Source organism: Pedobacter hiemivivus, from assembly GCF_004331685.1.
Classification (GTDB): domain Bacteria; phylum Bacteroidota; class Bacteroidia; order Sphingobacteriales; family Sphingobacteriaceae; genus Pedobacter; species Pedobacter hiemivivus.
This window is the reverse complement of the sequence record NZ_SJSM01000018.1, coordinates 1-57,671: the sequence shown is the minus strand read 5'-3', so window position 1 is coordinate 57,671 and position 57,671 is coordinate 1. Positions and strand designations below refer to the sequence as shown.

Genomic DNA, 57,671 nt, shown 5'->3' with positions numbered 1-57,671 from the left:
AATTTTTAAAGAGGCGGTTTCTTCTCCTTTTTTAACATCAATCAGATAATGCTCTGATTTGTCTGCTTTTGTAACAAGGAATGCTGCTGTTGGAATCCATTCTTTATATTTGTCTGAACTTAATGTAGCTTTCACGGCATCAGGAAGATCTTTCAATTCAACCGGAGTTTTTGTAGTACTGTCTTGTTGTGCGCTAATTACAACTGGAACTTTGATTTCGCTTGCTTGTACTGTAGCTAATCCTGCAAATGCCAGGAACGCTGCTGATAAAATGATCTTTTTCATAATTATAAAATTTAAAATTGTGTTCTAATTAATTACGATAAGGTAAGGTACAGAATGATGCCACAATTAGATTTTATTTTTAAATAACTGATATTCAGTTTATTGGTTTGTTTTTGTGCGTTCGAAGTTGTGGAGTTCCTCCCCAATGTGTTGCGGACTGAACCAGGGAGCCTACTATAGGCCTATGGTACTCCTTATCCTGTCCTAGCCCTGAGCAAGGGTTCCCGAAGGATTCCCAATTGCCTTTCGGCTTTTTACGATACTATTTTAATTTTGAAAGAAGGTCATATTTTGATACTCCACAATGTTTTATTTGGTATTAATGGGTTTATGCCGCGCTTTCAACCAAATTTCAGATCACTAAAGGTTTACCATTAATTATCTAACGAGGTTTGCTTAAACAAATTAGGAAAAACATGAGCGAAGAAACAGCAGGAAAAAGATTCAACAAGGCAGATTTTGACAAGGTTGAAAGATTTATTGTAAAAGTACGGGTTGCAGAAGTTGGCAATTTAAGCCCAAAGGAGATGAGCGAATTTCGGGAAAAGTTAAAAATGCGAGGGGAAGACCATAGCGTCATGGACGTTATGAGGGAGGAAGCGATTGAAAGGGGGATTGAAATAGGACTTGGTGAGGGCATCGATAGAGGGATTATAAAGGGCCGTGTGGAAGGGCTTACGATGGGGCTTGAAGACGGTATTAAAATAGGAATCGGAAGGGGGCGTGATGAGGAACGTAGAAAACTGGCGATTAAATTAAAAGCCGAAAATGTTTCTTTAAGTATTATCTCCAGGACTACTGGGCTCACTATAGAAGAATTAACGTCTTTATAGCCGGAAATGAAAATCTATACAAATACATAAATCTTTTCTTAGCTTTGCTGTTATGCTGTCTAAGAAAACGAAATATGCAATAAAGGCACTGGTTGCTCTTGGCAAGAATAGGGAGAACCCTCCTATGCAAATAGTGCGGTTGGCAGAACAAGAGATGATACCCCGGAAATTTCTGGAGCAAATTCTACTTGATATGCGTAATGCTGGTTATTTATATAGTAAGAAGGGTGCAGGGGGTGGATATAGCTTGAATAAAGATCCAAAAGATATTTATCTGGCAGATATACTTCGTATTACTGATGGACCAATAGCAATGGTTCCTTGTGCCAGTTTAAAGTTTTACCGTAAGTGTGATGAATGTCATGATGAGGTGACTTGTGGCATCAGAAAAACATTTATTGATGTAAGGGATGCTACCTTAAAAGTACTTGCCCAAACAAGCATTGCTGATGTGATTGCCAGAGAAACTGACGATACGATCGTGAGCTAAATAGGTTTGTTAACCAAGAATCCATATGATTTTTAAAACCAGGACTCGTCCTGGTTTTTTGTTTTCAGGTGAGATTGACTTATAATACGTTACCGCGTAGGTCCTAAATTTAGTTAACTTTGTCAAAATTTTGAAAACTATGAATAAGATTAACAAGAATTTTTTCTGTAGTAGTGGAATGGGAGTGGTTTTATTGGCAGCGATGCCTTTTATGTCATTTGCTCAGAAACCTAACTGGCAGAACCTAGATTTAAAAGCAGATTCTACATTCGGTATAAGCACAGAAAAGGCTTATAATGAATTATTAAAAGGTAAAAAATCAGTACCAGTTATAGTTGCAGTTCTTGATGGTGGAGTAGAAGCCGTACATGAAGATTTAAAGCCTATTGTTTGGGTAAATAAAAAAGAAAAAGCTGGCAATGGCAAGGATGATGACAAAAATGGTTACATCGATGATATCCATGGCTGGAACTTTATAGGCTCATCAAAAGGTTCTGTTAATTATGAGACCTTAGAGTTGACGCGTTTGGTGAGAAGAGACAATGCTAAATTTGCCAATGCAGATGCTACTTCAGTAAAAGCAAATGAACTAGCTGCTTTTGAAGCTTATCAAAAAAATAAAGCGGAATTGGATCAGGAGTTAGCTGAGGCTAAAACTGGATATGAGCGCTTTGGAGGAATCAAAAATGCAATTGATGCAGTAGTAAAGAAAATCGGTAAAGAAAATCCTACACGTGAAGATTTTCAGGCTTTTAAACCTGAAAATGATATGGAAACTAATATTCAACGTATCATGCTTGCTCAATTAAAAAACAGCAGTTTTGATGATTTTTATAAGACTCAGATCGTACCGGGTTACGACCACTATAAAAACCAGGTTGAGTATAACCTGAATGTTGATTATGATCCACGTGGTATTGTTGGTGATGATCCTAATAACAGCAAAGAACGTTTTTATGGTAACAATGATATAGCTGGACCAGATGCCAGACATGGATCTCATGTTGCTGGTATTATTGGCGCTGTACGCAACAATGATTTAGGTATCAAAGGTGTGGCCGATAATGTGGTTATTATGGGGGTTAGGTGTACGCCAAATGGTGATGAGCGCGATAAAGATGTTGCAAACGCGATCCGTTATGCTGCTGATAATGGTGCTAAAGTAATCAACATGAGTTTTGGTAAAGGATTTTCATGGGATAAAGCAATCGTTGATGAGGCGGTTAAATATGCAGTAGCTAAAGATGTATTGCTTGTTCATGCTGCAGGTAATGACAATAAAGATCTTGAAGTAGAGAATAACTTCCCGAATCCGGATTATATCGGCGGTGGTAAAGCTAGCTCATGGATTACTGTTGGCGCATCGAGCTGGACAAATGATGGTAAGATAAAAGCTAATTTTTCTAACTATGGTAAAACGAAAGTTGATGTTTTTGCACCTGGTGTAGACATTAACTCATCTGTACCTGGATCGAAATATGAAAAATTAAGTGGTACAAGTATGGCTTCTCCTGTAGTTGCAGGCTTAGCTGGATTGATTCGCTCTTACTATCCTAAATTAACTGCTGTACAGGTAAAAGATATTATTATGAAATCAGTAGTTAAAGTTGGTCAGTCTGTAGAAGTTAAAACAGAAACAGATACGAAGACTATTCCTTTTGCAGATCTATGTATTACTGGTGGTATTGTAAATGCGTATGATGCATTGAAATTAGCTGCTGAGTACAAGAAATAAGCATTGTTTTGCGAACAAGAAAGCCATTGATAGCAATATCAGTGGCTTTCTTATTTAATGGTGATTGAAGTCGGTGTGTTCTCTGGGTAGGGGGAGAATTTTGCGGGAAAATTTGTTCTCATCTATGAACGTAAGTCGTTCATATTTACATTCATTAATTCTATCTATACTGTTTAAATCTGAAAAGATAGCGATTAGCAAATTGTACATTTCTATACAGTTGTAATTTAAATGATGGGTTTTAAAGAGATCTATACAGCCCTCACAATAATCGCGGGCTAGCAGATATTCGCCTCTATTTCTAAGTTGATGTGCTTGTGCCATTTTTAAAATGGCTGCTGAATATTGTGTGACTTTATAACGGTGTTTGTTTTCATGAACAACGCCAAGAATTCTGATCAATTGTTCTGTTTTCTTGCCAGGGGTTATTCGCGACCGCGATATGGCAAGCATATTCATGATAAAGATGGTAAATGCAGATCTCCGGGTAAATTCTTTCGGGTGTAATTTGATGATGGTATTTATCATTTTAATTGCCCCTTGATCCGACCCATAAAATAAATTGAGTACTAGCGCCATCAAGTAAACAATCCCCTGCTGAGTATTGAGGGCTTTGCTGTCCTTTAAAAATGGATACGATAAGTTTTCTATCTGAACCGAAAGCTGGCTATTGCTAATGTTCTTGTTGGTAATTTTTGCATGAACGAGTTGGATAACTTCAAAAGGGTCTACCACCCAGTCTGATGGCCCCAGGTCTTGTATTTTTTCCATTCTCGCATTGATTCTGGCTTCATCCAGACTCAGTATATCCATAACAGCAAGGAGCGATTGATAGACTAAAGTATGCTCCTCAGCATCCGAAATCTCAACCAATACTTCCAGTGCTTCTTTGAAGCTTGTGTCTATAAAATCAAAGTTGATCAGCTGCTCAACAATTTTATCGTGCAGCTTGTGTTCCTTAATGAGGTGATTTGTGTCAGCGCTATATTTAGATCTGTACTTTAAGTTTTCTGCAATAAAAAGGATTAAATAATTGTGTTCAAGATCGTTTAGTGGCAAATCAAACACATATCTGAGCGATTTTAAGTCGCCTATTCTAATGATGAAGCGAATAGCCCATTGCAACAGTTGGAAGCGGGCGCTGTTATTTTGATGTTCATTCTGGATGTATTGGAAAAAATCTTCCTCTACTCGTAAATTGAATTTTTCCAGAATCTCAATGAACAGGAAATATTCAAATGTATGCGCGTGAATGAAACGAACAAATTCTCGCGGATGATAATCCTCATATTGTTTTTCTTCTATCAAGATACCATCGGAAAGGAGTTCCATGTAGGCGTTCTTGAATGCTGATAATTCTGCAATCAGATTGTCTTTCGGGACATTCGCCCCATTTTTGCCAAAATCGGTGAGTTGAATTACCTTTTTTAGGAAAAGGATTTTCTCTGTATAATAGTTGGAACGGTATATGTTTTCTTGGATAAACCTGGAAATCAGTTCGTGGAAAGTGATGTTTGTAGAATAATTGAAACAAGGGTCTTCTTGTTTTAACTGATAATACAGCTGGATATGGAATGGTAATTTTAGTTGGGCCTTGAGTTTTGGGTTGATTTCCGTTACCGCCTTGCCATCAATTTTAGAAACAATCAGATCTACTTCTTTTTCCGTTAATGGTGGAACGTTAGAAATCTCACTTACATTAAAGTAGTTACCCGCAAACCATTTCGATTTTAAATAAGCTGAATGTCTGATCAATTCGTAAAAGCGAATCCAATAAGTAGAGCGCATGCTCATCACCAATTTAATGCATTCAATGTCTTCTATTGCACAGATGAAATTGATGAGGCTATCAAAAAGTTGTTTCTTTAAATCCTTTTTAAGGGTAAGTTCTGAAAAACCATCTATAAAAATAACAAACTTACTCTTTGTATTCTTGTAGTTCTCCTGAATGAAGTTAATAAGACTTTCTTTTTTGGGAATATTGAGTAAGGTTTTTAGTTGATCCTCAAAATTTAGATTAGGATTTTCAGCATTAAAGAAGTTATATGCCTGCAAAAACAATATCGAGGAATCGTAGAAAGCAGTATTGGGGTTATGGAAGAATTTTTCTGCCAGATGGCACATTAAGATTGTTTTTCCGTAGCCTGGTTGTGAAACGAATGCAGTGAAGCTATAGCTACTTTTAAGAAACTCTTCAAAATCATGTTCGGCAAATTTTCTACTGATGGTCAATTCATAGGGCATACCCACACGATTTTTGATTCCCTTGAGTGTGAAATCGCTGACTTTGGATACCCTGTATCTAATGTCTCCCCAGGTTGCAGGGGGGGCACCGGGCTGAAGACTAATCGCAATTGGCCAGCTGTCTAAAATTTCTCCGCTAACATATTCAGTTAGCGTAGCTATAGTGAATTTTGAGAAGTTGTGTTTGACGGCAGCAAATCCAAATAACCGTTTAATGGTTGTTTCGCTGACATGCTTATTCAATGCTCTACTGATTTCAATCGATATCCTTTTGCAATCAGCAGGTGTCGCTGTCCTAATTCCTGTTTTGATTAGAATTAAACCTTTAAGTTCATTTAAGATAGATGTTTCATCCATACACTTTATAAGTGAGCGTTAAAAATATAACAAAACGAATATAACGCAATAATAAGAATAATGAACAGGCTTTTATTTTCGGAAAAAAGAAGAATAAAAAAAATGAATACTTCAAAAACCTATCCAACAGGGCTTTAGTGATGTTTTTTTGACGAAAGATGGAGCTGTTTATTCATATAATGAACAAAATGAACGCAATGAAGCCTTCACCCTGCTTTAAATGAACAAGACGAATAGAGGCAAAAAGGGGACGTATATCTACAATTGTACACAGTAAACATAATTCATCTCAATCACTCTCCTATGAAAAGGACCTCTACCTTATTTAACCTGCTGAAAAAGTATCTCTTCTTCGTTAGTTTTCTTAGTATAACGCTCATAACTTCTAAATCGTATAGCCAGACTAGGATTTATGCGGATAATGTGGTGGCCAGCCCTAATGCACAATCGTCGGTAGTGGGTTGTGGTTTTCTGGGGCTTGGACCATGCTTTAATGCGGTTACTGTAACTAATCCTGACAATGCGAAAAATAATAGTGAAACTAGTTTTGCAAGGGTAAACTCCAGTGCTGGCGTAGCCCTTGATATTGGTGCTTATCAAGGAGAGTTGGAACTAAAGTTTCCAACTACCGTTGCTGCAGGCAAAACGGCTTATATTCGAATCAATGTAAATAATCCTGATCTCTTAAATTCGTTGCTAGGAGGTAGTTTGGGTAATTTACTAGCTGATGTGGTTGGAACAGTTGTACTTGGAGACCGGTATTTTCAAGCTGGGGCCAGAATGGGAACGGGGAGTGGTAATAATGTGATTTCTGCAAATAGTTCTAACCCATTTGCTACAGATAATGTCAAAATTATCAAAGATGTTAATGGCTATTTCTATATTGCCATTACGCCTCAAATGCCTTATGATCGCGTTTATGTAAAAGATTTTACCAAAGCTATTTTGGGGCTTGGTGCCAGCAGTTATACAGATGTTTATTATGCTTTTCATGGTGAGGGTACTGATCCATGTGCACAGGGCTTTGCCACCTCTTTCGAGGGGAGTGGTATAACATTAGACGCTTTGAAGCTGGGCCAGGCCGGAGTAACTAATATGGAAAGGGTCATTGATGCTGATAAAACTAATTTCTCTCAATTAAGTCTGGGTGTTGTGGGGTTAGGATCCGAGGTCAGTCAGGTGATTTATTTTGAAACCCTTTCTAAGACTACAGACGAGTTTAATGTAAAAATTCAAGCCGATAAAGCGTTGTTGGATGTGGGACTCTCAAACAATATTAAGCTAACGGCTTATAAGGGCTCAACGTCGGTTTACGAGAACAACTTAAATACTACGCTGAATTTGGATTTATTAGGTCTGTTGAAGACCGGAGTTCCTGTTCCGATTCCTTTTGCACCGGGAGTTGAATTTGATAGAGTAAAAGTGACTTTTTCTTCATTCGCAGCGGTTGGTTTAACGCAAACTTTTAAATTATACTCCGTTACACGTTCGGCGGCACGTCCAACGTTTGTAGATCCCGCATCGAATGCCGTTACAGCTTGCTATGGGACAGCTGCTAATTTAAAAGCAACAACATTACCTACAAATGAATTACGATGGTACGATGACCCTATAGCTGGTAATTTGTTGACTCCAAATGCTGACGGTTCTTACACCACTCCTGCATTAACGGCTAGTAAAACTTACTATGTTGCTGCAAGAACCATTGGCTGTACCGAAGAATCAGTAAGGGTGCCGGTAGTGGTGACTGTAAATCCGCAGGTAAATTTTGTAACCACGGTATTGAGTAATGCAACGCTAACTACACCTTACTTTAAGCAGATCACTGCCGCTACCGGTGGAACACCTGCATTTACTTATGCCTTGGCACAAGGTAGTACCCCGCTGCCAGCCGGTTTAACATTGGCTACCAGTGGCGCTATAGCGGGGACCCCAACAGCTTCGGGTGTTTTCCCATTCTCTATTACCGCAACAGATAGTAAAGGTTGCCTGGCAACTGCCGCTTTTAGCTTAACGGTAAACGTTGCTTTGTCTATTGATACAAAGTTATTGCCTAATGGAACGGTTGACATACCTTACCCACCACAAACAATTCCAGCAGCTACTGGTGGAACAGGTCCATATACTTATGCGGCTCCTGTGGGCTCTTTGCCTCCAGGGTTAAACTTTGATCCGTTAACGAGGGTAATATCAGGCACACCTACAGTAAAAGGCACTTATGAGATTCCTGTAACGGTTACCGATGTAAACGGAAATACCATTATACAAAAATATACGATAGTGGTAAGAGATCCATTGGTATTGGCTACGGTGCCACTTTCGAATGGAACAGTGAATGTAGTCTATCCAACTCAAACGATCCCATCGGCTACTGGTGGAAGTGGTGCTTATACCTATAGTATAACAACTGGAGTATTGCCTACTGGATTAACATTCGATCCGATTACCCGCGAAATAAAAGGTACACCGACCTCCCAAGCGGGAACATACCCGATCCAGATTACTGTTGCCGACACGGAAGGAAAAACAACGATAGCTAATTATAGCATTCTGGTAAAAGATCCATTGTTACTACCGACGAAGTCATTGCCAGATGGAACAGTGGGTGTTGCTTATGCGACTCAAACGCTTACTGGTGCTACAGGCGGAGTAGGGCCTTACACTTATCTAGGTAGCAACTTTCCTCCGGGCTTAACATTTAACCCTGCAACACTTCAGGTTTCAGGAACGCCAACGGCTTCGGGCTCCTATATTGCAACTGTGAAGGTAACTGATGCGGATGGGACGGTTGCCAATCAAACTTACACGATAAAAGTAAACGGAGAACTTACACTTCCATCGGCTATCTTGCCAAATGGATTGGTGGGTACGGTTTATCCAACTCAGGTTTTGCCTGCTGTTAGTGGAGGTACATCTCCATATACTTATACGGCAATTGGTACGCCTCCCGGGGTAAACTTTGATCCTGTTACCCGAGAAATTAAAGGAACACCATTATCCGGTGGTACTTTTACGGTAACTGTAACGGCAAAAGATATAAATAATCTGAGCACAACTACAGATTACACCATCGTTGTGGGGGTAAGTGCTCCTATTGTAAATGGAGTAACTACTTGTAGTGGAACTCCAGCAACATTATCTGTATCCAGTCCACAAACGGGGGTTAATTATAACTGGTATGGCCCTACGGGAAATACACCGTTATTTACAGGTACAACTTATACTACAGGTCCTTTAAATTCCAGCACAACTTTTTATGTAGAAGCTATTTCTGGCACTGCTGTAAGCAGTCGGACAGCTGTAAATGTAACGATTAATGCCGCTCCAGACCCTGCTACTGTAATTACTGCAAATGAGAATATCAGTACAGGTCAGACTGCAACGCTATTGGTTAGTTCAACTGGTGGTAGTATTGTAAAATGGTATACAGCAGCAACAGGGGGCGCGGCATTCTTCACAGGAACCAACTATACTACACCGGCTTTAGCTGCTACCACCAGCTATTTTGTGGAAACAGAAAGTGCATTAGGTTGTGTGAGCGCAACTAGATCCGAGGTTAAAGTTACAGTAACCAATTTACCAGTAAACGCTAAGTGTAATGCTGCTACTAGTCAGCAATCTGGTGTTGATGGTATTTGTCTCCTATGCGGAGTGGTTGATCCGGGCGCTTCAACAGATGCAGATCCAAATACTTTTACTAAAATTAATTTGGTGGTTGGTGCTGGTGCATCAGGTTATCAACGATTAATATTTGCTGCTCCAGGTACGGCTACTGACAGTGTTCGTTTAGATATCGCTACACCGGTAGGTCTAACTGATGTGGCCGTATTAGGAAATATTACGATTACTTTATTTAATGGCAATACCATGGTTGGTACTGCACATGCTTTAAATGAAACACAAATTAGTCTTCAGTTACTAACAGGAAACCGATTTAAAGCGACCTTCGTCGCAGGCGGGGTATATGATCGTGTCGAGATACGCTTTGGGGCTTTGGTTTCTGCCTTGAGTAATTTAAGTATTTACGGGGCAGAGATCGTTTATCCTAATCCAACGGTTTCTGCTACTGGCAGAACAATTTGTGCCGGCAGCGCGACTACCTTAAATGCAACTGCAAATGGTGGTACCACATTAAAATGGTTTGCTTCATCATCAGGAGGTACTGCACTTGCTACAGGAGCAACCTTTACAACCCCTACAATCTTAACAGTAAACACTACTTTTTATATTGAAGTGAGTAAAAATGGTTGTGCAAATACAGACAGGGTACCAGTTACGGTTATTGTAACTACTCCACCTGATGCTCCGGTATTGGCAAATTCAGACGCAGTATGCGCTGGGTCGGCAGCCGTATTGTCTGTTAGCAATCCCCTGATAGGAGCAACTTACAAATGGTACACCTTAGAAGTAGGAGGAACACCAGTATTTGAAGGACCAGTATTTAACGCGGGTATATTAAATGCTACAACTACCTATTATGTCGAAGCTGCTATTGGAAGCTGTTCAAGTGCAACTCGTACTATGGCAGTGGTTACTGTAAACCCACTTCCGGCTTTGCCACAAGTTCAGGCCTCGGCTACAACGGTAAGTCCGGGACAAACAGCGATACTTAATGCGTCATCACCTGAAGCCAATATTATATTTCACTGGTACAGTTCAGCAACTAATACTACACCTTTGCACACCGGCCCTACATACGTAACCGCTCCATTAATGGTTACAACTACCTATTACCTTGAAGCTGCGTCGACTGTAACTGGTTGTGCAGCTTCTAGCCGTGTGCAGGTTACCATTAATGTAGATAATAATGGGCTACCGAATCCGGTACCATGTGAAGGGGCTGTAACCCAAACGAACGGGGTGGACGGTCTTGGGCTATTGGCAGGGGTATTTAACCCTGAACTTGCCGTTGATGCCGACACTAAAACAGGATCATCATTAGTACTGCCGGTAGGTTTACTGGGAGGCTCAGTTTATCAGCGTGCTGCGTTCACTGGACTTTCACATACAGGTGATACCGTACGTGTTCAATTGTCGACACCAGGTAAATTACTTTCATTAGGACTTTTAGGGGGAATTACGCTGACTACTTATAATAATGGTGTAAGTAATAATGATCCATTGTTATTGACCAATAATTTGGTAGATATGCAATTATTAAGTGGAAATACAGAGGCCCTACTCACTTTTGTTCCGGCCACTCCATTTGATCAGGTAGAAGTCCGCTTAAATGCCGGCGTGGCAACAGCGCTCACAACGGTTGATTTAAACTATGCACAACGTATTACCAAAGCACCAGAAGTAGCCTCGGCGAATGTTGCTGGTTGTGCAACACAACCATTAGCCTTATCAGTGCTTAATCCTCAAGTAGGACTTACCTATAAATGGTATGATGGAACAGGAGCCCTTGTTTTTACAGGAAATCCTTATAACACACCTAATCTTACGGTAAATACCAAGTATTATGTCTCAGCGGCTAATGCTTCAGGATGTGAAAGCTACAAAACTTTAATTAATATAAGTGTAAACCCTAAACCTGCGACACCAGAATTAGAAACACCGATTGTAAATACCTGTGCTGGTAATACTGTGATTTTGAAGGTTAAAAATCCAATTACTGGCCTCACTTATAAATGGTACAATAGTACTAATACCTACCTTGCCCAGGATGGGACGTCGTTAACGATACCTGCTGTTTTGGCAACAACAACTTATTCTGTAGAAGCTGTAAATAGTTGTAATGTAGCTTCTGACAGAGCAACAGCGACGATTAATGTTGGGTCATTAGATATACCAGTGATTACTCCGCCTTCTGTTACAGTAAGGGTTGGGGTGCAAGCTGTTTTAACTGCAACATCCAGCACTGCCGGTGTTACATTTAAATGGTACGATACTCCCGGAGGCTTGATACCGTTGTTTACCGGTACAACCTTTATCGCAGATGCTCAACTGGTGGCGGGTTCGAAAACTTATTATGTTGAAGCTACAGCGCCTTCGGGCTGTAGCGCCCCAACAAGAGCGTTGGTTACTGTAACGGCTTTTGATGGACCTGTATCACCTGTTCCTTGCGAAGGTGCAAGTGCACAAACTAAGGGAACTACTGGCATAGTACTGCTTACTGATGTATACAATTCAGGATTGGCGATTGATCAGGATGCAGCAACGGCATCATCTCTGGTGATACCAGTTGGCTTAGCGGGATCTGTTTACCAACGTTTAGGTTTTAACGGTTTATCTAATGTAGGTGATACTGTTAGGGTATTGCTTACTTCGCCAAGTAAAATACTTTCATTGGCAATTTTACCATCACTTGAGCTTACATCTTATAATAATGGGACGAGTAATGGTGATGCAACCGTGATTTCCAATTCATCGATCAATCTTCAACTTTTGAGTAATGGTTCTCAGGCTTTGTTAACTTTTGTGCCAACCTTGCCATTTGATGCTATTGAAGTAAAATTAAATTCAGGACTTTTAGGGGCCTTTACCTCCATAGACGTGAATTATGCGCAGCGTATAATGATTGCTCCAAATGTATTGGCGCCATCTGCAGCTGCGTGTCAGGGATCGGCGGCAGTATTGTCTGTCACCAATCCTCAGCCTAACGTAACCTATAAATGGTACCAGGGAACTACATTCATGGCGGATGGCAACACCTACTCAACGCCTACAACATTGACTGCGGGTACTTATGATTTCTTTGTTACTGCCGCAAGAAATGGATGTGAAAGCAAAAGGGTAAAAGTAGTGGTGACCATATTGCCTTTGCCATTGACTCCTGTTGCGGATGTGCTTAGTCCGGTAACGACTTGTATCAATACACCTGTTACTTTAAGCGTACAAGCTGTAAATGGGGTAGCATTTAACTGGTTTGATGCTGCGGTTGGCGGAAACCAATTGGTAGCAAATAATAAGGATTACCTCAGTTCAGCAAATTTAGCCGTGGGTACTTATGACTATTTTGTTGAAGCCGTTAATGCAAATAGCTGTACTAACTCAGCCAGATTAAAAATTACGCTTATTGTTAGGCCTAATGCATTGGCAACTGATATTATTGTTAGTGATCAAACCATTTGTTCGGGTAATACAGCAATATTAGTAGCAACTGCTCCAACTGTTACTGGTGCTACATTTAAATGGTATAAGGATCCGGCTTTAAAGGATGTTCCGTTTGATGGGGCTAGCTTTACTACCGATGCGTTAACGGTAACCACCAAATACTACGTCATTGTAAATGGACCAAATACCTGTGCTAATGATGCTTCATCCGCTAAAATTGTTACCGTAACGGTAAATAAGAATTCGGTAGCATCAGATATTGTAGTAGCAGATAAAGCCATCTGTGCAGGTTCTACCGCTACTTTAAATGCAGCCAGTACAACAGTAACTACTCCGGTATTTAGATGGTACAAAACTCAGGCATTAACCGATGTACCTTTTGTAGGAGCTTCGTTTACTACAGATGCACTTACTACAACCACTAAGTATTACGTAACTGTAAGTGGTGATGGTACTTGTGCAAACACCGCTGCTTCTGCTAAAATTGTTACGGTTACAGTAAATCGCAACGCTATAGAAGCCGACATTATTGCGGCCGATAAAGCTACTTGTTCAGGTACTGCGGTAGTTTTGACCGTTACAAGCGCGATAAACAATCCAGTATTTAGCTGGTATCGCAATGCTGCCCTCACTGATCTGGCTGCAAGAAGCAGTACATTTACTACATCAGCATTAACGGCTACCACCAAATACTATGTTACCGTAAGTGGAACTGATGTTTGCGCGAATGATCCCGCAAATGCTAAAGTAGTAACGGTAACGGTAAATCGAAATGGCCTGGCTTCAGATATTACCCTTGCAGATAAAACCATTTGCTCGGGAACTACAGCAATACTTAACGCAAGCAGCGCAGTGCTTTTACCCGTATTTAAATGGTATCGCGATGCTTCGCTAACTGATCTTGCATTTGAAGGACCGACCTTTACTACGCCTGCGCTTACCCTAACCACCAAATATTATGTAACGGTTAGCGGAACTGGTGTTTGTGCCAATGATATGGCCTCAGCAAAAGTAGTTACAGTTACTGTAACTCGAAATGGAGAGGTTAAGGATATCATTTCAGCTGATCAAACCATTTGCTCGGGACAAACGGCATCTCTTACTGTAAGCAGTGGTACTGTAAATAACGCTGTATTTACCTGGTACCGTGATGCCGCATTGACCGATGTAGCCTTTAGGGGGGCAAATGTAATTACACCTATTTTGACTACGACTACCAGGTATTACGTTACGGTGAGCGGGGATGGGGTTTGTGAAAATGTACCTGGTTCGGCTAAAGTGGTGACGGTAACGGTTAATCCAGTGCCAAATGTACCAATCATTGGTCCAGCAAATCCAACAGCTTGTTCTGGTGATGCTGTGATATTAACCGTTCAAAATCCGCAAGCTGGAGTTACTTACGAATGGTATACTGCTGCATCGAATGGAACTTTATTGCATACCGGTATTTCGTATACCACTGATCCACTTAATGGGAATGTTGATTACTATCTAAAGGCTACCAACGCGTCAAATTGTGGTAGTGTTAATGGTATGGTTAAAATAACCGTTGTCGTAACAAATAGGCCACAGGCACCTTCGGTACCTTTGGGCACTGTAAATACTTGTATTGGAAGTGGGGCTACTTTATCCGTATCCAATGCGGTAGCCGGTGTTACTTACAATTGGTATGCTACAGCGCTTAGTACTACTATATTAGGTTCTGGAACGACGTTTACTACACTGCCAGCCACTGCTACCACTACAACTTATTATGTAGAAGCTAAATCAGGAAACTGTACAAGCTCATCGCGTACACCAGTAGTTGTCAATGCAGGCGCACTTCCAAATCCTCCTGCAACAGTTTCGGGCGCTGGTAGTCCGGTATGTCCAGGTAGTACGACGGTGTTGACGGTTAATAACCCAGATCCTGCAGTTAAATATGCATGGTTTAACGTTCAAACTGGTGGTGCATCACTAGCAGAAGGAAATAGCTTTACTGTACCAGCATTGTCTGCAACAACAACTTACTATGTAGGTAGTATTAATTTGCTCAGCGGTTGTTCAAGTAGTACACGCACTGGGGTAACCATTACAGTATTAACTAAGCTTGCTGCACCGGTGGTATCTGTACAGGTTGCAACAGCAACTAGTATCAACTTTGCCTGGATTGCGGTACCTGGAGCTACGGCCTACGAGGTTTCTACAGATGCAGGCTTAACATGGACGGCTCCAAGTTCGGGGCCGGCTGGAACTTCACACCTGATTGCGGGCTTAAACCCAGACCAGCAAGTGACGATACGGGTAAGGGCAAAAGGTCAACTGGATTGTCAGCTAAGCGATGCAACCACCTTTACCGGAAAGGCTGAGAATCCTTTGGGCAACGAGATGTTTATTCCGAACACATTTACGCCAAATAACGATGGTAAAAATGATATCCTGTATGTCTACGGAAATACCATTGCTAAATTAAAACTGCGTGTGTACAACCAATGGGGACAATTCTTGTACGAATCATTATCCATTCAGAATGGTTGGGACGGTACTTATAAGGGCACTTTACAACCAAATGGAGTATACGTGTATTATCTGGACGCTGACTTTAATGACGGCACAAAAGCAACTAAAAAAGGAACAATAACACTATTGAGATAAAAATGTATCCGATGATAATGAAAAATAGAATTGTTATGAAGAAACTAATTAGAACCCTAATAATAGGAGCATTTTTAAGTTTGGGTGCGTTAAAAGGATCCGCACAAATTGACCCTCACTTTTCACAATATTATGCTCACCCACTATGGTTAAACCCAGCCTTAACCGGAGTTACTGATGGAGCATATAGAGTTTCATTAAATGCTAAACAACAATGGGGCGCTATCTCTAACTCATTTTTAACCGGGGGCGCATCCTTTGATATGGCCCCGGTTAAAAACCTGGCTTTTGGTGCAATGGTGCTTAATCAAAATGCTGGTGATATCAGTTACAATCATTTAAGCGCATTGGTTTCGGGTGCATACCGGATTCACTTCGGAAGGCAAGGATTAAATATGGTCAATTTTGGATTGCAGGCTGGTATTTTAAACAAGAGTTTTGATCCTTCAAAAATTACATTGGGTAGCCAGTACAATCCTGTAACCGGGTATGATCCTGGCTTAGGTCTTAGCGAGTCCTTCTCTTCAAGCAATACCCTTGTTCCGGATGTAAATGTTGGAGTGATGTATTTTGATGGTAATCCAGATCAGGATGTGAATGTTTTTGCTGGGGCAATGGCGGGCCATTTAACCCGGCCGATAGATAAGTTTTTGGGAAATAGTATTCGGATGCCTATACGCTATGCTACACATGGTGGTGCAAGGGTTAGAATCTCGGATTCTTTTGATATTACCCCGAATGCTTTGTATATGAAACAAGGTAATGCGCGCGAAATTTCTGCAGGTGCATATGCACAATTTATGCTTAATCCTGATTCTGACCTCCTTTTTGGTTCTAATTATAGAGTGGATGATTCTGCTATTGCTTTTTTTGGGTTACACCTCAATAATATGGTGTTTGGATTGAGTTATGATTTTAATACATCGAACTTAAACAGGGCTACGGGAAGTAAAGGAGGATTGGAGCTGTCTGTTTCATTTACTGGTAGAAAAGGAATCCTTGGCCCTAACTTTTTTTGTCCACGATTATAGTTGAACTAATATGAATTCATTACACATTAATGAAAGCCCGATGAAAACCAAAATACTTCTGATCCTCTGTTTATTTACTTCCGTAGCACAAGCACAATTTGTAGCCAACAATAAAAGGGTGGCTGATGTATATTTTCAAAATAAAGAATATTACGCTGCGGCAGTATATTATAGAAAGGCGCTGACTCCTACTATCGATAGTGCTAATTTTGTAGTTCCTTTCGGTTTTGCAGAGAAGATCAAAGAAGAAAGTCCCAAAAAGGATGAATTTGAATATTGTACTTACCAGCTTGCTGAGGCTTTAAGGTTGTATAAAAACTTTGGAGATGCAGAAAAATGGTACTCAACGGCGACGGAATTTACTAATCCAAAGTATATTTTAAGTGGCTTTTGGTATGCCGAAACCTTGCGTTCCAATCAGAAGTTTAATGATGCTATTGCTGCATTTAATGCGTTTTTGGCCAAGTACCCCCTTAAGGATGATTATGTAACCAAAGCCGCGCAAGAGATCGCCTCCTGCAAGTTTGCACTTTACGAGTTGCGCTATCCCAGGATGTACAGATTTGATAGATTGAAGAATAAAGCGAACACTTTAGGCTCAAATTATAGCCCTACGCTAAAGGGAGCTAATCTTTATTTTAGTTCATCAAGACCGACAGGTGGAACGGGTAAGAAGGAAGTGCTGACTGGTAATGATGCAAAGGTTGTTAGGAAAGAGACTCCATATTTGAATGCCGTGTACGTGACTTCTGGGAATCCACTTTCAGAGGAGGTAACAGTTAAAAAAACAGCTATTGAAGGGAAAGATAGAGAGTCGGCTGCACCAAGTTTTCATCCCAACGGTCGTGTTGCTTATGTGACGAGTTGGACCACACAGGGCAACAAGAAAATATATCAGGTAAATGCTACGCCTGATGCTGCAAGGGAATGGTCAGAACCTGTTGAATTGGGTAGCCAGATCAATGTTAGAGGTTTTAATTCCATGCAGCCTTTTGTCACTACAGATGGAAAGTATTTGATCTTTTCATCAGACAGACCTGGTGGATCGGGTAAATTTGATTTATGGTATGCTCAGATCCTTATCGATGGGGCATTAGGTACAGCGGTAAATATGGGTAGCACAATCAATACTCCTGAAAATGATGAAGCTCCATATTACAATACAGCGAATAAAAGATTGTTGTTTAGCAGCAACGGGAGAGTAGGCATGGGCGGCTTAGATTTCTTTGAAACTGATGGCGATTTCAGTAACTGGTCTGAGCCCCGTAATATGGGATTTCCTTTTAATTCTTCAAAAGATGATCTTTATTTTACACCGCTCAATAATGATGAATCCGAAGCTTTGATCAGTTCAGATCGTGAATCGATTTGCTGCCTGGAGATTTTTGTTGTTAAAAAGAATTTCCTCGTTATTCAGGGAAATTTGTTTGACTGTACTACTTTAAAGCCTTTAAAGGACGCGGTAGTTACGCTGGCAGATTCGGTGCAACAATTTAAGTTTACTACAGATGAGCTAGGGAAATATACTTTTAGCGTAAATAGTAATCGCCAGTTTAAATTGACCGCAGATAAGGATAAGTACTTTAGTAAGATCCTGAACTTTAGCTATGCGCAAATGGCTTTAAAAGATACTTTATTTAGTCCGGAGCTCTGCTTAACGCCTTTTGAAATTGATAAGCCAATTGTGCTTAAAAATGTTTTGTATGAGTTTAATCAGGCAACATTGACGGAGGATTCAAAAGAAAAGATGGATTACCTGTATACTATTATGGTTGATAATCCAACAATTGAGATTGAGCTAAGTGCACATACTGATAGTAAAGGGTCTGAGGCTTATAACTTGGATTTGTCGGAAAGAAGAGCAAAATCTTGTGTTGATTATTTAGTAGGAAAAGGGATTGCTCAGAACAGGATGACCAGTCGTGGTTATGGTAAAACCAGACCTATTGCACCAAATGAGCTTCCGAATGGAAAGGACAATCCGGAGGGGAGAGCGCTTAATCGTAGAACAGAATTTAAGGTTACCAAAAAATAAATACAAATTCTCAATCGAAACCCCGTATAGATTTTGCTTCAAAGTTTATATGGGGTTTCTGCTATATGGCTCATTTTCGGCTATTTGTTAAAAATATTTATGCTATAATTACATTATATTGTAAATTGGCCTTTTCATTTTTAATTATGCGCTACTCTAAATGTGCCATTCTGGTGTTTCTACTGTTCGGTTTCTTAACTGGATTTTCTCAAACTGTTGAAGTAACCAGTACTGCTGATGCAGGTACAGGCACGTTGAGAGCAGCATTAGCTGGAATTCCTACGGTAAGAACAGTTCCTTATATCATCAATTTCAACTTGCCTGGTGATATGTCTAACGAAGCCAATCGTACGATCAGGTTGCGGAGTCAGTTACCGAATGTTCCATCCAATGTAACTATTGATGGAACTTCTCAGACAGGTCCAGCATTAGGGGCATCAGGAGCGAAGATTATCATCGAGCCTGAGGATCCTTCTATGACTCCTCTTTTTACCTCTTGTTTAACTATAGCCAATTTCAATACCTTTGATGTTCAAACGAGTAATGTGGAGATTTATGGTTTATATATCAAAGACTTTGCAAGAATCACAAATTTGCAAAATACCAACATTCAGGCTTCGGGGATTATTATTGATTCCAGAGCAAAGAATATAAAAATTGGTGCTCCTGGAAAGGGTAACGTAATCAGTGGAAATCAAAATGGGATTTCTATCCGTAATGCGTCTAATTACAGCATTACAAATCCACTTACTGATATTAGTATCAGATCTAATCTAATCGGTTTACACTATGACGGATTAACGGCTAAAACTAATTTTAATGGTATTAATGCGACTGACTTTAGAGAGGGAGCACTCACCATTGGCGGTGACAATCCAGGGGATGGGAATGTTGTTTCAGCCAATAAGATCAATATTGATATTAAGGTAAGTAATTTTGGAAGTACTCGTTTTGCAATAAATGTAGTTAATAATAAAATTGGAACTGACCGTACTGGTACAGTGGATTTTCGTAATATACCACTGTTTGTTGTGCCTTCTGCTGTAGAAATAAGCGGATTAAAGGTTGATGGCTCTAATACCAATTTATATGTACGGGATAATGTGATTTCTGGAAACCGGACCGCAGGGCTTTCTATTGCTAATGCAGATTTTATTGTAACTGGAAACAGTATTGGGACAGGAGTCCTGGGATCGGAAGTATTGGGAAATGGTATAGGGGTGAAAATTGAGCCAGGTGCAGTTGGATTTATTGGGGGTGACACTGATGCCAAGGCGAACAAAATAGCTAATAATGAGTTCGGTATAGAGTCTTTATCTGCTAAACCAATTACAATTACCCGAAACAGTATGTATTGTAATACCAAATCAAGTATAGGCCAAACCCGAAATATAGGCCAGCCTTATGTGCAAATTCTGATTGCCAGAGCTGGTTTTCTTTCTGGAAAGGCAACGCCTAATTCTACAATTGAGCTTTTTTATACTGAAAATTGCAATGGTTTGTGTGAGGGCAAGCAGTATTTTGCAACTAGGCCAACAGGTAGTGATGGAAGATGGGATTATACAGGGGCAATAAGCGGAAAAGTTACGGCTACGGCAACTGTACTTAATTTAACCACTTCGCCTTTTTCAACAGCCGAGGTGTTAGATAATGAGATACTAAATGAACCGGTTACTTGTAATGGTAATGGTTCTCTTAAAGTCCCAGAACCGCGGGAAGGTATTACCTTTCAATGGTATAAAGTGCTTTCGGATGGAACTAAAGTAGATTTGGGGACTGCCCAGGAGATTTTAAACCTTAACGAAGGGTTTTATGAATTGATCACTGATGATGGTTGTCGGAAAATTGCAAAAGTGCCACTTTTAGAAGTTAAGGATCAGAAATTAACAGACCTTCAGGTTAAGTGGCCTGATGAACAATGTGGAGAGACTTCTTTCAACTTCTCAGCTACTGTGCAAAGGGGTAAAGGGGCAAAGACATTTAAATGGGTTGATCAGAATGGGGTTACAGTAAGAAGTGGTGCATCGGTAAATATGGGACCGGGGACATATAAACTTGTGGTTACGGATGAGGCCAATTGTGAAGTGAGTGAGCAAGGACGTGAAATAAAGATACGGCCAATACCTACTATTATTAACTCAGTGCCACCATCACCAGCTAAATGTGGTTTCGCTGATGGCGCGATAAGAGGCATTACTATTGGAGGTTCACCAACAGGTACATTAACTTATAGATGGAATATGTACAATCCTTCGGTTCCTCCTTATGTTGGAGCAATAGTAGGTGGTAATAGCCTAGAATTGACGGATGTTGAAGGCGGAACTTATATGTTGACAGTTATGGATCAGGGCAATTGTACTCCGGTAACCAAATTTTATACTATTCCAATTATTAAATCAGTAATTATAAGCCCGGCACAAACGACAAGAGCAACCTGCAATAAATCGAATGGTAGCATCTTTGGCGTTACAATAACAGAAGCTAATTATATTCAATGGATTGGTCCTACAGGTGCGATTTTAGAAGAGGGATCTTATTCTCCGGGACAGTCTTTGCTGCAAAAAGATCTTGCTCCTGGTACCTATACATTAAAAGCGCGCAATACCATTACAGGTTGTAGTGATAGCAGGAATTTTATAGTAGATCAGACAATTCCTACCATTTACAATTTGACCGAACGGATAATTGATGCCACCTGCGGGTTAAATAATGGGCGCATTACTTTACAATATAGTACTGCAGATCCAAGAAGGTTTGAGTGGCGAGATGATATGGGGACTGTTTTGACAACAGGGACGATAAAGGACTTAAATGGGCTTGCACCAGGAACTTATAGGTATTTTGCTTATGACGACAACAATTGCATTACAGAATTTGGGCCTTTTGAAGTGAAGAAAATTGATGAGCTTGCAATCGTTCCAGGAAGTGGTATTGCTACTAATGATGGATGTAGCTTATCACGTGGAGGAGTAAAGGGTGTTAGATTTAGTGGGGGGATTCAACCATATAGGTTTACTTGGGAGAATGAAGCAGGAGAAACTGTTTATTCTGGCCCTACTCCTGATTTGTTAAATGTTCCTGCCGGTAAATACCGCATGATTTTGGAAGATGCTACGAGTTGCGGACGTAAAGTGAGTGCCGATTTTTATACCGTTGAAAATCCATCTTTTCCAATTTCGACTCCTGTGGCAAATGATATGCGTGTCTGTTATGCTACAGAGATTATGATTAAGGTAATGGCGCCAGAAGAAGGAACCTATCAATTGTATCGTGAAGCAACGGATGCAACCCCAATTATGGAGCGCGCTAATGGTATATTTATTTTCAAAGTAAGTAAAACGGGAGACTATCTGATCCGCAGAAAATTGGGCAGTTGCTACAGCGACTTTGTTCCACTGCACATTGAAGTAACCAACGACAACCTCGAGATCAAGAATACCATGACGCCTAACGGTGATGGCATGAATGATTACTGGATGATTAGCGGCTTGCCCGATCACAAGGACATCAATATTAAAGTCTATACACGTAGTGGTCAGTTGGTATACGAATCAACAGGGCCCTATAACAAGCCATTTGATGGGCGGTTTAGAGGCGTAGATCTTCCCGCCGGAGCGTACTATTATAAAATAGATTTAAGAGCTGATTGTAATCCAATAGGAGGTAGTATTACCTTATTAAGATAAGATTAGGGCTAACAAAAATGTGTTAAAACTGACGAGTCGAGCATTTCACATCATAACGGTTATTCAACAAGATACCCAATACAATCTCATGTGAACCATTGTTAACGGATCGTAATGCAGATGTGGTTGAATCGTAAGAATAGCTGACATTAATTAATGAAGAGATATTAAAGCCCGCAAGCGCGGAAAAGGAATCATTGTTTCTATAGCTGCCACCAATCCAGAACTTGTCCTGATAAGCAATTTTAAGGTTGGCATCAATGGTCATAGGGGCGCTCAACCAATAGGTTAGCAAGGTTGATGGAATAAAGGCAATGTCTTCATCCACAAAAAATTTATAGCCTGCAGTACCGTAAAATGTAGTCGTTTGATAGGCCGATAAATTGGTCTGTTTGTTTGGCGTTGCAGAACGGTAACCCAATATTTGCTTGGCCGAAGCACCTAGAAAAAAACGGGGGCTGTAAAGCCATATTCCACCGCCAACATCGGGTCTTATTTTATTATTGTAATCGGCAGATAAAAGTGGGTCAGAGGTATTGTTTACAAGTACGCTGGCGACATCAATGCTGGTAGAGGCTAAGCCGGCAGAAATACCAAGAGAAAGGTTTACATCATAGCTAAGTCCCAAGTGATAAGCGTAGGTTCCATTTATATTGGTTTGTCTGATTCGTCCCGCCTTATCCGTCATTGCATAAAAACCAACTCCATGATGAGGTTCGGCTGATGTATAAGTATCCACATAGCTGCGGCTTAAAGGATTGTATCCGGCCCCCGAAAATGAGTTTACTGAACCTCTTACAAAGTCTTCTCCAATTGGAGCGTGAATAGAAATATATTGGGTAACAGGCGCGCCTTCTAGTCCCCTCCACTGATTCCTGTAACCGAGTTTTAAATCTGTATAATTGTCTATTCCAGAAATTGCGGGATTAATTAAATAATTGTTAAAGATATACTGAGTAGACCTGGGATATTCCTGCCCAAAGCTGAATAAGCACGTTAGGAGTAATAACGAGAGGTTAAAAATAGATTTCATTCTTGTCAAATAGCAATTAAGTAACCAATTATAAGATTAATTTTGTGTATAATGAACTTTTAAACTAAATTCTTTAATTAAAGCTGTAATTTATGCATCCCGAATCGCAAATAAAACTCATCGCTGATACCCTACTTCCGGGTTTTATTCCCAAAAACGCTACTGAAAAGGAGCTTTCTTTTCATTTCACTATTCCACCTAAAAAGAGCTATAAAGTATGGTATGAAAAGAATGCCAAGAACGAATGGGTATTTACCGGCTTTGAACCAGCAGAAAATTAAGCGATTCTTATATGGCGGATGATGAGGATGAATGGTGTATTATGCATCAATTTGAGTAACTTTTGCCCCTATGCCTCATGATGTAAATAATACACTTAGGTCAGAAAACAGCTTAGGCATAGTGTATTACATACTATCTGAATAAGGTATAGTAATTGTTCAAATTATGCTACTAGATAGGAAGATTTTGGAAAAGAAAATAAGGAAAAACATCGTAAGGGCTGAGCAATCTCGACTAGGGAAATTAAATAGATATAATCTTATATATACTAAATCAGAGGCCGTTTTTAATGACTTGGCGATATTAACTGCAACGATATTTGATACGCACATTGCTGTGATCAATTTTGTTGATCAGGATAATGTTTGGTCAAAAGTTAAAATCCAAAGTAGTCAGGAATCAGACTTTACTAATGAAACAAGTGTTTGTTCATTAGCCATTATTGATGAAGAAGGGGGGCTATTTGAGGGACTTTCGATCTCGCCCAGATTGATGTCGAATGCCTTAATTGCTAGTGAGATGGGGATGAAGTTTTATGCAGCAGTGCCTATAACTACAGATGAAGGTTTTAATGTTGGCAGTGTTTGCATTGTTGATAAAGAGCATAGAGCGTTTCTGCCCAATGATCGGGAGAAATTGGAATGGGTGGCAACAACCGTCCGGAAAGAAATGAATAAAAGAATGGCCAAAAAGATATACGCATAAGTATTTTATAAATACTAGTAGGAGGGGCTGTATCATAAATTGATGATACGGCCTTTTTTTATTCTGTAAAATTTGAAATAACTGCGTTTTCGTCGTAATTACACTTTTTTACATTGAGTATGGATGTAATTATTTAATATTGAATCTAGTTTGTTAACTGATTGATTATTTTGTAATTAAATGTTAAAATCTGATGGTTTGTTCAAATTTTTGGTTTAAACGGATTGTTGTCCTGTTGCTTGTGGTTATAACATATGAAAATGTACGAGGGCAGAGCTGGATGCCAGGGTATAACTTTCGGAAGAAGATCACCATTGATAAATCTATGATTGGCGGTGGTGCCAATCTGCTAGATTTTCCTGTGCTGATCGAATTGGAAGATCATGACCTGAAGCAGTCCACAGGTTGTGTCCATCTTTCGCAAAATAACAAAGAACTAGATATTTCATTTGCTAGTGCCAACCAGTCTAGTCTACCAATTAATTTTCAACTCGATTCTTATGATGCTTTGAAAGGAAAGCTAGTTTGCTGGCTGAGAATAAAGGAATTGATTGCTATAGGCAATGTAGGGGCGAATGAATTCTATCTTTATTATGGTTCAATGCAAACGCATAATCCCTTGTCTGCAGAAAGTCGTGCCACTTGGGGCAACGCTTATCAAAACGTTTGGCATATAAACCCGGATCTTGCACCAGCAACCAGTCGGAGTGCCAACCAAAGTTCTGGCAATGATATGACCGGAGATCCAACGATGAGTTTAACTAATTTCCATCAGGGTAAGATTGGTTCTGGATTACAATTTAATGGATTAACAACCTCAATGCAAGCTGCACCGGATACCAATGCAAACGTTTATGTTACTTTATGGCTGAAACTTAATCAAATTGGGACCGAACAGGTTATTCTTGCCAACGACACTTTAGATAGTGGATTTCAGCTAACCATAGATGCGGAAGGCTTTATTCTTTTTTTAGGTCGAAAGTCGACTGTAGCGCTTGTTCCGGATATCTGGTACTATATAGGGGTAATGTATAACAGTCGGCAAAAAGAGATTTATATCAATGGAGTGTATAAGAGCGGGGATGTCAAACTTAATTTTCCAACAAAAAACGTCGGCAGGCTTAGTATAGGCAAGAGTAAACAAGGTGATCGGTACTTTAATGGGATGATTGATGAATTGAGGATGTTGCGTGTGGCAAGGCGGAAAGAATGGCTTGGCGCAGAGTATAGGAATCAACTTAATCCCGCAGCTTTTGTCAATATTTCATCGCAAGAAATGAATCCCATACAAATACCTCTGGTAAATGAATTTACCGGTGCAAATGGAACAAATAATTGGGTCGACGAAGGGAATTGGAGTTACGGTAAACTCCCGGAGCCATATGCTAATGTAAATATTAAAGCAGGAAAAGAATTGCGGACACCTGCTGGTAATGGTGTAATGGTAAATGGCCTTATCCTGGAAGCCGGGGCCAGACTTTTATTAGGCGCTGATTTAGAAGTAAACTGCAAAGCGCACATTGGCTTGTCATCATCAATCGCTTTAGATGAAGGGATACGTTTGATATTTAAAAATGATGTGGTAAATAATGGGGCAATCTTATTAAACGAAAATATCGGTACACTGAGATTTGGTGCTGACCAGTCTTTGCAAACTTTTTCCGGATCGGGCAGCTGCAAGGTTTCACGTTTAGAAATAGATCTGGCATCTGGCACAGTCTTGCTACAAACAACAATTAAGGTGAGTAAAGAGCTTGCATTGATCAAAGGAATATTAAACGCCAATGGTAACCTTACGATGCTTTCGACTGGGCCAGGTAATTATGCCACTTTAATGCCTATCCAAAACACCAGTGTCACAAATGTTATTGGAAACGTAATTGTGCAACAATTTATAGCGGGTGATTTTTTAGCCCCTGCTACTGCACGCAACTGGTGGCTGTTAAGCTCACCGGTATACCAATCATTAACTGAACCAAAATGGTATAGCCTAAATGCCATTCAGCAAAGCATTTTTGTAACGGGAAAGGGTGGCGTAAATAATGGGTTTGACCTTTCTCCGAATAATAACGCTACTATTTATACCCACGATCAGTCCTTACCTGGGAGCCTTTCCCAGAAGTATATAAGTATTGCCGCCATGGGTTCAAATGTGCCTCTGGGGAAAGGATTTTATGTGTTTTCAAGAGGAAGTAAGACAGAGCCCAATGCCTATGTACACCAAATACAAACGACTCCATTTTCCAATCCAAAACCCTATACGCTCAGTTATAGCGGTAAATTGTTTACAGGTGAACTCCGGGTGGCACTACACAATAGAAATACAGGTGGGGAGGGGGATGGGTATAATTTATTAGGAAATCCATATGCTTCGGCACTGGTATGGGGTAATTTACAAAAGATAAATGTTGGCCCCTTTTTATGGGTATTTGATACTAAAAATAATGCTTATCGGGTAACCGGTGATCCGGAATATATCATTCCCCCCGGCACAGGCTTCTTTGTTAAGGTGAGCAATGGAAATAGTACTGGCGAACTTATGTTTACAGAACAGGCGAAATATGGGGCAGCGCCCGCTACTTTTTCAAGAAGGATTTCGTCTACTGAAAAAGTAACAAGCATCGCGCAGCACGATGAGAAAAGCAGGTTGAAAATAACCTTAAATAAGGAAGGCTTGTCTGACGATTACGTCTTAACACTACACCCTTCTGGTAATAACGAAATTAATGATGCCGACGCGGCTAAAATAGGAGAAGGATATTTAAGCATTTCGGGTTTAGCCACAAATGGGAATAAGCTTTCAATTGATGAACGGGCTACAGATACGGGGCGCAGGGTGATTAAGTTGTTTGTAAAGGGTTGGACGACTGGAGCCTATACTTTAAAGTTTAATGCGACTTTCAATAACCATGAAAAGCTTACGGTAATTGATCATTACTTGAATGTGGAGTATCCGATTACCACAGCTGAAAGTGTGCATCATTTTTCTATAGATACTGAAGTCGGGCCATCATACGGCAAGGAGCGTTTTTCTTTACTGCTGGAACCGGTTAAAATAACTAAGCCGATAAATGAGCTGACAGATAAGCCCTTTTTATTTTATCCCAATCCGATAAATGAGCTCCTTTATTTGAAGGCTGTAAATCAAACCTGGAGAAACCTAAAGGTTTTAATTCGTACCCTTTCTGGGGAGGTCGTATGGCGCAATGAACTAGCTGTTCTGGAGCCTGGTATTCCGGTACAGCTGTCCTGTAGTCAGTTGATGAAGGGGATTTATATCTTACAATTGATAGACCAGACAAGAAATAAAGCCATTACTTCTTTTAAAATCTTAAAAAACTAAACCTGATGAGATACCTACTGTTTTTAACCCTGATGCTCAGTTTTACCTTCGCCAGAGCTACGCAGACAGATGATCCCGGCCTTCCTGGGACTGATCCCGATGTGCCAGTGGATGGAGGAGTCGCTGCGTTGTTGGTCGCGGGAGTTGTATACGGAATAAGGAAAATTAAGCAAGTTAAACTGTAATGCCTTCTTTTCTCAAAATGTAATTGTAAATTCCTTCAATAGGTTTTTGAAAAATCTTGCCTACTTTAACCTGACTCTTTAAACATACCTCTCTTAAGATATCTTGATAGTAAAAGGCAATAGAACCAACAAAGTGAGTCTCCAGGTTTTTATACTCGCTATAATCCTTGATATTACTGTCTACAAACTCCTGAAAGCCTTCGTGCAAAATATTTATAATGAAGGGATGTGTTTTATGATTGATCATAAAACGGCTTATAGAAGCTAAATAGGTATTTGGACTAGGTTTTTGATATACATTAGTAATCACTGTTTCCTTGTCAATTTGAAATTCTTGTCCAAATTCAATGCTCAATTCGGCAGGCATTAGATTGTACAGATAAGAAGTGATTAGTTTACGGCCAAACCATGTGCCCGACCCTTCATCACCCAATACATAGCCCAGGCCATGTGTACCATGATGTAAAGTTTTACCATCAAAATACGAGATGTTGGAACCCGTACCTAAAATGCAGGTTAGCCCTGGTTTATCTCCGCAAGTGGCGTAGGCAGAGCCCATTAAGTCATGTTCTACAGCGACATAAGCATTGGTAAAGAAAGACGAGAGACCGTTAGATATGATCTCTACCTTATCGGGTGAAGAACAGCCTGCACCAAAGAAATAAACTTCCTTAACCTGGCTTGCCAAATGAGCAATTTCTTTCTTTTTAGAAAAGAGTTTGAAAATGTCATGCGCATTCAGGAAATAAGGATTTATACCCTGTGTGCTAAAGCTGATTTGTTCATTTGGGCTGTAACCCATCCAATCGGTTTTTGTCGAGCCACTGTCTGCTACTAGAATCATTCGCTAAAAATAGTAATCTTATTGAATATTTAAAGTACCGCTGATTTCTTTTAGGCTAATTTCTGTTAATTTTGCTTCGTATTGTGCATTTAGATAGCGGGTTATCGCATCGATGAAGTTCTTTTGGGCCTCTCTCAGCTCTAAAGGAGAGATACTACCCAACCTGTATTTGTCTAGCGTAATGTCCAGATTTTGCCTTGCAATATCCACATTGCTTTTCTCAATTTTAAGTAAATCAAGGTTGGTGCTGTAATTCTGATAAGTGGACAACAACTGGGCATTAATATCCTGTTTGGTTTTTTCGAAGCTCAATTCAGAAGAGTTGATTCCAATCTTGGCATTTCGCTCATTCTGACGCTGTAAAAATCCATTAAAGATGTTTAGGCTAGCCGTAACCCCATAGGTAAAGCCATTGGAGCGCGTCTGCGTGTTAAAGCCCGTTGGACTGGCGCTCTTTTGAAATTCATACCCACTATTTACAGCCACCACCGGATAGCGCTGTCCTTTTACCTGTTTTAAATTGAGCTCCGCTATTTTCTTATTGATGAAAGCATTTTGCAGATCAGGGTTTAGCTGTGCCATCTGACCTTCCAGCGTGGCAAAGTTCAATGCTGCATCAATATCAATACGTTCAGCAACCTTAAAATCAAGGTTAAGGTCTCTGGCCATGACCTGATTCAAGGCAGTTTTTGAAGTTTTTAACAAGTTAATCTCCTGTAGATATGCCGATGTATCCGTATTGTAATCTACTTTCGCGGCCAAAACATCCAGTTTGGAGCCTCTACCAATGCTCAACTTGTTGTTGGCAATTGTTAAACGCAATTGAGAGATGTCCAATGCGCTATCTCTGGCGGTAACCAGTTGTTGCTCTTTCAATACCGTGTAATAGGCATTGATCACATTACTTATCGTCGTTAATATCGTTGCCTTTGCATTCACTTCACCCAGTTTTTGCAATTCTTTAAGACGCTCGTAATTGGTAAACATTTGTAAACCATCAAATATCGTCCAGCCTAATGCAGCCCCATAGTTCATACTGGTGTTTTTTACCCCATTAAGCGTTTGCTGATTGCCGTTACTTTGCGTACGGGTGATGTCCTGTCTGCTGCCACCATCACTAAAGCTACCGGTCAGCTGAGGAAGCATACCGGCATTACCCAGGTTTAAGTTGTTTTTGGCAATCTGAATATCGTTGTTTACCAGTTTAATATCATAGTTGTTTTTTAGCGCAACGCTGATGGCTTCTTCCAAGCTTAGCTTTTGCTGTGCAGATGCCAGTTGCGTGCTTATTGCCAAAACGGTCATTAAACAAAATACAACAGTGCTGCGTTTCCCTAACTTATAATTAAGCCTTTTCATGTTCCAATGCTGCTTTTAATGATTGTTCTAGTTCTGTATTCGTTTTGTGCTCTTTCGACCAGTAAGAGTAGATTGCAGGAATCACAAATAAAGTTAGGATCAATGCAAATGTTGTTCCGCCGACAATTACAATACCCATTCCCATTCTGCTTTTTGCTGCGGCTCCTAATGCCATGGCAATAGGAAGGGCGCCAATGGCGATGGCCAAGCTGGTCATTAGGATAGGCCGTAACCTCGAAACCGAAGCTTCCCTAATCGCATCATGCACACTTTTCCCTTGCTCTTTTAGCTGGTTGGCAAACTCGACAATTAAAATACCGTTCTTGGTTACCAAACCAATCAGCATAATTGTACCAATCTGACTAAATATATTCCAGCTCTGACCAAATAACCAGAGCGATAAAAATGCTCCGGCAACAGCCATAGGTACTGTTAAAATAATGATAATCGGATCGATAAAACTCTCAAACTGTGCAGAAAGGATCAAATAAACCAGCAGCAAGGCCAGTCCAAAGGCGAAAAGCGTATTTGAAGAACTTTCCTTAAAGTCCCTCGACTCACCACCAAGGTCGGTCGTAAATGTTTCATCCAATACTTTTTCGGCAATCCTGTCCATCGCCGCGATACCTTCACCAATGCTTTTTCCTGGTGCCAGACCAGCAGAAACGGTGGCGGCAGTAAGTCGGTTGTTGCGGTAAAGTTGCGGCGGACTGCTTTCTTCTTTTGCTGTTACTAGATTATCTAGTTGTATCAGTTCATTATTGATGTTGCGTACATATACCGAGCTTAAATCTAGAGGATCCTTACGGTCGCCCACTTCAAATTGTCCAATTACCTGGTATTGTTTTCCATTCATAAAGAAATAAGAGAAACGCTGACCACTTAGACCCAGCTGCAAGGCTGTACCAATATCAGCAACCGATACGCCCAGATTTTTAGCCTTATCTCTGTCAATAGTCAAGTCAATTTCAGGCTTGTTGAACTTTAGATTTACATCAGAAGTCGTAAAAGTTGGATCTTTCGCCACTTCATCCATAAACAAAGGCACCTTTTCGCGCAGCTTTTCAAAGTTCTGCGCCTGAATGATGTAATTCACGGGTAATCCACCACGACGACCCACCGAGATGGTAGGTTGTTGGGTAACCACTACTTTTCCTTCCGAATATCTGCGGGTAATCTTTGTCAGGTCAGCCGCAATCTCTGCTTGAGATCTTTTTCTTTCTGAGGGATCCGATAAGCCCATCCTTACGAAACCACTATTGGTAGAACCCGAACCGCCAAAACCTGGAGAAGTAATGGTAATGTTTACTTGCTTTTCAGGTACCGAGTCGTTAACCATCTGGTTTACTTTCATCATAAACCTATCCGTATAGGCAAATGAAGAGCCCTCTGGCGTAGTCAGGTTCATATTAATCGCACTACGATCATCATAAGGAGCGGTCTCCTTAGGTAATATCTTCCAGAACAACACAATCAGGCCAACACATACCATTATAATCGGAATGGCTAACCACTTTCTGTCCAGAAACTTGTTTAATTTCTCCGCATAACCCTCATTCAGTTTTACAAAATAGGGCTCCGTCATTTCATAGAATTTTGTTTTTTTATGCCCTGTTTTTTTCATCAGGTAGGCATTCAACATCGGTGTTAAAGTAAGGGATACAAAGGCCGATATTAAAACTGCGGCTCCAATTACCACCCCAAACTCCCTAAACAGTCGGCCTACAAAGCCCTGCAAGAATATTACGGGTAAAAACACAGCAGCTAGGGTAATGGAAATGGAGATTACGGCAAAAAAGATCTCATTTGAACCTTTAATGGCGGCCTCGAAAGGTGAATAACCCTCTTCAATTTTTTTAAAGATGTTTTCTGTAACCACAATACCATCATCAACTACCAGTCCCGTTGCCAGTACAATGGCCAATAACGAAAGCACATTGATGGAGAATCCAAAAATGTACATGATAAAAAAGGTGAACACCAGTGATACCGGAATATCAATAAGCGGTCTGATGGCGATGGCCCAATCCCTGAAAAATAAATAAATGATCAGGATTACCAGCACTAAAGACAGTATAATAGTCTCTGCAACCTCGGTTACCGATGCTTTGATAAATTTGGTCGTATCTAAAGAGATGTTAAGTTTAATATCTGATGGGACATCTTTTTCTAATTGCGCAAAACGCTTGTCAAATTCCTTAGAAATGTCTAGGTAATTGGCACCAGGTTGGGGGATTAGGCCCACAGCAACCATTGGCTTACCCGACTCTCTCAACACCGTTTCTTCGTTTTCAGAACCTAATTCTGCGAAACCAACATCCTTTAAACGCACCACATTGTCGGTGTCATTTTTCAGGATCAGGTTATTGAACTCGTCTGCAGTAGTTAATTTTCCTAATGTTTTTACGATCAGTTCCGTATTGGCTCCTGTTATTTTTCCAGAAGGCAACTCCACGTTTTCTTTATCCAGTGCTGCTACAATATCCTGCGTTGTTAAGCCATAGGCAGCCAGTTTATCCGGCGAAATGCGGATACGCATGGCATACTTTCTTTGCCCCATAATTTGTATGCTACTTACACCAGTAATGGTTTGCAGTCTGTCGGCAATTACATTCTCTGCATAATCACTCAGCTCCATTACATTGCGTTTGTCACTTTGTATGGTCATGGTAATTACGGCATCCGAGCTGGCATCAGCCTTGCTTACAACCGGGTTGCCGTCAATATCTTTAGGTAATCTCCTGGCAGCTTCAGATACTTTATCGCGTACATCATTGGCCGCATCATCGATGTTTTTATTCAGGTTGAACTCAATCGTGATGTTACTACTTCCCTGGTTGCTTGATGAGGAGATGTTCCGGATCCCGTCGATACCATTAATGGATTTTTCGAGTGGTTCAGTAATTTGGGATTCAATAATGTCCGAATTGGCACCTGGGTAGGATGTCCGTACGTTAATTACCGTAGGATCGATGTTGGGGTATTCCCTTACACCCAGAAAATTATACCCGATTACCCCAAACAAGAGGATCGCCAGGTTCATTACAATGGCCAGTACTGGCCTTTTTATACTGGTGGTTGAAATACTCATATCTTCGATTTGTGATCTATTACCGTAACTTTAACTGGTGCACCCGGTTTTAAGGCCATTGCTCCGGTTGTTAATACAGTGTCACCAACATTTAAACCCGATGTGATCACAATGTGATCTGCAGTACGTGTTCCAGCTTCTACGGCTACTTGTTCCGCTTTGCCGTCTTTAGTAATGAAAACGGTTTTCCCTTTTAGCACTGGGATTATCGCTTGGTTTGGAATCAACAAAGCATCTTTTACAGTGCTCAAGGCCAGTTTTATTTTGGCAAAAGAGCCAGGGCGCAGTTCGTCATTAGGATTAGGCACCAGCGCTTTTATTTGTAAAGTGCGGGTTTGTGTATTGATGCCTGGTTCTATGGCGAAAACCTTACCGGTAAATGTTTTATTAAATCCATCCGTAGTAAAGGATATTTCCGAGTTCAGTTTGATCTGCCCGTTATATTTCTCCGGGACAGAGAAGCTAACTTTTAATGGGTTAACACTCGATAAGGTGGCGATGAGTGTTGTCGGTGTGATGTAACCACCCACAGAAATAGAGCGCAAACCAATTTTACCACTAAAAGGAGCATAGATGGCAGTTTTTGCGAGTTGTGCGCGAATCAGTTGGGTTTGTGCTTTTAGGGATTGCAGATCGGCTAATGACGTATCATATTCTTCCTGACTAATGGCCCCTTTTTCTAACAGTTGTCTGGAACGGTTTTCATTAGTGGCAGATAATTGTTGTTTAGTCAGCGCTTGCTGCAATTGCGCCTGTATATCTCTATCGTTAATCTTAACCAGTAAACTGCCTTTACTTACATTGGCGCCTTCTTTAAAATTAATACTGGTTACCAATCCGGATACCTCACTGCGTAGTTCAACAGACTCATTGGCTTCCAGCGTTCCGGTAATTTCCAGATCGTTGGTAAAGTCGCCTGCGGCAACTACAATTCCGTCTACATGTAAACCCTTAGAAGGGCCACCTTTGCCTCCTCCGCCTTTGCCCATGCTTGCTCCCTCTGCTGCGATTTTTTTATTCGCCGCGATTCTGTAATAAATCAAATAAGCTGCCCCGACAATAAGTAGGGTGTAAATAATGTACTTTACTTTCATTTGTTGTGGTTCTTGTTTTACCTGCATTCGAGTTCCGGCGATTGCATTTTATACTTGGGTATTTGAGTACATTAAGGATAACGCTCTTTACGTGCTCAATGTTCTTAACGCTTTTGAAAGGCTAACGCACAAAAATATTTAAAATGACCATAGTAGCTTGTATTAAGTGTGTTACAGGTAGGGGTACTTTTGAAATAAATTCAGCACTACAATAGCCTTTTTGCGCAGTTTTATCTAAGTTTGGCACAATTTAGCAAATAGTTGACCTAACCTTATGTCGGCTCCACAACGTTAAAAGAAAAAGATCAATGAAAAAATCATTATTAGCAATAGTAATATTACTATCAGTAGGTATGACGGCCAAATCACAAGTAAAAATAGGATTCGAAGTAAGTTTTATTGAACCACAGGCGCACTATGCCGAAGTAGAAATGACCATCTCTGGTTTAGCGAAAGATTATATAGACGTAAAAATGCCAGTATGGGCACCGGGTTCTTATCTGGTACGTGAGTTTTCTAAAAGTGTAGAAGGCTTTAAAGCTACTGCAGCAGGTAAAGCATTAAAACATGAAAAAGTAAGAAAAAATACCTGGCGTGTATATGCTGCAAAAGCAAATACGGTTAAAATTAAATATAGAGTATATGCTTTCGAGGTTTCTGTGCGTACTTCTTTCATTGATGATACCCATGCATTTTTGTCAAACACAGGTGTATTCATGTATCCTGATGGATTGTTGAAACATGCTAGCACAGTAAAAATTATTCCTTACAAAGGCTGGACTAAAGTATCAACAGGATTAGAACCTGTTGCCGGAAAGGAATTTACTTATACTGCTAGCGATTTTGATATCCTGTTTGATAGCCCTATTGAAGTAGGTAATCAGGATGTTTTTGATTTTATGGCTTCTGGTGTAAAGCATGAGGTGGCTATGTTTGGTGGTGGCAACTACGATAAAGAAAAGCTAAAGGTTGATATGGCTAAAATCGTAGAGCAAGGCACCGCAATTTATGGCGAAAATCCAAATAAGCACTATACATTTATTGTGCACAATTTCTCTACAGGTAGTGGAGGTTTAGAACACTTAAACTCTACGGTATTAGGCGCGAGTCGCAACGGTTATAGTACCACAGAAGGTTATAAGGGATTCCTAGAGCTTGTTGCTCACGAATATTATCACCTGTGGAACGTAAAAAGAATGCGCCCGGTAGCCTTAGGTCCATTTGATTATGACAATGAAAACTATACCACCAGTTTATGGGTAGCCGAAGGATTTACCGCTTATTACGAGAATAAATTGATGCTACGAGCAGGCTTTATCACCGAAAAGGAATTTGTTGATCAACTGGTTACCGCAGTGAGCAATGTGTCTAATATTCCAGGTGCACAGGTACAATCTGTAGCTGAAGCCAGCTATGATGCATGGATCAAACTTTACAGACCTAATGAAAACTCTAACAATACTACCGTTTCTTATTACGCCAAAGGTGAAGTCGTTGGTATATTAATGGACATTGCAATTGCACAGGCTACCAAAGGAACTAAAAGCCTGGATGATGTAATGAAAGCCATGTACCTGCAAAATAAAGCGCAGAAAAGAGGCTATACCGATGCTGAATTTAAGGCGATGGTAGAAAAGATCAGTGGACAGGATTTTACTGATTTCTGGGCAAAATATGTGAATGGTACCACTTTGCCAGAGTATGCTAAATACTTTGGTTATGCAGGTATAAAAGTAACAAATGAATTGGAAGGTAAAAGCAGTCCTTACCTAGGCGTTACTTCTAAAAAAACTGAAGGAAGGATGTTTATTACATCGATCATGCGCAATACTTCTGCATGGGTTGATGGCTTAAGTGTAAACGATGAGTTGATTAGCATTGATGGTACACCAATAGAATCTGCAGTGGAGCGTATGCCAGCCATCAGCGGTAAAAATGTAGGTGATGTGGTGGTGATTAAAGTAGCAAGAGATGGAAGGATCAGAGACTTTAATGTTACCCTTAAGAATTATCCAGGTATAAAGTTGGTAGGGGCAGTAGATGAGAATGCTGGCGAATTGCAAAATAAAGTAAGGCAGGCTTGGTTTAAAAAATAACCGTTCTCTTCAAGAGCTGCATTGCTTCGCTGAAGAAGCGAAGAACGCTAGGCTCTTTCTGAGAAGGTAATTTTTTACCTTAGTAGGAGCTTAAAACAAGGGCCTGAATCATATATCATGATTCAGGCTTTTTTGTACGTTCGTCATCCTGAATTCGCCATGCCATTAGTCTATGCACTTTCAAGGGTAAAGTGTAGCGCAAGAAGGGCAATAATTACAGTTGTAAAGGCTGTTTGAAAAGTATTTTGCTTTTTTTGCATTTATGGTCATTAACGCTAGCAGCGATATTAGTGTAAAAGGCTGGTAAGCGTATGAACACAGGTGATTAAGGACGTCCGTTTAAAAATGAATATTTGAATACCGGCCTTTTTTAAAGGAGCGTTTAAAGGGGATTGGGGGCGGTTTGTCGAATTTGAGCTTTTCTACTTGGCATAGGTATTGTAATTATCCTGTTACATCAATTCATTATATCATGAAAAACATAGTAAAAATTCTTGGCGTATTCCTAATTGTAACAACGGTTATGATGTCTTGTAAAAAAGATACAGATCCTGCAACAAAGGATTTCTTTGTAGGTACTTATAAAGGTTCTATTTCTTATGATAAAGACGAAAGCACCATTACCAGCTCAGATGGAAAGGTTACCGTAAGTAAAGTTGGTGAGACTTATAATTTCTTTTTCGGCAATAACATTCCTGATATTACAGGTGTGAAGTTTGAAAAACAAGGAGACAATACTTATGTAAGTGTTGGAAGTGGTTTAACCGGTATTACCATTGATGCAAGCACGTTAAAAATGCTTGTTGTTAAAGGCGGAGCAACTTGGACAGCTGATTGTACAAGGTAGTATTTTGGATTTTCTAGATTTTTTTAATCAAAAAAGGCGGTAGGTTTTAAAACCTGCCGCCTTTTCTGGTATTATTTTAAGGTTGCTTAGAAAGCGAAACGAACGCCTAATCCTATATCACCACCCCAAAAACCAGTGTCTGGAGTTAATTGTAAAGCAGGAACCCAATCCAAAGATAAGTTGATAGGTGCATCTTTAAATTTATAATCTAAACCTAAAACACCGTTTGCAGATAAATAGAAGTCGCCATCACCATGTTTTACTTTGTAAGAACCGATGGTTGCACCACCACCATAGTACCAGTTTAATCCTGGAGCATTGCTGATTGGTTTGTAAACTTCATATAAACCAGTTAGGTTAGCATAAGAAGCACCGCTGTTGCTTCTAAAGTTTCCGATTAATTCTAACATAGCACCTTTATTTAGGGCAGTTTTAAAACTTACTCCATTAGCAGAACCAAAACGACCACCGATCGCGTTATTATAGCTCTGAGCTGAAGCTGTAGTTACGTTCAATGTAAAAAGTGCAGCAACGGCAAGGAAAGTAAAAATTAATTTTTTCATAATTGTTGTTTGTGTATTTTGTTATTAATTCGATTCGATCAGGGTTAGCAACTATTGTGCCGAAGTTAGTAAATATTTAGGTAAACTTTAATTCTGAAGCAAGATGTTAAACAAATGGATTATATTAGGGGTAACCATATTTTCTATACATGCATAACAGACGTAAATTTATTAAACTCTCCGCGTTCGGAATTCCCATGCTCTCCTCGTTTAGTTCATTATCGAGAGATTTTGCTACAGGTCTTGGGCAGGAGCAGGTACAGCCCATTGTTATTTCTACCTGGGATTTTGGAATTGCAGCTAACCAAGCTGCATGGAAGGTGTTATCGGCAGGAGGCAGGGCTTTGGATGCCGTAGAGAAAGGAGTACATGTGCCTGAGGCTGACCCTAAGAACCAGTCTGTAGGCTATGGCGGTTTGCCAGATAGAGATGGACATGTGACGCTTGATGCATGTATTATGGACGAATTCGGTAATTGTGGATCTGTAGCAGGATTAGAACACATCATGCATCCTATTTCCGTAGCCAGATTGGTGATGGAGAAGACGCCCCATGTGATGTTGGTGGGTGATGGTGCTTTACAATTTGCGCTGGAAAACGGGTTTAAAAAGGAGGATTTATTGACCAAAGAAAGTGAGAAAGCTTGGCGGGAGTGGCTGAAGACGGCGAAATATGAACCCATTATGAATATTGAGAACAAGCTATATGATAAAGCCGCACCGCGGAAATTGCCTGGGAATCAGTATAATCACGATACCATTGGGATGTTGGCCATAGATGCTAAAGGGAATTTATCCGGTGCATGTACCACCAGTGGAATGGCCTATAAATTGCATGGGAGAGTTGGTGACAGTCCGATTATTGGAGCCGGACTCTATGTAGACAATGAGATTGGTGGAGCAACTTCTACTGGGGTGGGCGAAGAGGTGATCCGCAATGTAGGCAGTTTCTTGGTAGTCGAGCTGATGCGCCAGGGCTACTCACCAGAAGATGCCTGTAAAGAAGCCGTGATGCGCATCATTAAAAAGAAGCCGGACATTGCCAAAAAGATACAAGTAGGCTTTTTGGCGCTCAATAAAAAAGGGGAGTATGGAGCGTATGCTATTCAGAAAGGGTTTAGCTATGCAGTTTGTACCGCTCAAAAAAGTGACCTGCTGATAGATGGGAAAAGTTATTATTAATACATAAAACAATAAGTATGGTTAAAGTTAAAGAACCTAAGTTTAATTCAGACGGCGCACCTTGGGTTGATATGGAAGTTTGTGCCAATTCATTGCGTTCTGCTTTGGTAGCGCAAGAAGGCGGTGCAATAAGAGTTGAGCTTTGTGACAATTTACATGAAGGTGGTACAACGCCTAGTTATGCGCAGATTGCAATGGCGAAGAAAATATTGGATATCGACGTTTTCCCAATCATCAGGCCTAGAGGGGGTGACTTTTTATATACCGACCTGGAGTTCGAACTGATGAAGGAGGACATTAAAATATGTAAGCAATTGAAATGTGAGGGTGTCGTGTTTGGTATCTTGAAAGCTGATGGAACTGTGGATGAGGAACGTTGTGCTGAGCTGATTGCATTAGCAGGCGATATGGAGGTCACCTTCCATAGGGCTTTTGATAGGACCAGGGATTTGTTTGAAGCAATGGAAACCATTATAAAATTGGGTTGCACCAGAATACTCACTTCTGGCGGCCATCCGAGAGTAGATGAGGGCGTATTTGATATCGAAGACCTGGTTATAGCAGCTAATGATAGAATTATCATTATGCCTGGTGGTGGCGTATCGATTGAAAATGTAGTGCGCTTGGTAAAGGCCACTAAAATGATAGAATTTCATGCTTCGGCAATGAGTACGGTGCCAACTGAGATGATGTATAAAAATTCTCATATGAGCGAAGGGAGTCGCAAGGATTTAGACTATCAGCTATCCGATATTGAGCTCATAAAGGAATTGATATATTGGGCAAATAACCCCATGTAGTTAAGATCTCTTAAAACATTTTACATTTAATTTCGTCATTATTTATATTTCTGTGCAAAACTCCGACAGTAGAGGTGATGATGCCTACAATCAAGAGTTATCGCAAAAAAGAGCATCAGTTAAATAGAAGAACTGAAGTTACAATTGTAAAACAGTAATTAAAACCATTTATTGTATAAGTTTTTAGCCCTTGGATTTTCATCCAAGGGCTTTTTCATTCTGTATGTTGGAAGGCATGTGTGTGTATAATGATTACTATGAATAGCGGATGACTAGGGGGTAAGTAGGGAATGAGTAGCGGGTTGCCATACCCTTCCTTTAGGGTTGGATTAGGGTTGCTATACCCTAGGGGTAACGCAAGGGTATAGCAAGGGTAAAGGAAGGGTAACGCAGGGGTAAAGCAACCCCCTACTTATCCGCTACTCATTCCCAACTTAACCCCTATTCATAGTGATGCCTGTCAAACTTCAGAAGGGTGCCTGATAATTCATTTTTATTGTAAACTCAGGCCAGGAATGCACACTAAATATTAATTATTTTTAGTTAAGTTTGAGAAGCAAGGGTTATGCAGATGAATTAATCGATGTATAATCATTTAACCAAATCTTTAATTAAAGCTGATCATATTATGGCTGCAATGGTAACAAGAGTATTTGATTTACTCCAATACAACTTAGAGAACTTTCCTAAAGAAGAATTTATTAGCGGTAAAATAAAGGGTGTATGGGTAAAATATAGCACTGAAAAGTTTTGCGAGACCGTTGATCTGTTGAGTAAAGGCTTGATCAGCATTGGCATTGGTAAAGCATCTCGTGTGGCCGTGATGTCGCACAATAGGCCAGAATGGAACATTACCGATTTTGCAATCAGTCAAATTGGGGCCTACCAGGTCCCCTTATATCCCACGCTAGCAGAACACGATATTAAGTTTATTCTGGAAAACGCTGAAGTTACCGTAGTTTTTGCTGCTGATGAAGCCATCTATAAAAAATTGCAAGCTGTAAATGGAGTGTTAAAGACTCCGGTTACGATTTACACGCTTGATGAAATAGCAGGAGCAGCGCATTGGACAGTGTTGTTAAAAGCTGGAGAAGAATTAACAGAGTTACATTTAGGTGCTTATAGAGACGATGTAAAACCGGAAGATATTTTAACCTTGATTTATACATCAGGAACAACAGGAACACCGAAAGGAGTGATGCTAACGCACAATAATCTGGTCCAGAACTTTGAAAATTCGGCGGTACTTTTACCCCCGGGGGTGGAAAAGGGATTGAGCTTTTTGCCGCTGTCGCATATTTTTGAGCGCATGGTCGTGTACCTGTACATGTATTCTGGTGTAGGTGTTTACTATGCGGAGAGCATGGAGACTATTGTTGCCGATATACAATTTGTAAAACCTAATTCTTTCTCTACCGTTCCGCGACTGCTGGAAAAGGTGTATGAGAAAATTATGGAAAAGGGTAAAGCGCTTACAGGAATTAAAAGAGGTATCTTTTTCTGGTCGGTAGCACTTGCCGAAAAATATGAAATTAAGAACAGCTGGTTCTATAATTTTAAGCTGGGGATTGCCCGTAAGCTGGTCTTTAAAAAATGGCAAGAGGCTCTGGGTGGAAACATTGTGGTGATCGTTTCTGGTGGGGCTGCTTTAAATCCTCGCCTTTGCCGTATTTTTTGGGCAGCAGGGATGCCTGTTTTTGAAGGTTATGGTTTAACTGAGACATCGCCCGTAATCACCGTTAACCATTTTGATAACACCATGTTTGGAACTGTTGGACCAGTGATTAAAGGGATGGAGATTAAAATTGCCGCGGATGGTGAGGTTTTAGCAAGAGGCCACTCTATTATGAAAGGTTACTATATGCGCGACGATCTGACCGCCGAAACGATAGATAGTGATGGCTGGTTCCATACCGGTGATATCGGCGAGATTGTAGGGGGGCGCTTTCTTAAAATTACAGACCGCAAAAAGGAAATATTTAAAACTGCGGGGGGTAAATATGTAGCGCCGCAAACTATAGAGAATAAATTTAAAGAAACTGTTCTGGTAGAACAGGTAATGGTGTTGGGCGAGAACCGTAAATTCCCGGCGGCGCTGATTGTGCCTAATTTTGTAGCGCTGAAAGCCTGGGCTGCTAAAAAAGGGATCAATTACAGTACTGATGAGGAAATGGCTAAAAATGCTCAGGTTTTAGAGAAGTTTAACCAGATCGTTGAGTTGACCGGCAAAGATTTCGGGAAGTGGGAGCAGGTAAAACGCTTTGCTTTGTTGCCTAAGCAATGGAGCATTGACGGTGGAGAGTTGACGCCAAAATTGAGCTTGAAAAGAAAAGTGATTCTAGAGAAGAATGCAGTCCTGATAGATAAAATCTATATAGATGCTGAAGATTTTAAAGGTTAATCATTTTTTCGCAGTAGCTACTGCATTGTTCATAACTGTAGCTTTTTCTGGCTGTGTAGGTGGTCAGCTTGGTCAGGATAACAGCAACGAATACCGGAATGGTATGGTGGTTTCCGCCAATGAATTGGCCTCTCGGGTCGGATTAAATATTTTAAAAAAAGGTGGTAATGCCATTGATGCAGCAGTTGCGGTACAGTTTGCTTTGGCAGTTGTATATCCCAACGCCGGAAATATAGGTGGTGGTGGCTTTATGGTTTATCGCGGAGCATCTGGAGAAACTAATTCACTTGATTTCCGTGAAACAGCGCCTGCAATAGCTTCCCGAGATATGTATCTGGATTCGGTAGGCAACCCTATTGTAGATAAAAGTCTGGAGGGACATTTGGCATCTGGTGTACCGGGGTCAGTTGCCGGAATGGTCGCTGCACATGAGAAATATGGAAAGTTGAAATGGGCTGATTTGATTGAGCCAGCCATTGCACTAGCTAAAAATGGATTTAAGGTGAGCGAGCAACAGGCAGGCGAGTTTAACAGGCGTAAGGAAAGGTTTGTAAAAAATAATCCTCAAGGTACAGCACTGGTTAAGGAGACCGACTGGTTGGAGGATGATGTTTTGCTGCAGCCAGAATTAGCAGCAACTTTAGAAAAGATAAGAGATAAAGGACAGGCCGGTTTTTATGAAGGACCGGTGGCTGATAGCTTATTGGCCGAAATGAGGCGTGGTGGGGGGATCATCAGTGCCGAGGATTTAAAAAACTATAAAGCCATATGGCGTAAGCCTATTGTTGGCAATTACAAAGAATATCGTATTGTGACTATGCCACCACCGTCAAGTGGTGGTATTGCTTTAATTCAATTGTTAAAATCTGTTGAACCTTATCCTTTGAAACGCTGGGGACTAAATTCGGATTCGACAGTACAACTTATGGTTGAGGCTGAGCGTAGGGTATATGCCGATAGGGCTGAGTATTTAGGAGATCCTGATTTTTACAAGGTTCCACAAGTGCAACTTTTAAATGATGCCTACATAAAAAGTAGAATGGCCAACTTTAATTGGGCTTATGCTACACCAAGTTCGGAAATTAAGGCGGGGGTATTAAAGGGAGCAGAGCATGAGGAAACTACACATTTCTCTATTGTAGATAGGGATGGAAATGCGGTTTCTGTAACCACCACTTTAAATGGATCCTACGGATCTTCTGTCGTGGTAAAGGGGGGAGGCTTTTTGTTGAACAATGAAATGGACGATTTCTCGGTAAAGCCGGGATCACCAAATATGTATGGTTTAGTGGGCGGAGAAGCAAATGCAATTGCGCCGGGTAAACGTATGTTGAGCTCTATGGCACCAACAATAGTGGAAAAGGACGGGAAGTTATTCATGATTGTAGGTACTCCGGGTGGTTCTACCATCATTACGTCGGTTTTTCAGACGATTGTTAATGTGATTGAATTTAATAAAAATATGCAGAGCGCGGTGAATGCGAAAAAGTTTCATCACCAATGGTTACCAGATACGCTTTATGTGGAGAAAGGGGCCTTAGATAGTATAACAACCCTGAAATTGATCAATAAAGGCTATCCAATTTTGGAGCGCGGAAGTATCGGGAGGGTAGATGCAATATTGAAAACCAAATGGGGTTATTATCAGGGGGGAGCAGATAAACGTGGTGACGATAAGGCGCTTGGCTGGTAATTCTGTATAGAATTATACACAGCAAATGGGGAGTATTGGGGTTTTATTAGTGGTTTTATAACTTGGCCTGACAATTGAATTGTTATTTTCAGGTTTAGAAATTCTACTAATTATTATTTAACCCTCCAATTATGAAACAAAATTTAATGAGATGTTTGCCATTAGCTTTCTCGGCGTTATTGCTTGGTAGTGCTGTTCAGGCGCAGGACAAAACGGCTAGTCAGCTTTCTACCTGGTCTATAGGTGTAAACGCAGGTGTGTTGTCGCCAATTTCTCCGCTTGGAGGTAAGAATGACTTTTCTAACTGGAAAAGTGATTTGGGTTATGGTTTGTACATTAAAAAACAACTTACTCCATATTTCTCGCTACGTTTAGACGGGGTTAGAGGTAAATTAAAAGGAGACAATTCGGAACCGTTTGATAGTGGTGTCGCGATTACTGGTCCGATTAGCGGTTTTGAAACTAGTCTTGAATATTCAGGTAGCTTAAATGCAGTTGTAAACTTGTTTAATATTAGCATGTTTAATAACAACAGTGCGGTGCAGTTATATGCTTCAGGTGGTGCTGGTTTAGCCGGTTATAAAGTGAAAACTTCTACCAACGGTGGTGGTTTAGCAGATTACGCAGGTGGTAAGACCATTAGCGAATTGATTATTCCAGTAGGATTGGGCGCTAAGTTTAAGGTGGCCGAAAAAGTTAACCTTGATTTAGGTTGGACTGTAAACTTTGTGGATGGCGATAACCTTGATGGTACTTATCGTGGTAGTAATGATAAATACAATTACGCATATGCAGGTTTAGAATTTTCTTTAGGTCAAGGAAAACAATTGGCATGGCATAACCCCGTAGCTTTAACTTATGATGAAGCATTAAAGGCTAAGCAAACCGCTGATGCACTGAAAGGTGATTTGGATGCCCAAAAAGCTGAAAATGCAAGGTTGAAAGCTGAAGTAGGAGCCTTGTCGACTGATAGTGACGGTGATGGTGTTTCAGATAAATTTGATAAATGCCCAGGTACACCTGCAGGAATTGTTGTAGACGGTTCTGGTTGTCCACTGAAAGTACCTGTTCCGGTGGTTCAGGAAAAAGTTATCATCACAGAGGCCGATCGTAAGGTAGTTGCTGATGCAATTAAAAACTTGGAATTTGATTTGGGTAAATCGACTATCCGTGCTAAATCACATGCAACATTAGATCGTGTTGCTGCACTTTTGGTGGAGAAAAACTTTAGCTTAAAATTAGCAGGACATACAGATAATACGGGTTCAGCAGCTTTAAATAAAAGGTTATCTAAAGATAGAGCCGAGGCTGTTAAAGGATATTTAGTAGCTAAAGGTGCTAATCCTTCCAGAATTGAAGCTACAGGTTATGGTCTGGAACAACCTATAGCAAGTAATAAAACCGCTGCTGGTCGTCAGAAAAATAGAAGGGTAGAATTTACTTTGTTCTAGTCTAAAGCGGTATTCAACTTTCAATGGCCTTCCTATTTATTTAGGAGGCCATTTTTTGCTTTGAGCGGTCCTTTACTTTGCACCAGTGTTCAAAGGTTTTCGGCATTTAGAAAAACATAAGTTTATTATTTTGGTTTATAAATAACCAAATGTATAGCATTGATCACATTTACAAATAAAGGTATTTACTGTAAGCAAGGCGATTTCTATATCGATCCATGGCGTCCGGTTAATTTAGCCGTTACCACCCATGGCCATGCCGATCATGTTAAATGGGGGAACAAGGCCTACCTTTGTCATGAATTGAGTAAACCAATCCTGCAACATAGATTAGGAGAGCTGAATATTCAAACCCTGCCTTATCATAAAGAAATTAATATCAATGGGGTTAAATTAAGTCTTTACCCTGCCGGACACGTTATAGGATCTGCCCAGATCCGACTGGAATACAAAGGAGAAATTTGTGTGATATCTGGCGATTACAAAGTTGAATACGATGGCGTAAGTACAGCTTTCGAACCTGTAAAATGCCATACTTTTGTATCTGAAAGCACATTTGGTCTTCCTATATATAAATGGCAACCGCAAGAAGATATTTTCAATCAAATCAGAAACTGGATTTCCAGTAACCGCGATAAAAATCAAACTACTGTTCTTGTGGCTTATAGTTTGGGCAAAGCACAGCGGTTGATGGCAGGCCTGGCTGGTTATGGAGATATATATGTCCATAGCTCAATAGCTAACTTAAACGATGTTTTTTCGAAAGCAGGCGTAATCCTACCATATACCATTCCAATTACCGCCGAAACCAGTAAGGAAATTCTACAAAAGGGAATTGTAATTGTTCCTCCTGTGATGGCCGAAGGCAAATGGATTAAGAGTTTAACTCATGCAGCAACAGGTATTTGTTCTGGATGGATGCAGGTTAGAGCGGGTAGGAGATGGCAGAGTGCAGATGCAGGATTTGCGCTAAGTGACCATGCCGACTGGCCAGGCTTATTGTCGGCAATTAAAGCTACAGGAGCCGAAAAGGTTTTTGTGACACATGGCTATAGTGCAATTTTTAGTAAATATTTAAATGAAATTGGGATTGAGGCCGAGGAAGTAAAAACACAATATGGAGACGAGGAAGAAGAAGAGAATATAGAGCTCAATAAAGATTAGATGAAACGGTTTAGCCAATTGATACAGCAACTGGAGATGAGCAATAAAACCAACGATAAAATGTTGGCCCTTGTTGATTATTTTAATGAGGCGGATGATATGGATAAGCCCTATGTAATTGCGATGTTTACAGGAAAGCGTCCCAAACGTCCAGTAAGCACGGCCTTAATTAGACAATGGGCCATAGAATTGTCTAATGTGCCAGAGTGGCTTTTTGCTGAATGTTATCACAATGTGGGCGACCTCAGTGAGACCATCGCACTTATATTGCCACCTGCATCATCAATCAGCAACCGTAAGTTGCATGAATGGGTTGATGATCTCGCTTTACTAAATGATAAGGACGAAGCTTTTAAAAAGCAATTCATTACAAAAGCATGGGACAGTCTGGAAACCTCAGAGCGTTTTATTTTCAATAAGCTGATTTCAGGTAATTTCAGAATAGGAGTATCCAATAAAATACTGGTAAATGCGCTCGCCAAACAAAGTGATACCGAAAGCAGCAAAATTATGCACAGTATTATGGGCAAATGGCTTCCTTCGGAAATCAATTACGGGGACTTAATAAAGGGCACACATGTGAATACCGATAATTCCTGGCCATATCCCTTTTGCCTCGCTTATGCGTTGGAAGTAGCACCTTCATCACTTGGAGAAACTCAGGAATGGCAAGCCGAATGGAAGTGGGACGGAATCAGAGGTCAGATCGTGAAACGTAACGGAGAGTTATTTATCTGGTCGAGAGGTGAAGAACTGGTTACCGAACAATTTCCTGAACTCCATTTTTTATTACAGGAATTAGAAGATGGGACTGTACTGGATGGGGAAATACTGTCTATAAAAGATGGAAAAGTGCAGGCATTTAGCATTTTGCAGCAACGATTGAACAGAAAAACCATTCATAAAAATCAGTTAAATGATGCCCCAATAGGCTTTTATACCTACGACCTGTTGGAATATAAAGGGCGTGATATGCGTGAAGAGCCCTTAAGTAATCGTAGACAATCGTTGGAGACAGTTATTTTGAATTTGAAAACTAATCAGGTTGTCATGTTGTCTCCAATAGTTCCATTTAACCAATGGGATGAACTGGCTAAACTAAGAGAGCGGTCCAGAGACCTCAATAGTGAGGGCATCATGCTAAAAAAGCTGGATTCATTATATCATTCCGGAAGAAAAAGAGGCGACTGGTGGAAATGGAAAATAAACCCTTATACTGTCGATACAGTAATGATCTATGCTCAAAAAGGTAGCGGTAGAAGGGCAAATTTTTATACCGATTATACCTTTGCAGTAAGAGATGGAGACCAACTGATCACTATAGCTAAGGCTTATTCTGGATTAACAGATAAAGAAATTAAAGAAGTAAATGCCTTCGTCCTAAAAAATGCCATTGAAAAATTTGGTCCGGTAAGAACCGTTAAACCTGAACTGGTATTTGAAATCGCCTTTGAGGGAATAGCAGAAAGCAAGCGACATAAAGCTGGTTTGGCATTGAGATTCCCAAGGATCGCAAGATGGAGAAAAGATAAAAATGCAGATGAGATTAATACATTAGATGATTTACGACAGCTGTTACAAGCTACTTTACTACCTCCGGTATAATGGTTTAAACCTAAAAAATCTGATATTTTACGAACATGCAGCTGGAAAAAAGCAAGGGATATAAGCAAGTTATTAAATGGCTGAAACAGGATAAGAAGAAACCATTTAAGTTTCAGACGGATGCCTGGCAATATTACGCCGAAGGATATTCCGGCCTTATAAATGCCCCCACAGGCTTTGGCAAAACTTTCTCTATTTTTCTGGCTGTAATAATTGACGAATTAAATACTGATCTACCAGCTCGGGCGAGCACGGCGGTTGTACAAAAAAAAGGGAAGCAAAAGAAATCAGGTTTAAAATTAATCTGGATTACCCCATTGCGTTCTCTTGCCAAAGATCTTGCCCGTGCAATGTCTGACGTTTGTGAACAGCTTGAACTAGACTGGCATATAGGTGTTAGGAATGGTGATACTCCCCAAAACGAAAAACTGAAGCAAAAAAAACAAATGCCGGAGGTACTCATCATTACTCCCGAAAGCATCCATCTTTTACTTGCTCAAAAAAGTACCTTCAACTATTTTGAACAGCTTCAATGTATTGTTGCTGATGAATGGCATGAATTGCTTGGCAGCAAACGAGGGGTAATGACGGAGCTCGCCATATCAAGAATCAGGGGACTGCTTATAGACCAACACCCTGAGCGCTTACTTAGAATATGGGGTATATCTGCAACAATAGGTAATATGGAACAGGCGATGGATGTGTTGGTGCCTTACGGTGATATTTTAAAAACTATCATTAAATCGGATATTGAAAAGAAAATAGAGATTCGTTCTATTTTTCCCGATCATATTGATATGTTGCCTTGGGCCGGACATTTGGGCCACAAACTGGCGCATAAGCTTTTACCAATCATTCATAAGAGTAAAACGACACTCATATTTACCAATACCCGGGGCCAGGCCGAATTATGGTATCAAACCTTATTGGCTCAGGATGAGGATCTGGCGGGGCTAATTGCTATTCACCACGGATCAATTGACTATGAATTGAGAAACTGGATTGAAGAGGCCATTCATACGGGGGTATTGAAAGCTGTAGTCTGCACTTCATCGTTAGATCTGGGGGTTGATTTTAAGCCTGTAGACACCGTTATACAAATCGGTTCGCCAAAAGGTGTGGCCCGTTTTTTACAACGCGCAGGTAGAAGTGGTCACTCTCCTTATGAAACTTCTAGAATATACTTTCTGCCTACTCACGCACTTGAACTGGTTGAAGCTGCAGCGATTAAAGAAGCCGCAAGAACCCAGGATATCGAAAGTAGGGAACCTGTAGTAATGTCTTTTGATACCTTAATTCAATATCTTGTTACCTTGGCTGTAGGTGACGGTTTTGATGAGGAAAAGATATTTTTTGAAATCAAACAAACGCACGCATTTAGAGAATTATTACCACAGGAATGGAAATGGATCATGCAATTTATCAGTACTGGGGGGGATAGTTTAACGGCTTACAATGAGTTCAAAAAAGTAAATAAAGACGAGGATGGTATTTGGAGAGTGAAAAGCCGGCAGATTGCAATGCGTCATCGGCTCCATATTGGAACTATAGTGAGTGATGCAATGCTAAAAGTCAAATACTTGACTGGCGGTTATGTTGGTATGATTGAGGAATCTTTTATCTCAAGAATGAAGCCGGGAAGTAGTTTTACACTAGCCGGCAGAGTATTGGAATTTATAATGGTAAAAGAAATGATGGTGCTGGTTCGAAAAAGTAAACTGAAACAAGCCATCAGTCCAAGTTGGATGGGCGGTCGCATATCTCTAACTGCTAATCTGGGTAGTATACTCAGGAAAAAATATAATGAAACATTAAACGAGGTTCATGGTGAAGAGGAACTGGATTTTATTTTGCCCTTGTTTGAACGCCAGGCGAAGGTTTCTCATGTACCTAAAAGTAATGAGTTTCTCATTGAATTAATTAATACAAGGGATGGCTATCATTTTTTTGCCTATCCCTTTGAAGGTCGACAGGTACATGAAATTATGGCTGCATTAATTGCCTACAGATTAGGGCGGATTAAGCCCATTACCTTCTCTATCGCCATGAACGACTATGGTTTTGAGCTGTTAAGTGAGCAGCCTATACCCCTGGATGAAGCTGATGTAAAAACACTCTTTAGTCCTGTGAACCTAAGCGAAGATATTGTTGCGAGTATTAATGCAACAGAAATGGCAAGGCGAAAATTTAGAGATATAGCCTGCATTTCAGGACTCGTATTCCAGGGTTATCCAGGTAAATATATCGCGAACAAACATCTACAATCTTCTGCAGGTTTATTTTTCAATGTTTTTAGTGATTATGATAAACACAATTTGTTGTTGCGGCAAGCTTATGATGAAGCGTTTTATCAGCAGATTGAGGAGCCACGGCTTGCGGCTGCCTTGAGACGTATTCAGGATAGCAAAATAATTATTATTAAAACAGATCGTTATACTCCTTTATGTTTCCCGATTAAGGTAGACAGCTTAAGGGATAATATGAGTTCTGAAGAGTTAAGTCAGCGTATTGAAAGAATGACCGCAGAATCAGAAAAAATAGCAGGGACAAAAAAGAAAAATAATCGAAGGAAAAATGACCATTGATTGTAAAGGAGAACAATTTATACTCAGCAAGGAAAGGGCAATCTTTTGGCTGGCAAAAAAAATGCTCATCATTAGTGACCTGCATATTGGAAAATCTGCACATTTTAGAAGATCGGGCATTCAGGTACCTGATACCGTAGGACTAACCGATCTTCATCGTTTAACTTCTTTGATGAAAGAATTTGAACCTGAGACCTTGCTGGTAACAGGCGACATGTTTCATAATAATCTCAATAGTGATGCAAATGCTTTTGAGGATTGGAGAAGACATTATGCCCATTTAAAAGTAGTGCTGATTAAAGGTAATCATGATGCCTTGAAAAACGAAGATTACGAGGCCTTAAATATAGAAGTACATCCTAAAGAATTACTTTGTGCACCTTTCCGGTTTATACACGACGAACCCGTAGAAAGGGATGAATATTACAATATTTGTGGTCACATTCATCCTGGTATCGTATTGTATGGAAAGGCAAGACAACAGTTAAAGTTTCCATGCTTCTATTTTGGACAGCATTGTGCAATTTTACCTGCCTTTAGTGTTTTTACTGGATTAAAAATATTAAAACAACAAGAAGGTGATCGATTTTACGCCCTTACGCTCCATAAAGTAATTAAAGTGCTTTAAAATATTTTGTAAAATTACCATAAATCTAACTGTCATGATGAGGTTTAAAGTTGTTTTTTTTAAAACTTTGAGTTTCTCGAAAAATCTTAAATAATTGTATTTGCATTATAGATTTTAATTCAATAGCTTTGTTATGCAAGCATAGTATTTAATGAAACAGCAGGAAACAATTGATTATTTTTTAAAAGTGGTTTGGCAGAATGTATCTAATGCATACAATCAGATTGCCTCGGGTTTTGGTATTACACAAGCCATCGGCTATGTACTCATCAATATTGATAAAGAAGGAACTGCGGTTTCTCAGCTTGCGGGCTTGCTGGGTGTAAAGGCCACCAGCTTGTCGAGAATGCTAAACAATATGGAAGAATTGGGGTTAATATACAGAGAAACTTCGGCTGGCGATAAGCGTTCGGTAAAAGTTTTCCTGACCGACTATGGTTACGAAAAGCGCAAAATGGCTAAAGGTGTAGTGATTGATTTTAATGAATACCTGGCAAAAAACCTGACTGTAGCTGAAAAGAGTAACCTTTTAGTAACCTTACAGAAATTGAACAAACTTACATTGGCATATAAAATTCCGGTAGAAGATGATGAACAAAAAAATAAATAGAGTAGCGGTACTGGGCTCTGGTATTATGGGTTCCCGTATTGCTTGTCACTTTGCAAACATTGGGGTAGAAGTACTTTTGCTGGATATTGCAGCGAAAGAAGGCGATAAAAACAACATCGTAAACACTGCTTTACAAAATGCTGTTAAAACCAATCCTTCTCCGGTATATTCTAAAAAAGTTCTGAATAAGATTGTAACTGGGAATTTTGAAGATGATATGTCTAAAATTGCCAGCTACGACTGGATCATTGAGGTGGTTGTTGAAAACCTGGACATCAAGAAAAAAGTTTTTGAACAGGTAGAGCAGTTTCGCAAGCCAGGAACATTGGTGACTTCAAATACTTCGGGTATTCCAATTCATTTGATGGCCGAAGGACGTTCTGAAGATTTTAAAGCGAATTTCTGTGGAACACACTTTTTTAATCCGCCTCGTTATTTGAGGTTGCTAGAAATTATACCTACACCGCATACTAAACCCGAACTGGTAGATTTTTTAATGCATTATGGGGATAAATTTTTAGGTAAAACAACGGTTTTATGTAAAGATACACCTGCATTTATTGCCAATAGGGTTGGGGTATATTCCATCATGGCTTTGCTGCATTTGGTAGAGAAAATGGAGCTGACGGTGGAAGAGGTAGATAAATTTACTGGACCTGCTTTAGGTAGACCTAAATCGGCAACTTTCCGGACTACAGATGTGGTAGGTTTGGATACCATGATTAAGGTGTCGAAAGGACTGTATGACAATTGTCCGGATGATAAAGCACATGATCTGTTTAAACTTCCTGCTTACGTAGAGAAGATGGAAGCGAACAAATGGTTGGGTGATAAAACTGGACAAGGTTTTTATAAAAAAACAAAATCTGCTGAAGGCAAAACCGAAATATTAGCCTTGGATTTAAAGACGCTGGAATACCGTCCGCAGGAAAAAGTTAAGTCAGCTACGTTGGATTTGACTAAGCCCATCGAAAATGTGCGCGACAGGATGAAAGTGTTTGCCGCTGGGAAAGATAAAGCTGGAGAGTTATTCAGGGCTTCTTTCTTTGGTTTGTTCGAATATGTGTCAGACCGGATTCCAGAAATCTCTGATGAGTTGTATAGAATTGATGATGCCATGCGTGCCGGTTTTGGGTGGGACTTAGGTCCATTTGAAGTTTGGGATGCTGTTGGTGTTGCCGAAGCTATCGAGGGCATGAAAAAATATGGACATGAGGCTGCGGCCTGGGTTCATGAAATGCTTGCTGCCGGAAATACCTCGTTTTACAAGGTAGAGGATGGAGTTAGGAAGTATTATGATATTCCTTCTAAAAGCTATAAAGCGGTACCTGGTGCCGAAGAGTTTATTATTCTTGACAACTTAAGAGCCAATAAGGTGATCTGGAAAAATTCTGGAGCTTCTATTATTGATTTGGGTGATGGTATCCTTAATGTGGAGTTCCACTCTAAAATGAATACCATTGGCGGTGATACTTTACAGGCTATCAACAAAGCCATTGATATGGCGGAAAAAGATTATAGAGGGGTAGTGATTGGTAATGACGGGGCAAATTTCTCGGCAGGTGCCAATGTGGGAATGATCTTTATGATGGCGGTTGAGCAGGAATGGGAAGAGCTGAACCTTGCGATTAGGATGTTCCAGAATACTTCTATGCGGATCAGATATTCGTCTATTCCGGTAGTGGTAGCGCCGCATAATTTAACATTGGGCGGTGGCTGTGAGTTTAGCTTACATGCCGATCATGTGCAGTTGAATGCGGAAACTTATATGGGATTGGTGGAGTTTGGTGTAGGCGTAATCCCTGGCGGTGGCGGAACAAAGGAATTCGCCCTGCGTGCATCTGATGAATATCGTGATGATCAGATTGTGCAAAATGCATTGAAAGATCGTTTCCTGACGATTGGTATGGCTAAAGTTTCGACTTCGGCTGTGGAGGCTTTTGAGTTGGGATATCTGCAAAAAGACAAATATTCAATTAGTATGAACCGGAGCAGGCTGATTGCCGATGCGAAGGCTAAGGCGATTGAGTTGGCCGATGCCGGATATACGCAACCGGTAAGGCGCAAAGACATTAGGGTTTTAGGTAAACAGGGCTTAGGTATTGTTTACGCTGGTGCCAATACCATGTATTCGGGTCATTACATTTCTGAACATGATAAAAAGATTTCTGAGAAATTGGGTTGGGTAATGTGCGGAGGTGATCTTTCATCGCCAACAGAAGTAACAGAGCAGTATTTGCTGGATCTGGAAAGAGAAGTTTTCTTGTCACTTTGTGGGGAGCGGAAGACTTTAGAGCGGATACAGAGTATTGTAACCAAGGGTAAACCATTAAGAAACTAATTAGCTTAATAAAAAGATAAGACATGCAAGAAGCATATATTATAGCAGGATATCGTACCGCAGTTGGCAAGGCCCCTCGTGGTGTATTTCGTTTTACAAGAGCTGATGATTTGGCTGCAGAAGTAATAAGAGCACTGGTAGCTTCGGTACCTAATCTGGATAAGGAACAAATTGATGATGTAATTGTTGGGAATGCGACGCCTGAGGCTGAGCAGGGGTTGAATATTGCCCGTATGATCTCGTTAATGGGATTGGATACAGATAAAGTGCCGGGTGTTACGGTAAACAGGTATTGTGCATCAGGACTGGAAACCATTGCTACGGCGGTTGCCAAGATTAAAAGTGGTATGGCCGATTGTATCATCGCCGGTGGTGTTGAGGTGATGTCGGGCATGCCTTTTGGCGGATGGAAGATTGTGCCGAATGCGGATGTAGCAAAAACAAACCCGGATTGGTACTGGGGAATGGGCTTGACTGCTGAAGCGGTGGCAAAGGAGTATAATGTGAACAGGGAAGACCAGGATTTATTTTCTTATCAGTCGCACCAAAAAGCCGTTGAGGCGATTAAAAATGGTCATTTAAAAGATGGGGTATTGCCGATTACGGTGAATGAAAACTACCTGGATGCGGATATGAAAAAGAAAACCCGCAGTTATGTAGTGGATACTGATGAGGGACCGCGTGCAGATACTTCGGTAGAGAAATTGGCCAAATTGAAACCTGTTTTTGCTGCAGATGGCTGTGTTACCGCGGGTAATTCTTCGCAGACTTCGGATGGCGCTGCCTTTGTACTGGTGGTGTCCGAAAAGAAAATGAAAGAACTGGGTGTTGATCCTATTGCGCGGTTGGTGAGTTATGGAATTGCGGGGGTGCCACCACGGATTATGGGAATCGGGCCAATATATGCGATTCCTAAGGCGTTGAAACAGGCGGGGATGACACTAGATCAGATGGATTTGATTGAGCTAAATGAGGCCTTTGCTTCTCAATCGCTTGCTATTGTAAGGGATTTACATATCAATCCAGACATTTTAAATGTAAATGGTGGCGCTATTGCTTTAGGTCATCCACTGGGATGTACCGGTGCAAAGTTATCAGTACAAATATTTAATGAATTAAAAAGAAGGAAACAGAAATACGGGATGGTGACGATGTGCGTAGGTACAGGACAAGGTGCAGCCGGTATTTTTGAAATGCTTTAATATTATAAAACATGGAAGCTACAGACAAGAAAACAATTAAAGGTGGCGAGTTTTTGATCACAGAAACCACTTATCAGGAGGTATTTATTCCTGAAGAATTTGATGAAGAGCAAAAGATGATTGCACAGACCTGCCGTGATTTTTTGGCAGCGGAAGTGTTTCCTAATCTTGATCGCATCGATGCGCAGGAAGAAGGATTAATGCCTTCGTTGATGGATAAAGCAGGTGAACTGGGGATTTTAGGTGTTTCGATACCTGAGGTATATGGTGGCTTTGGGAAAGACTTTAATACTTCTATGCTGGTCGCTGATGTGGTTGGTGCCGGGCATTCTTTTGCTGTAGCACTATCGGCACATACTGGAATTGGTACTTTGCCTATTCTGTATTACGGAACGGATGAACAGAAAAATAAATATATTCCTAAGCTGGCAACGGGTGAGTGGAAAGCAGCTTATTGCTTGACTGAACCTAATTCGGGTTCGGATGCCAATTCGGGTAAAACCAAAGCTAAGTTGTCTGCAGATGGGAAACATTATTTGATCAATGGTCAGAAAATGTGGATCACCAATGGTGGCTTTGCTGATATTTTTATTGTGTTTGCAAAGATTGATGATGATGCGAATTTAACTGCTTTTATTGTGGAGCGTGAGTTTGGTGGCATCACCATGAATCCGGAAGAGCATAAAATGGGAATTAAAGGTTCATCAACCAGACAGGTGTTTTTTAACGATTGTCCCGTACCGGTTGAAAACATGCTTTCTGAGCGTCAGAATGGATTTAAGATTGCGGTTAATATTTTAAATATAGGTCGAATTAAATTGGCTGCAGCTGCAATTGGCGCTTCGAAAGCGGTGATTGATACGGCTGTGAATTACTCAAATGAGCGTATTCAGTTTGATCGTCAGATTTCTAAGTATGGAGCGATCAGGTATAAACTAGCCGAAATGGCAACTAAAGTTTATGCTGTTGAATCTGCAAATTATCGTGCAGGTCAGAATATTGACGATGCCTATGAAACCTTAGTTGCTGGCGGTATGGATGCGGGTAAAGCGAAGTTGAAATCTACAGAGCAGTTTGCTGTCGAATGTGCGATATTGAAGGTTTGGGGTTCTGAGGTTTTGGATTATGTAGTGGATGAAGGTGTGCAGATTTATGGTGGTATGGGCTTTTCGGCCGAGGCACCAATGGATCGGGCATATCGTGATGCAAGGATCAACCGGATATTTGAAGGTACAAACGAGATCAACAGGTTGTTGACTGTGGATATGATGTTGAAACGGGCAATGAAAGGGGAGTTGGATTTGATGACACCTGCCACTGCTGTTGCTGCCGAACTGATGTCGATCCCTGATTTTGGAGAAGAAGACGATACACTTTTTGCTGCGGAGAAGAAGATCATTAAGAATCTGAAAAAAGCGACATTAATGGTTGCTGGTGCTGCTGTGCAGAAACTGATGATGAGCTTGTCTAAAGAGCAGGAGATATTGATGAATATTGCAGATATGGCCAGTTATGTATATGTGGCGGAGTCGGCGATGTTGCGGACAGAGAAACTGGTAAGCTTACGCGGAGAGGCGGCTTGCGAAGGCCAGCTGAACATGATGCGTATTTATTTTGTTGAAGCGGTTGATGCAATTCAGAAAGCGGGTAAAGAGGCTTTATGGGCTTTTGCAGAGGGGGATGAGCAGCGAATGATGATGGTGGGACTGAGAAGGTTCACTAAAATGGAGGCTTTTAATGTTAAAGATGCACGTCAAAAAGTGGCACAGCAATTGATCGCTGCTAATAAGTATTGTTATTAAAAATAAAGAAACGATTCATAATTAAAACTGGAAGGCCCGTAATCTGATTGCGGGCTTTTTTTGTGGTACGCTTGTATGGTCGTCATCCTGAATTTATTTCACTGTTGTCCGGATAAAATTTTGGGCTAGCTGTTAAGCTAGCCCATTGTTGATATATTTGAGTTACCACACTTAAAAACATCAACATGAGCAAAAGTATATTTTTTACCGGACAGCCCATACTAAATCAACTGTTAAATTTGCTGGATCGGGGCAAGATTAAATCCATTGCCCGTGCCGGTAAACACGATCACTACTATAAGCATTTTGACACTTATACCCATTTAATAACGATGCTATACTGCGCATTGAACAAATGCACAAGTAGCCGTGAAGTT

At 40.5% G+C, this 57,671-nt stretch carries 35 protein-coding genes (1 of these 35 running past the window's edge); 27 read left to right on the top strand and 8 right to left on the bottom strand.

What is annotated here, in order from left to right; genetic code table 11:
• A protein-coding gene (locus EZ444_RS20870) for a hypothetical protein (RefSeq protein ID WP_131611091.1) crosses the window boundary here: on the bottom strand, positions 1-285 show its 5' portion. The gene continues 27 nt to the left of window position 1, outside the view; 285 of the gene's 312 nt are visible here — the first part of the coding sequence; it begins with the start codon at positions 283-285; its stop codon lies off the left edge, out of view.
• Between the two features lie 416 nt (positions 286-701).
• On the opposite strand from EZ444_RS20870, the gene EZ444_RS20865 reads away from it, so the two are divergent.
• From EZ444_RS20865 to EZ444_RS20855, 3 genes are all read left to right on the top strand, one after another.
• Positions 702-1,118 (top strand): hypothetical protein, encoded by a 417-nt coding sequence (locus tag EZ444_RS20865; RefSeq protein WP_131611090.1) that lies wholly within the window; start codon positions 702-704, stop codon positions 1,116-1,118.
• Between the two features lie 52 nt (positions 1,119-1,170).
• Positions 1,171-1,608, top strand: a complete 438-nt coding sequence (locus EZ444_RS20860) for an RrF2 family transcriptional regulator (protein ID WP_090782695.1) — start codon at positions 1,171-1,173, stop codon at positions 1,606-1,608.
• Between the two features lie 139 nt (positions 1,609-1,747).
• Entirely contained in the window at positions 1,748-3,343 is a 1,596-nt protein-coding gene (locus EZ444_RS20855; RefSeq protein WP_131611089.1) for a S8 family peptidase, read from the top strand.
• Positions 3,344-3,397: 54 nt separating this feature from the next.
• Here EZ444_RS20855 and EZ444_RS20850 read toward each other — a convergent pair whose 3' ends face one another.
• Positions 3,398-5,944, bottom strand: coding sequence for an NACHT domain-containing protein (locus tag EZ444_RS20850; protein WP_205945317.1), 2,547 nt, complete (start codon positions 5,942-5,944; stop codon positions 3,398-3,400).
• Between the two features lie 303 nt (positions 5,945-6,247).
• On the opposite strand from EZ444_RS20850, the gene EZ444_RS20845 reads away from it, so the two are divergent.
• From EZ444_RS20845 to EZ444_RS20830, 4 genes are all read left to right on the top strand, one after another.
• A complete protein-coding gene (locus EZ444_RS20845; RefSeq protein WP_131611088.1) occupies positions 6,248-15,637 on the top strand; it encodes an Ig-like domain-containing protein in 9,390 nt (3,129 codons plus the stop codon).
• Positions 15,638-15,672: 35 nt separating this feature from the next.
• A complete protein-coding gene (locus tag EZ444_RS20840) occupies positions 15,673-16,668 on the top strand; it encodes a PorP/SprF family type IX secretion system membrane protein (protein ID WP_225874796.1) in 996 nt (331 codons plus the stop codon).
• A 40-nt stretch (positions 16,669-16,708) separates the two neighbouring features.
• Complete coding sequence (locus EZ444_RS20835; RefSeq protein ID WP_225874795.1) at positions 16,709-18,703, top strand: OmpA family protein; 1,995 nt, start codon at positions 16,709-16,711, stop codon at positions 18,701-18,703.
• A gap of 146 nt (positions 18,704-18,849) precedes the next feature.
• Complete coding sequence (locus EZ444_RS20830; RefSeq protein ID WP_131611085.1) at positions 18,850-22,389, top strand: gliding motility-associated C-terminal domain-containing protein; 3,540 nt, start codon at positions 18,850-18,852, stop codon at positions 22,387-22,389.
• A 22-nt stretch (positions 22,390-22,411) separates the two neighbouring features.
• Here EZ444_RS20830 and EZ444_RS20825 read toward each other — a convergent pair whose 3' ends face one another.
• Positions 22,412-23,422 (bottom strand): PorP/SprF family type IX secretion system membrane protein, encoded by a 1,011-nt coding sequence (locus tag EZ444_RS20825; RefSeq protein WP_131611084.1) that lies wholly within the window; start codon positions 23,420-23,422, stop codon positions 22,412-22,414.
• A gap of 92 nt (positions 23,423-23,514) precedes the next feature.
• Between EZ444_RS20825 and EZ444_RS20820 the strand changes: the two genes are divergently transcribed.
• The 4 genes from EZ444_RS20820 to EZ444_RS20805 all read left to right on the top strand — a co-directional run bounded on the left by EZ444_RS20820 (position 23,515) and on the right by EZ444_RS20805 (position 27,937).
• Positions 23,515-23,703 (top strand): hypothetical protein, encoded by a 189-nt coding sequence (locus tag EZ444_RS20820; RefSeq protein WP_131611083.1) that lies wholly within the window; start codon positions 23,515-23,517, stop codon positions 23,701-23,703.
• A gap of 187 nt (positions 23,704-23,890) precedes the next feature.
• Positions 23,891-24,409 (top strand): GAF domain-containing protein, encoded by a 519-nt coding sequence (locus tag EZ444_RS20815; RefSeq protein ID WP_225874794.1) that lies wholly within the window; start codon positions 23,891-23,893, stop codon positions 24,407-24,409.
• A gap of 193 nt (positions 24,410-24,602) precedes the next feature.
• On the top strand, positions 24,603-27,752 hold the full coding sequence (locus tag EZ444_RS20810) for a LamG-like jellyroll fold domain-containing protein (RefSeq protein ID WP_131611081.1): 3,150 nt from the start codon (positions 24,603-24,605) through the stop codon (positions 27,750-27,752).
• Between the two features lie 5 nt (positions 27,753-27,757).
• Positions 27,758-27,937 carry a PID-CTERM protein-sorting domain-containing protein gene (locus tag EZ444_RS20805; RefSeq protein ID WP_131611080.1) on the top strand — a complete coding sequence of 60 codons (180 nt, stop codon included), beginning with the start codon at positions 27,758-27,760 and terminating at the stop codon, positions 27,935-27,937.
• Here EZ444_RS20805 and EZ444_RS20800 read toward each other — a convergent pair.
• Genes EZ444_RS20800 through EZ444_RS20785 form a run of 4 tightly spaced genes read right to left on the bottom strand, consistent with a single transcriptional unit; the run spans position 27,927 to position 34,325 of the window.
• The gene (locus EZ444_RS20800) at positions 27,927-28,781 is read right to left on the bottom strand and encodes an N-acetylglucosamine kinase (protein ID WP_131611079.1); all 855 of its coding nucleotides are present in this window, start codon (positions 28,779-28,781) and stop codon (positions 27,927-27,929) included. The genes EZ444_RS20805 and EZ444_RS20800 overlap by 11 nt on opposite strands.
• Before the next feature lie 18 nt (positions 28,782-28,799).
• The gene (locus tag EZ444_RS20795; protein ID WP_225874793.1) at positions 28,800-30,140 is read right to left on the bottom strand and encodes a TolC family protein; all 1,341 of its coding nucleotides are present in this window, start codon (positions 30,138-30,140) and stop codon (positions 28,800-28,802) included.
• Positions 30,127-33,231 (bottom strand): efflux RND transporter permease subunit, encoded by a 3,105-nt coding sequence (locus EZ444_RS20790; protein ID WP_131611078.1) that lies wholly within the window; start codon positions 33,229-33,231, stop codon positions 30,127-30,129. Before EZ444_RS20790 ends, EZ444_RS20795 begins: the two co-directional genes overlap by 14 nt.
• Positions 33,228-34,325 carry an efflux RND transporter periplasmic adaptor subunit gene (locus EZ444_RS20785; protein WP_131611077.1) on the bottom strand — a complete coding sequence of 366 codons (1,098 nt, stop codon included), beginning with the start codon at positions 34,323-34,325 and terminating at the stop codon, positions 33,228-33,230. The genes EZ444_RS20790 and EZ444_RS20785 overlap by 4 nt, the downstream gene beginning before the upstream one ends.
• 308 nt (positions 34,326-34,633) lie before the next feature.
• Here EZ444_RS20785 and EZ444_RS20780 point away from each other — a divergent pair, with 308 nt between their 5' ends.
• Both EZ444_RS20780 and EZ444_RS20775 read left to right on the top strand, forming a co-directional pair.
• Positions 34,634-36,421 (top strand): M61 family metallopeptidase, encoded by a 1,788-nt coding sequence (locus tag EZ444_RS20780; RefSeq protein ID WP_225874792.1) that lies wholly within the window; start codon positions 34,634-34,636, stop codon positions 36,419-36,421.
• A gap of 472 nt (positions 36,422-36,893) precedes the next feature.
• A complete protein-coding gene (locus EZ444_RS20775) occupies positions 36,894-37,268 on the top strand; it encodes a hypothetical protein (RefSeq protein ID WP_131611076.1) in 375 nt (124 codons plus the stop codon).
• 86 nt (positions 37,269-37,354) lie between these two features.
• Here the strand turns inward: EZ444_RS20775 and EZ444_RS20770 are convergent, their stop codons facing one another.
• Complete coding sequence (locus EZ444_RS20770) at positions 37,355-37,831, bottom strand: hypothetical protein (RefSeq protein ID WP_131611075.1); 477 nt, start codon at positions 37,829-37,831, stop codon at positions 37,355-37,357.
• Between the two features lie 149 nt (positions 37,832-37,980).
• Between EZ444_RS20770 and EZ444_RS20765 the strand changes: the two genes are divergently transcribed.
• The 14 genes from EZ444_RS20765 to EZ444_RS20700 form a co-directional block, all read left to right on the top strand.
• Positions 37,981-39,012: a N(4)-(beta-N-acetylglucosaminyl)-L-asparaginase gene (locus tag EZ444_RS20765; RefSeq protein WP_131611074.1), complete on the top strand. Its 1,032-nt coding sequence runs from the start codon at positions 37,981-37,983 to the stop codon at positions 39,010-39,012.
• A gap of 17 nt (positions 39,013-39,029) precedes the next feature.
• Positions 39,030-39,812: a copper homeostasis protein CutC gene (locus EZ444_RS20760; RefSeq protein ID WP_225874791.1), complete on the top strand. Its 783-nt coding sequence runs from the start codon at positions 39,030-39,032 to the stop codon at positions 39,810-39,812.
• Between the two features lie 628 nt (positions 39,813-40,440).
• On the top strand, positions 40,441-42,213 hold the full coding sequence (locus tag EZ444_RS20755; protein ID WP_131611127.1) for an AMP-dependent synthetase/ligase: 1,773 nt from the start codon (positions 40,441-40,443) through the stop codon (positions 42,211-42,213).
• The gene (gene ggt / locus EZ444_RS20750) at positions 42,191-43,906 is read left to right on the top strand and encodes a gamma-glutamyltransferase (protein WP_131611073.1); all 1,716 of its coding nucleotides are present in this window, start codon (positions 42,191-42,193) and stop codon (positions 43,904-43,906) included. Before EZ444_RS20755 ends, ggt begins: the two co-directional genes overlap by 23 nt.
• Positions 43,907-44,037: 131 nt before the next feature.
• A complete protein-coding gene (locus tag EZ444_RS20745; RefSeq protein ID WP_131611072.1) occupies positions 44,038-45,357 on the top strand; it encodes a DUF6089 family protein in 1,320 nt (439 codons plus the stop codon).
• 159 nt (positions 45,358-45,516) lie between these two features.
• Positions 45,517-46,521: a ligase-associated DNA damage response exonuclease gene (locus EZ444_RS20740; RefSeq protein WP_225874790.1), complete on the top strand. Its 1,005-nt coding sequence runs from the start codon at positions 45,517-45,519 to the stop codon at positions 46,519-46,521.
• Positions 46,522-48,126, top strand: a complete 1,605-nt coding sequence (locus tag EZ444_RS20735) for an ATP-dependent DNA ligase (protein WP_131611070.1) — start codon at positions 46,522-46,524, stop codon at positions 48,124-48,126. It abuts the gene before it with no gap.
• 35 nt (positions 48,127-48,161) lie between these two features.
• On the top strand, positions 48,162-50,711 hold the full coding sequence (locus EZ444_RS20730; protein ID WP_131611069.1) for a ligase-associated DNA damage response DEXH box helicase: 2,550 nt from the start codon (positions 48,162-48,164) through the stop codon (positions 50,709-50,711).
• Positions 50,701-51,339: a ligase-associated DNA damage response endonuclease PdeM gene (gene pdeM, locus EZ444_RS20725; RefSeq protein ID WP_131611068.1), complete on the top strand. Its 639-nt coding sequence runs from the start codon at positions 50,701-50,703 to the stop codon at positions 51,337-51,339. Before EZ444_RS20730 ends, pdeM begins: the two co-directional genes overlap by 11 nt.
• A 151-nt stretch (positions 51,340-51,490) precedes the next feature.
• Complete coding sequence (locus tag EZ444_RS20720; RefSeq protein ID WP_131611067.1) at positions 51,491-51,949, top strand: MarR family winged helix-turn-helix transcriptional regulator; 459 nt, start codon at positions 51,491-51,493, stop codon at positions 51,947-51,949.
• Positions 51,930-54,290, top strand: coding sequence for a 3-hydroxyacyl-CoA dehydrogenase/enoyl-CoA hydratase family protein (locus EZ444_RS20715; protein WP_205945319.1), 2,361 nt, complete (start codon positions 51,930-51,932; stop codon positions 54,288-54,290). The genes EZ444_RS20720 and EZ444_RS20715 overlap by 20 nt, the downstream gene beginning before the upstream one ends.
• A 23-nt stretch (positions 54,291-54,313) precedes the next feature.
• Positions 54,314-55,492, top strand: coding sequence for an acetyl-CoA C-acyltransferase (locus EZ444_RS20710; RefSeq protein WP_131611065.1), 1,179 nt, complete (start codon positions 54,314-54,316; stop codon positions 55,490-55,492).
• Between the two features lie 11 nt (positions 55,493-55,503).
• On the top strand, positions 55,504-57,294 hold the full coding sequence (locus EZ444_RS20705) for an acyl-CoA dehydrogenase family protein (RefSeq protein ID WP_131611064.1): 1,791 nt from the start codon (positions 55,504-55,506) through the stop codon (positions 57,292-57,294).
• A 185-nt stretch (positions 57,295-57,479) separates the two neighbouring features.
• Positions 57,480-57,671 (top strand): DUF4372 domain-containing protein (locus EZ444_RS20700; RefSeq protein WP_131609145.1); only part of this gene is annotated, 192 nt, incomplete at its 3' end.

Bases quoted from the DNA above. Each gene is read 5' to 3' on its own strand.
- EZ444_RS20775 (WP_131611076.1), top strand. From the start codon at position 36,894: ATGAAAAACATAGTAAAAATTCTTGGCGTATTCCTAATTGTAACAACG.
- EZ444_RS20860 (WP_090782695.1), top strand. From the start codon at position 1,171: ATGCTGTCTAAGAAAACGAAATATGCAATAAAGGCACTGGTTGCTCTT.
- EZ444_RS20800 (WP_131611079.1), bottom strand. From the start codon at position 28,781: ATGATTCTAGTAGCAGACAGTGGCTCGACAAAAACCGATTGGATGGGT.
- EZ444_RS20790 (WP_131611078.1), bottom strand. From the start codon at position 33,231: ATGAGTATTTCAACCACCAGTATAAAAAGGCCAGTACTGGCCATTGTA.
- EZ444_RS20865 (WP_131611090.1), top strand. From the start codon at position 702: ATGAGCGAAGAAACAGCAGGAAAAAGATTCAACAAGGCAGATTTTGAC.
- EZ444_RS20730 (WP_131611069.1), top strand. From the start codon at position 48,162: ATGCAGCTGGAAAAAAGCAAGGGATATAAGCAAGTTATTAAATGGCTG.
- EZ444_RS20735 (WP_131611070.1), top strand. From the start codon at position 46,522: ATGAAACGGTTTAGCCAATTGATACAGCAACTGGAGATGAGCAATAAA.
- EZ444_RS20830 (WP_131611085.1), top strand. From the start codon at position 18,850: ATGCGCTACTCTAAATGTGCCATTCTGGTGTTTCTACTGTTCGGTTTC.
- EZ444_RS20755 (WP_131611127.1), top strand. From the start codon at position 40,441: ATGGCTGCAATGGTAACAAGAGTATTTGATTTACTCCAATACAACTTA.
- EZ444_RS20820 (WP_131611083.1), top strand. From the start codon at position 23,515: ATGCATCCCGAATCGCAAATAAAACTCATCGCTGATACCCTACTTCCG.
- ggt (WP_131611073.1), top strand. From the start codon at position 42,191: ATGCTGAAGATTTTAAAGGTTAATCATTTTTTCGCAGTAGCTACTGCA.
- EZ444_RS20745 (WP_131611072.1), top strand. From the start codon at position 44,038: ATGAAACAAAATTTAATGAGATGTTTGCCATTAGCTTTCTCGGCGTTA.
- EZ444_RS20705 (WP_131611064.1), top strand. From the start codon at position 55,504: ATGGAAGCTACAGACAAGAAAACAATTAAAGGTGGCGAGTTTTTGATC.
- EZ444_RS20720 (WP_131611067.1), top strand. From the start codon at position 51,491: ATGAAACAGCAGGAAACAATTGATTATTTTTTAAAAGTGGTTTGGCAG.
- EZ444_RS20805 (WP_131611080.1), top strand. From the start codon at position 27,758: ATGAGATACCTACTGTTTTTAACCCTGATGCTCAGTTTTACCTTCGCC.
- EZ444_RS20850 (WP_205945317.1), bottom strand. From the start codon at position 5,944: ATGGATGAAACATCTATCTTAAATGAACTTAAAGGTTTAATTCTAATC.
- EZ444_RS20710 (WP_131611065.1), top strand. From the start codon at position 54,314: ATGCAAGAAGCATATATTATAGCAGGATATCGTACCGCAGTTGGCAAG.
- EZ444_RS20760 (WP_225874791.1), top strand. From the start codon at position 39,030: ATGGTTAAAGTTAAAGAACCTAAGTTTAATTCAGACGGCGCACCTTGG.
- EZ444_RS20835 (WP_225874795.1), top strand. From the start codon at position 16,709: ATGAAAACCAAAATACTTCTGATCCTCTGTTTATTTACTTCCGTAGCA.
- EZ444_RS20845 (WP_131611088.1), top strand. From the start codon at position 6,248: ATGAAAAGGACCTCTACCTTATTTAACCTGCTGAAAAAGTATCTCTTC.
- EZ444_RS20765 (WP_131611074.1), top strand. From the start codon at position 37,981: ATGCATAACAGACGTAAATTTATTAAACTCTCCGCGTTCGGAATTCCC.
- EZ444_RS20855 (WP_131611089.1), top strand. From the start codon at position 1,748: ATGAATAAGATTAACAAGAATTTTTTCTGTAGTAGTGGAATGGGAGTG.
- EZ444_RS20785 (WP_131611077.1), bottom strand. From the start codon at position 34,325: ATGAAAGTAAAGTACATTATTTACACCCTACTTATTGTCGGGGCAGCT.
- pdeM (WP_131611068.1), top strand. From the start codon at position 50,701: ATGACCATTGATTGTAAAGGAGAACAATTTATACTCAGCAAGGAAAGG.
- EZ444_RS20810 (WP_131611081.1), top strand. From the start codon at position 24,603: ATGGTTTGTTCAAATTTTTGGTTTAAACGGATTGTTGTCCTGTTGCTT.
- EZ444_RS20795 (WP_225874793.1), bottom strand. From the start codon at position 30,140: ATGAAAAGGCTTAATTATAAGTTAGGGAAACGCAGCACTGTTGTATTT.
- EZ444_RS20825 (WP_131611084.1), bottom strand. From the start codon at position 23,422: ATGAAATCTATTTTTAACCTCTCGTTATTACTCCTAACGTGCTTATTC.
- EZ444_RS20840 (WP_225874796.1), top strand. From the start codon at position 15,673: ATGAAGAAACTAATTAGAACCCTAATAATAGGAGCATTTTTAAGTTTG.
- EZ444_RS20770 (WP_131611075.1), bottom strand. From the start codon at position 37,831: ATGAAAAAATTAATTTTTACTTTCCTTGCCGTTGCTGCACTTTTTACA.
- EZ444_RS20715 (WP_205945319.1), top strand. From the start codon at position 51,930: ATGAACAAAAAAATAAATAGAGTAGCGGTACTGGGCTCTGGTATTATG.
- EZ444_RS20780 (WP_225874792.1), top strand. From the start codon at position 34,634: ATGAAAAAATCATTATTAGCAATAGTAATATTACTATCAGTAGGTATG.